Source organism: Glaciecola sp. XM2 (assembly GCF_018595715.1).
GTDB lineage: Bacteria > Pseudomonadota > Gammaproteobacteria > Enterobacterales > Alteromonadaceae > Glaciecola.
Map to the genome: position 1 here is coordinate 288,358 of NZ_JAHEOJ010000025.1, position 57,671 is coordinate 346,028.

The following is a 57,671-nucleotide window of genomic DNA, read 5'->3' on the forward strand; positions in this document are numbered from 1 at the left end:
ATGAAACGCAGATAAAAATAGCTCAACTAGGTCTAAGTGAAATTGAAACTCAACTTGCGCGCACTGATTTAGCAGATGAAGACCGCCAAGAGTTACTTAACGCAAAGGCCGTATTGACTGAACAGTTAAATGCGAAGTTAAACAACGAAAGCATGCCATCGGTCGCACCAAATGAAGATTTGGAAAATGGGTTCACTATTGAACTGGCTAGCGGGCAGGCAAAACAAGAAGACGAAGTCGCAGAGGCGGTTGAAGATAGCACTTACTTCTTTGACTCCATGATTGCCTCGTTTGTATATAACTTTGAGGCCTTTAAATACTCTCACTGTAACAACACACCTGAACAACGAGTGGTGTTTATCACCGAAGATGAAGTCCTTATAGTGCAAAAAGATAAAAATAGCCCCAATGGCTTTGCTTTTAGCACCCGTCCATGTGAGCCAGCGGCACCGTGAAAACATTTTTTGCAACGCAGTTATTTGATGGCCACGCCCTGAGCGACAACATGCATATCCAAGTGCTAGATGGATACATTACCGCCATCAAGCCAGCGAGCGAAAGTGACGCGCCGGCGGATGTTGAGCTCAACGGTCTGGTAAGCGCTGGTTTTGTTGATGTTCAGGTAAATGGTGGCGGTGGAGCGCTATTTAACGACCATCCTGATCACAACACGCTTAAAACCATGGTGAAAGGACATACCCGCTATGGCACAACCGCCATGCTACCTACCCTGATTACCGACAGCCATGCAAAGATGGAGCAAGCCGCCAACGCCGTAGCCCAAGCTATCTCGCAAGATACACCGGGGATTGCTGGAATTCACTTTGAAGGGCCGTATTTAAGCCAAGGCAAAAAAGGCATTCACCCAGCGAAGCATGTAAGGCCGATTAAAGATAGTGAACTGTCTATCATCACGCGCAAAGACATGGGCAGTGTGTTGCTCACCCTGGCACCCGAAAATGTCAGCCCAGATGTGATTGCTGACTTGGTCAAGCAAGGCATAGTAGTGTCACTGGGGCACTCAAATGCTGATATCGATACCGTACTTGCGGCCATTGAGGCGGGAGCGCATTGTTTTACCCATCTATTTAATGCCATGTCGGGCTTAAGCGCACGCTCACCAGGCATGATTTCAGCGGCCTTGAGTGAAAATAGTGTAAGCGCCGGCCTTATTGTCGATTTTCATCATGTGCATAAACAAAACTGCAAGCTCGCCTACCAATGCCTTGGCCCCGACCGTCTGATGCTAGTCACAGATTCAATGGCGCATACGGGTAGCGATTTGCAGATCTTGAAATGGCAAAAGTCTTTGATCACGCGACAAGGTGACAAACTCACGCTGGAAGACGGCAGTATTGCCGGCTCTTGTATTGATATGGCAACGTCTGTGAGAAACATGCATCAAGTCATTTCTTCTAGCCATGAGAGTTCTACACAAGCGATTTGCGATGCCTTGAAGATGGCTAGCGCAACGCCCGCTCGTGTGGCAAAACTAGCTGATCGCGGCACGCTTTCGGTGGGAGCGCGCGCCGACTTTGTTGTGCTCACAGATACTTTTGAGGTACAAACTTGCTGGATAGGCGGCGCCCAAGTTTACAGCGAGAATGACTCAAATAAGTAGCGCAAAGCAACATCGTTGCGCTACTTTTGTGCTAGTGTTTATACTTAACCGTAAAGGTCATATCTCTTCTATTTGTTTTGAATGATGCAGTTAAGCCCGAATCGATTGGGGCGCGATGCATTCAACTAGGTTAAAACTATGTCAGCGACAGCATTTGAAAACTTACTCCGTCCACTCGATTTAGGCTTTACGACCATTAAAAATCGAACTCTGATGGGGTCAATGCACCTCGGTTTAGAAGAAGAAAAAGGTGGGTTTGACAAGCTCGCTGCTTTTTATGCCGCCAGAGCACGCGGTGGTGTAGGTTTAATTGTGACCGGCGGCATTGCGCCAAACATCGCCGGGTGGGTTGCGCCATTTGCAGGGCGCATGAGCAATGCTCGCCATGCTAAAAAACATCGCGTGATCACCGAAGCGGTGCATGCAGAGGGCGGCAAAATTTGCATGCAAATTCTGCATTCCGGTCGCTACGGCTATCATCCTTTGGCGGTGTCTGCCTCAGATGCCAAATCACCCATTACGCCATTTAAGCCAAAAGCGCTGTCGGCGCGCGGCATTCGAAATACCATTAAAGACTACGCCGAGTGCGCTAACTATGCCAAAAGCGCTGGTTACGATGGCGTCGAAATTATGGGTTCTGAAGGATACTTAATTAACCAATTTTTTTGCGAGCGTACTAATTTTAGAGACGATGAGTTTGGTGGAAGCCTAGAGAATCGGGCACGTCTTGCAGTTGAAATCGTTGAACAAACCCGAAAGCGCGTTGGTCCAGAGTTCATTATTATCTATCGCTTGTCGATGCTCGACTTGGTGGAAGGCGGCGCGCCATGGGATGAAGTGGTATACCTAGCCAAAGAAATAGAAAAAGCGGGCGCAACCCTTATCAACACCGGAATAGGGTGGCATGAGGCGAGAGTCCCGACTATCGCAACGTCAGTGCCGCGCGCCGCGTTTACGTGGATTACGCAGCGCATGAAAAGTGAAGTATCTATTCCCCTTATTACCACCAACCGCATTAACACGCCAGAAGTCGCAGAGTCGGTGCTCGCTCAGGGTCATGCTGATATGGTATCGATGGCACGGCCATTTCTAGCCGATGCAGACTTTGTCGCCAAGGCCATGCGTAATGCCTCTGATGAAATTAATACCTGTATTGCATGCAATCAAGCTTGTTTAGATCACGCCTTTGAGCAAAAGCGTGCAAGTTGCCTTGTGAACCCGCAGGCATGTTACGAAACCGAGCTTATTTTTAAAAGTGTCGCTAATCCTAAAAAACTCGCGGTGGTGGGTGCAGGCCCTGCAGGGCTTGCATTTGCAACCTATGCTGCAGGACGCGGTCACAGTGTGCACTTATATGATCAGGCCAGTGAAATTGGTGGGCAGTTCAACTACGCTAAGCAAATTCCTGGCAAAGAAGAGTTTTACGAGACCTTGCGTTACTATCAAAAACAAATTGAGCTTACCGGAGTCAAGCTACACCTAAACACAAAAGTAGATACCTCCGTACTAAGCGACGAGGGATTTGACGAAGTGATTATTGCGACCGGCATCAAGCCTCGTACACCTGCGATAAAAGGTATCGAACACCCAAGCGTTATGAGCTACCTCGACGTACTTCGCGACCACAAGCCTGTTGGTAAGCGCGTTGCCGTCATCGGCGCCGGCGGCATTGGTTTTGATGTGTCGGAATATTTGGTAGAAGATAAACACTTGACCACCAACTTAGACGCTTGGCTTCATCATTGGGGTATTGATAAGGAGTATCAACAGCCTGGCGCGCTGCAAATGAAAGAAGATGTTACCCCAAGCCGAGAGGTATTTTTACTGCAACGCAAAGCCACAAAAGTCGGCAAAGGCCTAGGCAAAACCACCGGCTGGATCCACCGTGCATCACTGCAAAATCATAAAGTACAAATGCTCGCGGGCGTCAGCTATGAAAAAATTGATGACGATGGCTTGCACATCTTGATTGGTAACGAACCAAAAACCTTAAAAGTCGACAACATTGTGATTTGCGCAGGCCAAGAGCCTTTTAAAGAGCTTGCAGACGCTATACAAAGCGCTGGTTTTAAAACCCATATCATAGGCGGCGCTGATGTTGCTGCAGAGCTAGATGCGAAGCGCGCTATAAGGCAAGGGGCTGAGTTGGCAGCTGAGATTTAGTGAGTCAGAAAACAAAAAACCGGCACACGCCGGTTTTTTTAACTAAGCGACGCGTTGCATCAATACAATGAACACGAACAGCTTCATATCTATTTTCTTCGTGAGGCCATTCAGCCTGCAAGAGAGTCAAAACCATCAAGGGGAGCGCTATCCAACCTGCTCAAACTTCCACCCTGGAATAGCTTTGCCATCGATTGGCTTACTAAAGTAATAACCTTGAAAGCTATCACATCCCATCTTTGCGAGCAGTTGGACCTGCTCTTTGGTTTCGGTGCCCTCAGCAACAATGGTAAGAGACTGCTGCTGACCGATCGCAATGATGGTTTTTATGAGTTGGGCTGCGCTGTCTTCATTGATTTTATCTACGAACGATTTATCAATTTTTAGTACGTCTAGGGGAAGCTCACGTAAATAAGAAAGTGAAGAATACCCCGTACCAAAATCGTCTAGCGCAATGGTCACGCCGCCATTTCGCAGAGCTCTAAGGGTTTCTATTGCCCGCTCAACATCGTTTAGCAGCCCGTACTCTGTTATTTCAAGCTCGATGTCGTGTGGCTGTAGACCAAATGCTGTGAGTTGCTCGAAGACAAAATCGGCGAAGTCTCTGCGTAAAAATTGCGCCGCAGAAATGTTGATAGCCACCTTGCAAGCAAAACCCTCGTCTTTCCATTGACAAAGTTGTGCACAAACCGTTTTGATCACCCAGTCGCCCAAGTCTACGATGAGCTCGGTGCGCTCTGCGATTGGAATGAACTCGTCTGGCCTAACATTGCCAAGTTGTGGATGATGCCAACGCAACAATGCTTCTACTGCCAATAAATGCCCGTGTTGGTCGGTTTTTGGTTGATAAGCCATCGAAAGTTGGGCGTCGTCATAAAGTGCCGCGCGCAATTGAGAATCTATGTGCTGGCGCCTTTCAATAAGGTCAAGCAACTGCATCTCAAACATAACTGCAGTGCCGCGTCCTTTTTGTTTTGCCTGTAGCAATGCACTTTCAGCACACTGAATCACATCATACTTTCTGCCTGTTTGCTGCGGAAACATCACCGCGCCGACGCTAAAGTCTACTCGAATGCTTTGGGAATCTACATGAATTGGACGCCTTAAAATCGTACGAATCGATTCCCATTGCTGCTCTAAGAATGCATTTGATTCAGCTTCAGTACGGTAAAATACAGCCGCAAACTCATCTGCACCACTTCGAGCAAAAAATACATTATCGTGTTTATAATGGTTGAGACGCGTGCCAAGCTCTAGTAAAACATGCTCACCCGCATCGTACCCAAAATCTGAATTGATTTGCGTAAAACGGTCTATATCAATAAGCATAAGCAAGGCTTCATACTGGTCTTGTTCTCGTTGACTAAAAGTGTCATTTAACACCTCAAACAAACGTGCTTTGTTTGCCAAACCGGATGCATGATCAACATACGCCATATGACGCAGCTTCTGTTCAACCGCATCTCGCTGAATCTCCGAGCAAGCCCGTGAGGCAAAAATTTTCATCGCTTCTAAAATTTGGTTGTCGAGTTTAAGCGGCTTCACGTCTAACATGACAAGCAACCCAATCAACTCGCCATCAGCAGCAATTAGAGGTGTACCCACATAACCGTCGATATGCATATCTACAAGCATTTCGTCTTTTGGAAACTGACTTTGTACACCTGTACGATAAACACAGGTATCGAAATTAAATACATTCTCACAAGGCGTGTCTTTTAGTGCATATGAGAAGTTGTCTACCTCTACGCCATTGTGAATCACTGCCTTAACGTTCACAATTGCATCATTTGTCTGTGTATCTTTTAATCCAATAAAAATGTAGGCAGCGCCGGTAAGCTCGTACAAACCTTTGAGCATTTGGTAGTAATAATTGTCACGCTGCGAAATATTGGCACCCTTTGCAAGCTCAGAGATAGCGTGCTCTAGTGCTTCAGTTTTAGCATGTAGTTGGTCATAACGAGAGGCCTGATTACGAAATTCATAGGCAGCAAGAGCGCACACTCCTACATTTAATGCGATGAGTGGTAGCACCGCAAGGTAGATAAAATTTAAAATGCCTTCATCAATTAGATAGCTTGCAAAAGACGCCACAAACTGGAACACCAAAACCGCTGCCAATAATATTGCGAGACGTTTATTACCCGTGCGAAAAAAACGTCTTGCAGTAAAAACCATCAATACAAGCACGAAAGCGGACAATACGTGCGCTAGCACTCCTGCTGCAGAGGACGGTCCAGACAACAAACCGATAGACTCTCCATTCCACAGCTCGACCATACGCAACTCGTCAATAGCTGAAAAACGCATGGTATATTCGGAGAAAAAATTGACCAGCACAAGTATAAATGACGCTGCGCCGATAACTGCCGTCCATATATTTAGGTTCGGTAATCTAGCCCAGCGGGCAAAGGCATAAAAGTAAATAGGCCGCAAACATATCACGACATAAGTTTGAAGGTTTAGCCAGTATAGCGCGGTGTCGACGTCGGTGGATAAGTGATAGCGCATTGACATATATTGATAAAGCGCGACAAGCGAAGAGAGGATGGCTAAAACGTTATATTCAGTGCGCTGTTGCCTGATACCGCTAATTAGCACTAGCAGTGCTATTAAACAACTTATCGAAATTGTTGCCGCAAAATATGCGGGTACAAAATAATCTGACAATGTCATATAGGGCGTTTAAACGTTCCATCCACTGAAATTTATAGTGCACAAAACCAAAAATGGTTTATTTGTGCGCGTTTGTGCCTAAAAGGTGCGAAATCAGATGCCTTCAACATTAAACATAACACACTTTACGCCTTGTCGATAGAAACATATCGTACAAAATATAACCGCTTTTCGCTTTCTTTGTTGACACTTGTCATTCAATATTTGTTAACGGCGTATTTGCGCACAACTTGAAAGAAATCCTCACTAAAATGAGGGTATTGAACCCGCGTTTGCGCTTATTATAAAAGAGATCAAATAGCGCGATAAAAATCACACTTTAGTCAAACATTAAATTGCACAAAGTTTCACGAGTCGTTATGATTTTAAATTGTTCGATTTTTATACACCGATATACGCAATGCTTCTTATGGATTGCGACAAACCAAAATCACTCGCAAGGGAGAGCCTCAAATGACATCATTTTCGAGTGAAATCGCTTCATTACCCACAGCGCTTCAGTCAGTCATGCTTGAAGAGCTGCATCGCATTGCCGCTCGCTTCATGCATAGCGAACAACAGGGGCATACTTTGCAAGCCACCGCCTTAGTCAACGAGGCGTACTTAAAACTGGCCGACAAAACCATGCATATCGCTGATAAAAAGCACTTTATTGCGATTGCGGCCCAGCAAATGCGAAGGATTCTCGTAGATCATGCCAGACAAAAACACGCCGATAAACGCGGTGGAAAGCAACAAAAAGTTACTCTTCTCGAACAGCCTGCAGATATACAGCCGGGCATTGGCCACGAACATATTGAACTGATTTATATTGATGAGCTACTCCATCAACTTGCTGCATTTGATCCCCGAGCAGCGCATATTTTTGAACTTAAACTGTTTTCAATGTTAACCCACCCAGAAATTGCTGAAGTATTGGGACTATCGGTCGCGACCATAGAGAGGGATATTCAAGCTGCCAAGGCATGGTTAAAGATACAAATGAAAACAGATGACCTTTCCACAAATAAGAAAAAAGGAATGTGAGATGGACCAGCAAAAGTGGAGTGTGATAAAGGATTTATTTGATCAGGCGCGACAACTTCCCAAAGACCAACAAGAAGTATTTGTGCAGCAACATAGCAACGGCGATACCGACATTATTCATCAGGTCATGGAAATGCTAGATGCCCAACAAAATGAAAGTTATGACCCGTCTCTAACCGACCTAGTGAGTGCATCCGCCACAGATATGATTATGGACGAGGCGATATTGAAACCAGGAGATATGGTTGAACGCTTTGAAGTCATTAAATCTATTGGCGAAGGTGGCATGGGCTCGGTGTTTCTAGGCACGCGAAAACAAGACGACTTTGAGCAATTGGTGGCGATTAAAGTGATTCACCGCAAATATTTAACCGCTCAAAGCCTGCAACGCTTTCGCCGAGAGCGCCAGATCCTAGCATCACTGAATCACAAAAACATTGCCAGTTTCATTGGCGGGGGTGAAACCGAACAAGGGCAACCGTATATCATTCTTGAATATGTCGATGGCATACCTATTACGCAATACTGCCAACAGCATGATTTATCGGTAAGTCAGCGCATCACGCTATTTAAGCAGGTATTAGAAGCGGTCATGTATGCACACCAGAACTTAGTGGTACATCGCGACATTAAACCTAACAATGTGTTGGTCAATACCCAAGGTGAGGTCAAGCTACTGGATTTTGGCATTGCAAAACTCGTCCAAGAAAGTACGCAAAATCCCAATCCAGACTCAGAATTAACCCAAGAATTTGTGCGCGTATTGACCCCTGCCAATGCCTCACCTGAGCAAGTATTAGGCAGCAATATCACCACCCGCTCCGACGTCTATGGTCTAGGCGCTTTATTAATGTATATGCTGACCGACGAAGCCGTATTTGATACTACGGCAAGCTCTCAGCAAAGTATCGAATCGATGATCCTAGAGTTATTGCCCGTTAAACCTAGTGTTAGATGCATGCAGTCTGACAATCAAGCCGTACAAGGCCGAGCAAAACTGCTCAAGGGCGATGTTGACACTATTGTGATGAAAGCGCTGCAAAAAGAGCCTGAACGGCGCTACTCAAGTACAGAGCAACTCATGCAGGATATTGTTAGGCATCAGCAGAACTATCCTATCTCAGCAAAGCCCGATAGTTTTGCTTATCGTGCTAAAAAGTTTGTGCAGCGCAATACGCTGAGCACTGCCTTTGTATCGATTTTTGTCATTGGGCTACTTAGCGCTAGCGCCATCATCTTCCAACAATCATTAACCATCGAGCAAGAGCGAGACACCGCGCTACGACAGGCATTTGTGGCCCAAAAAACCTCTCGATTTATGAGTGATATTTTCAGGCAAGCGGACCCCAACGAAACCGATGGCGGCGTAGTCAGCGTGAAGAGTATTGTGGATAAAGCGGCCGACAACTTACAAGCGCTGGACAGCGACCCACTTATTAAGGCCCAGTTAAACACCACATTAGGGGCTGTTTACAATCAACTCGGTGAATATGAACTTGGAAGCGCTTTGTTAGATAATGCCAATGAATACTTTGCCAAAGCTAAACAAGAAATGTTCAACCCAGAGTATATTTCACTTAAGTATGTGTTAGGCCTCGAAAACGGCAACAGTCTGACTTTTGAGGGGAAATACGACGAAGCGGTTAGTTTACTTACTGAGCTTAATCAAAGCCTTGATAGTGAGAAAGGCGCCAGCCTAAATGATGAGCTAAAAGACTTTTACCACGTGGAGCTGCAATATGGTTTAGGGACTGCATTCTCATATAGTGGTAAGGATGATCAGGCTGCTCCTCATTATCGCAATTCCGTTGACGCAAGCGAACAAATCATTGCCCGTGCAGGGGAATTTGCTAATCAGCTTGAACTTGCGCTTGCTGACCGACTGTTTGGCCTTGGGCATTCGCTGCGCCAAATCGGCGAATTTGCTGAATCAAAAGCGGTGATTATGCGCGGAATTGATCTTGAAAGGTCTATGTATGAGACACCAAGGCTGTCGTTAGGGCATGGACTCAATCAACTCGCTAGTACACTTTTGCAATTAGGAGAGCTTGAGCAAGCCGAAGTTTATGCCAAAGAAGGCTTAGAAATTCGCCGTAGCATTCTAGATTATGGCCATGTGGAGATCATGGCAAGCATTGGCATCCTTACAAACATCTACAGTAAACAAGGCCAATTCGAGCGCAGTCTTGAGATGCGCAAAGAAATGCTTGATATGGTTGAAGTATCGGTTGGCGCAACGCACCCGTATTATTACTCAGTGCAGAGCGCGATTGGTCAACTCTATATGCTCACCGGCGATCTAGACCAAGCCAAAGTTTATCTTGACCAATCATTGCAAGGATTCATCAACCTATTTCCTAATGGGCACCGCTCTATCGCAACGCCGATGGTAAGCCTTGGTGATATTGCTTTGAAAACAGGAGACATTGATACTGCGGTTGCAAAGCTTTCTGAAGCCGTTGGCATTCTAAATGAACAATCTACAGAGCAGTCACAACTGAACGCAAAAGCAAACGCGCTTTATGCAGCGGCGCTATATCGCGATGGTCAAGCTGAGTTGGCGAGCACATATGAGGTTCTTGGCTTAGGCATTATCGAGAGTTTAATAGGAAAAGAAGCAAACGAGTACAACGTGCTATTTAAGCGTATTGAAGATGCCAAATCACAATAGCTATATCGGCGCAGGCATCACCCATCGCGGCACAACCAGGCCGATAAACCAAGATGCGATCTTTATTGATGACAAATCAGGCATTTGGATTGTCGCCGACGGTATGGGTGGGCACAGGGCGGGCGAAGTTGCTTCGAATTGGGTGTGCAAGCATTTACCTCATGAGGTCAAAATCCATCACTGTGCCGGTAAAGAAGCGATTCAAGCGGTCCATCAAAAATTACGCAGCTATGCCCAACAAGAGATTGAATATGAAGGGATGGGCACAACAATGATCATGGCGGTCAAGCAAGGCGACACTATCAACCTCTACTGGAGTGGGGACTGTCGGGCTTACTTGCTTACGTCGAACAATTGTAAGCTATTAAGTAAAGACCACTCTGTGGTGCAAAGGCTGCTCGACCTGAATGTCATTGACCAAGATGAAGCCGCACGCCACCCTCAGCGTAATATTGTTACCTCTTGTATTGGCGGAGATTTAGCCAAACCAGAGATTGACGAAAAAGAGCTGACTCTAGGGGCCCTTGAAACGCTTTTGTTGTGTTCAGATGGGCTATATAAAGCGCTGTCGTTAGACGAAATTCACACTGTCATTAAAGGCGCTAACAGCCTCGAGCAAGGTGCACAAAACTTAGTGAGTCAGGCGAACGCTCATGGCGCTAAAGACAATGTATCTGCGATATTAATTAGCCCTGAAACTCAGGTCACTCATTCACTTCAAACCCAATAAATAGCGAAGCAAAAATACCGCAGCCATCACATAAGTGGCAATGCTGACCTTACTAAACTCACCTTTACCAATACGAAGTCCTGCATAGGTAATGAACCCAAGCGCTATTCCCTCGCTGATACTAAAGGTTAAGGGCATAGCCAGCAGCGCGATGGTGGCAGTGGCGACCGCGGTAAGATCATCAAAGTCGAGATCTTTTATCGCGCTCATCATAAAAATACCCACCATTACCAACGCTGGCGTAGTAGCCATAATGGGGATCACCAGCATCAAGGGCGATAAAAACAAAGCCAACAAGAAACAAATCGCGACTACCACCGCGGTTAAGCCCGTGCGACCACCGGCTGACACTCCAGCCGCCGACTCCACATAGCTAGTAACCGGTGACGTGCCTAGCGCTGCGCCAATCACACCGGCGCTCGCATCGGCGGTCATTGCACGCCCCATTTTTGGAAGCTTGCCTTGTTTATCAAGCAAGTTAGCGCGTTTTGAGACGCCAATCAGCGTGCCGATTGTGTCAAACATATTGACGAACATCAGCGCAAAAATCAGGTCCCACGTCGTCGCAAAGTTAACAATAGGATAATATAAATCCATGGCAAAAAATGTATCCGATATTGGCGGTGGCAGGCCAACTATACCGTCCGGCTGCGCTGTCAAATAACCACTTTCTGTGGGAATAAAGATACCTATCAGGGTTAAAGTGATAATGGATATTAATATCGCTCCGGTAACCTTTTTAAGCACCAATACAATCGTAAACACGATGCCTAAAAATGCTAACAACACCGCTGGCTCAGACATATCGCCCAAAGACACCAATGTCGCTGGGTTAGCCACAATCAAACCGGCATTTTTTAAGCCAATAAACGCAATAAACAATCCAATCCCGCACTGCACACCAATTTTAAGCGAGGCTGGGATGGCGTCTGCGATTTTTTGGCGTAAGCCAGAAATGGTAAGCGCTAAAAACAGCACCCCATTGTAAAACACTATCCCCAATGCCACTTCCCACGGAATTTCTCTGCTTAAGCATATGGTAAAGGCAAAAAATGCGTTTAGCCCCATGCCTGGCGCAAGCGCTATTGGATAATTCGTTAACCAAGCCATCAGCAGCGTTCCTATGCATGCGGCTAAGGCAGTAACGGTAATTAAGCCTGCTACAGGCATGCCGCTTAAGCCTAGAATGCTCGGGTTGACGATTAAAATATATGACATTGCAGCAAAGGTCGTGAAACCAGCGATGATCTCATTTTTCACCGTGCTACCGTGGGCTTGAACCGAAAAGGTTTTGTCTAGAAAACGGCCGAGCATGAAGCTTCCTTTGAATGATGTGTTTGGCGATTAAGTCATCAGGTTATGATGAGGCGCCATGAATGTTTATCGTGTTTTTATTGTGTTTATTTCGCTATGGTAATGCAAAGGCGCATACAAATACATTAAGCTATTGCGCTCTATTGTCTTGTCACCTCATTGTTGACCTAAAAAGGATCTATAAAATGAAGATAGCCAACGTCATGCTGTGGTTAACACTAAGCGTTTTTGCAACGCTTGCCAACGGTCAGTCTGAATATGGTCCCAGAGTATTTCCTGAGGACCAAAAATGGACTGCAATTGTTGCCGCTTATGCCCCTGAAATAGAAGCTATCGACGCGGCATTTGAGCAGCTAGATCATGCGAGCATTAGCGAAGTGGTTACCATCAAAGGCGTTAAATATCAGCTGGGCACATACAAAGATGAGCCGGTGATTATTTTCACCACGGGAATAAGTGTCAGCAATGCAGCCATGACCATGCAAATGGCACTTGATTATTTCCCTATCAATAAAGTCGTGATGATGGGCGTTGCTGGGGCAATCAATCCTGAATTTTCACCAGGCGACATTGCGATTGCAGAACGTTGGTATTTTCACGACGAGTCGGTTTATGTTAACCCTAACCCTGACAAACCTGGGCAATACATCTTACCTGCCTACTACGAACAAACGCAAAAGGCCTTTACGCAAAGAAGCAAAGTAGATCCCCACGCACCTGCCTACAAAAACTTTGATTTTATGTTTCCCCGTGAGGTATCCATTGTAAAAGAAGGCTTAACGACACCCACTGCGATGCCCTATTTTTCGGTGTCGAAGAATTTGTTTGAGTTGGCAAAACAAGCAAGTATTAATGTGGCTCCCATAACAATGCCTTCAGGCAAACCCATTCAGATTAAACTGGGTGGCAACGGCGTCACCGGCTCGGTATTTGCCGATAGCGCCAAGTATCGTATCTGGTTGCAAGAGGTTTACAATGCACAAGTCACTGAAATGGAATCTGCCGCTGTTGGGCAAGTTTGCTATATCAATGATGTAGACTGGATTATCATTCGCTCTGTCAGTGATTTGGCCGGCGCACAAAAAGGCCAAAATGAAGAAAACGTGTTTGAAGCAATTGCATCGGGTACTGGCACAAAATTGCTGATTGCTTTGTTAGATGAGATTGTCAAGAGTAAAGCGCACTAAGTAAATAAGACGTGTAACCACTAGGCGCCCATTAAAGGCGCCTAGTGCACTGTTGCTGTTAGGCTGCTAAATGCGAATACACCACCCGCATCGTCATTTGCAAGCCATTTTTAGTCGCAGGCCACCTGATAGAAATGTTATCTACCATGCCATTTTCACAATCATCCACGATACTCTGAATAAGCTGCTTAAGGGCATCTGAGCCAATATTGTTTGCAAGCTTACTGAGCTTTTTAGCGCCGCCTTTGATGGCGCTTTCGTCGTTATCAGCAATCGCCTTTTCCATATCGCTTATATGACTTTCAAGCTGTTCGATGATGCCATTTAATGTATCAGGTAAAGAGCCATCTAAGGGATGAGCCTTTAAGTACTCTACTAAATCAAACCATAAACCAGGGCGAGCCGGCATAAATAGCTTTGCAATGTGCGGGCGCGCAAAGCTACTGACTGACTTCACTTGTTCCTCGAGCGCTTTATGGTGCTCGGCAAGCAAGGCCTTTTCTTGGGCTTCGAAGTTCTGCTTGCTGGCAGCAAGCTCCTCTTGCACCGTACTAAGTGCCTCAACCTTATTCGCCAGCTCTTGTTGAGACTGTGCTAAAGATGCCTCTAGGGCTTGCAGCTTTTCACTTAACAGTGACTGATTGTTGTTTTGTTGTTCGAGGTTTTGCTTACTGTCAGCATACTCTTGCTCGACCGCCGCAAGCTTCTCAGCCAACGCTTTTTGCTTCGAAATTGCCTGCTCTATGATAGTCGATTCTTTATCTTCAAGGCTTCGCTGTTGTGCAAGCATTTGTTCTATCTGAGCTTGCTCCTGCTGCTCTTTTACGGCGATGCTTTGCTCATACTCTTGAATTTTTTGCTGCGCTTCGCTCAAGGCTTGTTGCAGCTCGCTCTCTTTCGCTTGTGCGCTTTTAGCCTGTGTTGTTACCTCATCTAGGGCTTTTCTTTTTTCATCTAACTCTTCATCTAAGGCGCGATTTTGCTCTTCGTTAGCCTTAAGCGACGCCTCTAGCTGCGCCTTTTGTGCCTCTATTTGCTCACATTGCGCACGCCACTGCTCATCGCTGTTACTGAGCATTTTTTGTTGCTCATTGATATTCGCCTGAATACTCGACATTTGGTCGTTGAGTGCGTCTAACGACGCTAGGTGCTGCTCTTTTTCCTGCTGTTCTTTTTCTAAATCAGCCTTGGCTTGAGCAAGCTCACTTTGTGCATCAGCAAGCTCTTTGAGCCTTGCCTCTAGCACAAAGCTAAGCTGTGATTGATGTGCTTGAATATCGCTTTGCTCTTGGGTCGCCTTATCCTCTAGGGCTGCAAGTTCTTCTTGCAAACGCTGTTGTTGTGTTTTCGTTTCATCAAGTGCTTGCTGCGCTTGTTCACATTTTTGCTCAGCTTGCTGACGCTCTAGCTCGATGTTTTGACGCGCTTCACGCTCACTAGCAAGTTGCTCTTGCAATGCTTGTGCACCTTCGGTTGATGTTTGTAGCTCAAGATTTAAGGTATCGAGTCTCTCGTTAAGCTGCGCGAGCTCACTTTGCTTGTCTTCTAAGGCTTGCTTGGCTTGTGCTACCTCGTTTGCTAAGTCTTGTACTTGCGATTCTTGCGAAGATTTTTGCTGCGCTAAGTTATCAACATTTTCTTTGGTGGCATCTAAGGCTTGTTGCGCCTGTTGACAGTTCGCTTCGCTCTGTTCGAGAGCCGCCTTGAGTGTGGCTTGCTGTTGCGTTAACTCGGCGACCTGCTCACTGGCTTGCTCATATTGTGAACTTAGCTCGGCATTTAGATGCTCGGCATCATGCAACTTAACGCGGCTGTCTTCAAACGCTTGTTCAAGCGCGTGTAGCTTTTGGCTCGTGTCTTCATAGCTTTCTTGCAACTGCGAAAACTCTGCCTGTGTATGGCTTAAATCTTCTTGGGCTTGTAACAAGGCTTGTTCAGTGCTTTCTAGCGCTTCGCTTCGTTGTGCCAGTGCCTGCTCACTTTGTTTGAGCAAAGCCTGCTTTTCTTGCAAGACGCTTTCGGCCTCTTTACGCTGCTCAATAGCATGAGTTTGCGCTTTCTCGGCAGCGTCAATGGCACGTTCATCGCGCCACACGCATAATATAGAATCGAAGGCTTGGTCTTTAAATATAGGCACGTAAGTTACAGCGCAAGGTATCAAGCGGTCACCCACTTTGTGAGTCCACGGCATCGATAACACTTGGCGGCTGCTTTTTAATTGCTCAAGCGCCTTTTCTAAAGTATCTGCCTCTTTATGGCTAATATTAAATTGTGAGGCAAATGGGTAAATGCCAAATAAGTCTTCTTCGTCTTCAGCACCAAACAGCGTGCAAGCCGCCTGATTGACTTTACTAAAGCCCGACGTGTCCATAATCGCCATTGCCATATCACTGTGCTGAAGCACACTTTCAAACTTGTCGCGTTGGAACTGTTCATCAGAGCGATCAATAATCCAAACTAAGTACTCTTGGTTTTCTTCATCTATTAACTCTGCGGTGAGTTCACCTGGATAGATATGGTTGTCTTTACCCTTAATTTTCACATGAAAATCGTGTAAGCGGCCTTTTTTATTGAGTACTTTTGCGGTTGTGCCCGCTTCTGCTGGGTCGCTGAAAAGCTTGTAGATATTGCCCTTTTTAAGCTCTTTTTCGTTGTATTTAAAACGCTCGAGCATCACGCGATTTGCGCTGATAATTTTGTCATCACTGTTTATGGTTGCAATCGCAACGGGTGACAGGTCTAACAAATTTTGTAAACGCTCTTTGCTTTGTGTCAGCTCTTTGGTGGTGTAGGTCAAGCGCTCCGTTGTGTGATTTAGCTGCTCGGTAGTATCGGCGAGTTTGCGAGACGTGACATCTAGCTCATCTTCTCTTGCGCTGAGCGAGTGCAGCGCTTTGCTGGCGCGGTCTTTTTCATGCTTAAGCGCGCTTCTTGTTTGCTTCATTTGGCTTAGGTCTTGCAAAACCGCAACCATGCCGATTTTAGCGTGACCATTTAGCCTATCAACCACTTCATACGATGCAATGTCGAGCTTGAGATACAATATCTCTGCTTCATTTAGCTTTATCTCAAACTCTTTTTCATAGCTTGAAATAGATCTAAATGCATCTCGCTTATGCAGTTGCATGATGTTTTCTGGGAACGGCTTCATGTCCAACAGGTTTTTTGATGGGCTATTGGGTAGCACCCGACGCAACATAGATTTAAAACGCTCATTGGCCCATAAAATGTTGCCATTATCGTCTAGTGCGTAGGCAGCATTTGGATTAACGGTCAACATCGCAACACGTTGTTCTTTGGCTAATGCTAAGCGCCTTGCTTGCTCTTCTTGCTCATTGTGAGCGCGCACTAACAGTGTAAAACGCGTATGCTTTTGACTTGCAAGCACCTGCTCATCATCTTCTTGCGTGGCTTGGTCTGCGATGATATCCACATGCAATGAAGTATATATGACATTTTCATCATCACCAGCAATACGCATTCTAACCGACGCAGCCGCCGCTCCATTTGCTTTAGCAGACGAAAAAGCCTCTTTCCATGCGTCCATATCATGGTTGTGAATGTGTTTGAGAAAGTCTGCGATTTTAGATGACTCGCTATGGTCGCTATCTTCTTCGATGACGTTTAGTGCGAGTAAATCATCAAAGCGTTTATCGTGTTTATAGTTATCATTTTGCGTATCGAGGTACACGCGAGCGAAGTTACCGGCGTCAATGAGGTGTGCAAGATGATTTCGGTGATCGGCAGTTTTATTGAAGTCCCGCTGTAGCGTGTTTTGGTTGCTTAAAGTCACTATCGTAACGAGATTGTCGTTAATTGAAATAGTTTTGCCCACTTGCACCGCAAGGTATAAGTTGCTCGACTTAGCGCGCGCCTTAACAGAGCTGTTTCTTTCGCTAAGTCCAGCCTCCAGTGCATCACGCGCAGCGCCTTCAAAGTTTTCACTAAAGTCACTGTTAATAAGCTTGTCTTTATGGCGTCCAATTTGCTTTGCGGCAACTTCATTGAGGTAGACAATTTTGCCTGCAATATTGACGTGGAGTAACCCGCTAGGCAAGTTCTCCACTAAGTCTTGATGATGTTCGCGCGCATCACGCAATTTGTTTAACAGCAGCTTTGATACCAATACCACTGCAATTACTAGGGCCGCAATAAGCCCCATCAGGCTATAAAGGCCGATGCTCAAGTTCTCAATACTCTGCTGCTTGAGAAAGCTCTCAAGCGCAAATGAAGACTTGCTAAATAATAGCAAAACGCACCCCATTACAAAGTAAAAGGTGCGTTGGATAACTGCGAGGCGCATTATCATATGTAATTAGTCCGTTAACGACAGGGTTGACGTATCTTAGAATATCGACTTAAAACGAAGTTGCTATAGTTTTATTCGCAAATTAGTATATTTGAGCATACCTAAGCATGCGTTCAACACCCCTCAAATAAAACATTAAAACAAGCCTACACGTAACAAAGCTATGTTTAGAACGTTGGGCATAGACATACTTTTTTTACTCTAGATTATGAGAAGACTAAGCATGCTAGGAAAGCAACGCTTTGATAATGAACTGGCAATAAAAAAGGCATCAAACGATGCCTTTTTTTGAATAAACTTTACTCGATTACTTGCGCTTAGCAAACACTCTTAACGCAAATATCACCATGGCAAGCAGCGCGACACTAGAGGGCGCAGGCACTTTTGTAAGACTGACATTATCGATGTATCCGCCAATCGTGTTAGCACTACCTTGTGCACCGAAGCCAACTAACATGTCAACTGCCGTGGCTTGGAATACAAACGAATACTGCACCCACCCTTTGTTAGCCGCTATCATTTCACCCAACTTACCTGGGTTTGATGTTACGTCTGGCTCATCGCCAGCATATGCAAAGATGGCATTGGTGTTAGTGTCAGATGTTCTTGGAGAATACCAAACGCTCAATTCATAAAAGGCGTTAACGGTTAAACCTTCAACAAGTTGTGCCATTAGAGTATTTGTAGTGACGCCGCTAGCACCACCGTTACCGTTGTGAGAATCGAGCTCCACTTTATAATCAAGGTCTTGGGCATCAATAGTACCTGTACCATTGGCCTGTATTTCAATGCCTGCGCCTGAAATCGTTGTCCAATCGGTAGTGTTGCCGTCGCCATCATCCAGAGATTGGTAAACTTCCCAACCACTTTCGTTTAAGTCGTTGCCGAGTTCAAAACTACCATTGGTAATTAAGTTTGCTGATGCACTGAAAGATGCACTAGCGATCAAAGCTGTTGATAATAAAGCGCGATATAAATTTTTCATTGATACATTTCCGTTTTGGTGGTTTCGCATTATCGAATATTTGGGGTAAAGCAGGAAATGTGCCATATAAAAATATCAAGAAAAATCAGAACCTTAGTCGTATTGGGTTTTATTTTTCAAGAAGGTTGTAAAATTTTTCGACATAAACCTTTGTGAAGCTTACACCTCCATATTCATGAGCACATCTCATCTATTGAACCACTACCTAACATAGTTTAGTCTTTTGTCTCATATTTGCCGCAAATAACAACAATAAGGGCTAACCCCATGTCCATGTATTTTAAAGCGAGTCATCGCTTACCCACTTTTATACTCATGCTGACCATCATCAGTTTTCAAACTGTTGCGCAAGCGCCATCAAAGCGAGGCATGGTACCTATCGACTATTTTGACTTTGTATTTGTAGGTAGCCCCTCGATATCCCCTGATGGCAGCAAAATCATCTTTGCTAAAACCAGCGTCAATGATGACGCCAGTGGCCGCCACTCTCACCTTTATCTAATTGAGAGGAATCAGCCGCCTCGTCGATTCACTCAAGGCGACAAAGACCGTTCTGCAAAATGGTCGCCGGACGGAAAAAGCATTGCGTTCGTCAGAAGTGTCGACGATACCCCTCAGGTGTTTATCATCCCAGCAAATGGTGGTGAAGCAACTCAGATCACTGAGCTTGAAGACTTCATGACAGAGCTCCAATGGCTACCAGATAATCAAGGTCTACTGCTTAGTTTGGAAGGCGAGCAAGTGGAAGGTGAGCAGGCAACAGACAAAAGCGACACGACTGACGAGGAAGCTACCCGCGCTGAGCCAGATATTGTGGTTGTGCAGCACGCACGTTACATGGCTAATAGCTTAGGCTTCCTCAACGATAAACGTATACATTTGCACACATTAGACATACCGAGTAAAACCCTCACGCAAATAACCCGCTCAGAAGATTATAACGTTCGTTCACCACAAGTGTCACCGGATGGAAAATACGTATTCTATAGCGCGAACAAAACAGGCACAGAATTCAACGGCAGTGCTATTAGCGATATTTATAAAGTAGAGTTAGCCACAAAAACCACTACGCGAGTCACTGAGCATCCTCACGCTGAATATCAATCGGCTATATCCCATGACGGCAAGCGCATTGCTTATTTGCACAACGAAGCAGAATATACTCAAACTGATTTATGGCTGATGGACAGCGACGGCAAAGACGCCAAAAACCTTACTAAAGATTTTGATCGTAATGCCACTCGAGCAGCATGGAGCCCAAGTAACAAAGCACTTTACTTTATTGCCAGCGACCATGGCGCTGAGCGCATTTTTTCAGTAAATACTGAAGGTGGCACCGTAAACGCTCTGCTGGAAGTGGATAAAACCCAAAGTAGTCTTACGCTTTCACCCGCCGGGGACTATGCGGTGTTTGCCATGGAAAGCTCAACTGAGCTTCCCGAACTCTATCGATATGACTTTGAAACCCAAAACCTGACTCAACTCACCCAGTTTAACCAAGACGTGTTGGCGCGTTTACATTTGTCTGAAGCCAAAAGCGTATGGTTTAAAAACGACAAAGGCATGAATGTACAAGGGTTCTTACATTTACCTGTTGGCTATGAAAAAGGCGAATCCTACCCCTTGGTGCTGAATATCAAAGGCGGTCCTGGCGGAATGTGGGGGCACCGCTGGTTTCATGAAAATCAAATGTACGCAGCAAAAGGCTATGGCGTTGCCTATGTGAACTATCGCGGCAGCAGCGGTTATGGATTTGACCATGCAAACGCCGTTCGCCTCGATTATGGCGGCGCAGATTATCAAGACAACATGCAGTTTTTAGAGCATGTCATCGCACAGAACGACTGGATTGACGTCGACCAGCTATTTATTACCGGAGGAAGCCATGGCGGCTTTTTGAGCAACTGGATCACTACCCAAACATCACAATTTAAAGCAGCCGTTACTCAGCGCAGTGTTAGCTCATGGATATCTGCGGCCGGCACACAACAATACACCCCCTATCAAATGCGCAGCGAGTTTGGCGGCAGTTTATGGGAAAATTTTGACTACTATTGGGACCGCTCACCTTTACAGTTTGCCGATAAAGTTACTACCCCTACCTTAATCATCCACAGCGATGGTGACACCATCACCCCTATTGGTCAGGGGCAAGAATGGTTTTACGCACTAAAAGCTAACGACGTACCCACCGAAATGGTGATATTCAAAGGCGAAAACCATAACCTTTCACGCACAGGCACACCAACCAACCTCGTGGAGCGATTAGAGCGGATTTTAGAATGGTTTGAACGTTATTCAAAGTAGCAGTGTGGTGGGTAAATCCCCTATAATGCTTGCCTGTGTTACAAGAGGGTAAGCATATTAAAGCAACATCGCTAGCGAAATTGATGGCATCTGTATTTTGTTTGGCAGCGGCCTCACCTGCTATATGGGCTATGGCGGACGAAAAAGACAAAAATGTTCAGCACAGCGATAAAGCCGAACATAAAGATGAACACGACCATCACGATGAAGAGCACGGGCATGGCGCCGAACGGATTTTAGTACAAGCCACGCGCTTAGGGCGTATTGTTAACGATGCACCGATTCGGGTGGAGCTAATCAACCGCGAAGAGATCCAAGAGAAGGCGGTGATGCGCCCGGGTAACATCTCAATGTTAGTTGCAGAAACCGGCGGCGTACGCGTACAAACCACCTCTCCGGCCCTTGGCAGCGCCAATATACGCTTGCAAGGATTATACGGTCGCTACACTCAACTTTTAAGCGATGGATTACCGCTCTATGGCAGCCAAGCCCCCTCCATTGGGCTACTGCAAATTCCGCCTACCGACCTTGCCCATGTTGAAATTATAAAGGGCTCTGCATCGTCTTTGTATGGCGGAGCTGCGCTTGGTGGCGTGATCAATTTGATTTCTCGCCAACCCGGTGACCAATTAGAAGGTGAAGCATTGCTCAATCTTACCTCTCGAGACGGACAAGATTTCACAACTTATATCGCTGCGCCATTAGATGATAGATTTAGCGGATCAATTACTGCAGGGGCGCATCATCAAAGTGAACAAGATTTTGATAATGACGGTTGGATTGATATGGCCGGATATGAGCGTTTAACTGCGCGCCCAAGACTCTTTTTTAATGGTGAAAATGGCGAAACGCTTTATGCCACTGTGGGCGTTATGAGCGAGCAGCGCACCGGCGGCACTCGCAGCGCACTGACGTTGCCAAGCGGAGCGCCGTTTGCACAAAACCAAGATACACAGCGCGTTGACGCAGGGCTCGTATTTAACCGTCCAGTTAAAGATACCTTAAATTTGAACGTACGCGCGTCTGCTATGGTGCAAGACCATGACCACCTATTTGGTACCCTTGAAGAAAACGATACCCATGAAAGCTATCTGCTCGAAAGCAGTATTGCCGGCTATTCACAGCAGACTGATTGGGTTGTAGGCCTTGCTTTTCAGTCAGACACCTACGATTCAGATACCTTCCCCGCATTTAACTATCAATATGATGTGCCGGGCATATTTTCGCAGGTAGACTACACCATCAACGATACTCTACTGACATCAGTAAGTGCTCGTTTAGATGATCACAGCGAATATGGTACACAATTTAACCCGCGAGTCTCGTTACTGTACCGGCCAGGAGAATGGACCGTGAGAGGCTCGTATGGCCGCGGCTATTTTGCTTCAAGTCCTTTTGTTGAAGAAATTGAAGAGGCCGGGCTCTCGCGTCTTGCGCCCTTACAAAACTTACAAGAAGAACGCGCACAAACCGCCTCCATCGACATTGGGTACTCATCTGACAGCATTCAAACCAGTTTGACTTTGTTTGGCTCAAACGTAGATGGCGTAACCGAGCTTACGCCCTTTTCATCTTTGAACAACGGCGTATTAGATCGCGTGCGCTTAGTCAACGCCCTAGAAGAAACCCGCATTCGCGGCTCTGAATTGCTCATGCGGTATTATTGGAATGACTTTAAGTTCACCGGCAGCTATTTGTACATCGATTCGAGTCAACAAAGCGTGAATGATATTGTGCGCAGTGAGATTGCGCTCACACCTCGTCATTCTGCAGGTTTTGTTGCTATGTGGGAGCAGCACGGCAATGGCAGAGTGGGCTTTGAAGCTTATTACACCGGCACTCAGCAGCTTGAAAACAATCCCTACCGCGATAGGAGCGACGCCTATTGGCATCTTGGGCTAATGGCTGAAATCACGCTTGGCAAAATCAGTTATTTCATTAACTTTGAGAACCTACTGGATATTCGCCAAACCAAAGAGGATTCATTGCTACTGCCCGCGCGCGGTCCAAGCGGGCGCTGGACTACCGACATTTGGTCTCGTAACGATGGCTTTATTGTGAATGCTGGCATACGAGTGCAATTCGACGGCCATTAAGCGCCACCCGTCAAAAACTGAATAGGCTTACTCTTGTTTATAGGGTAAGCCTGCAAAGTTGCTCAGCTTATCCTTCAAGCGTTGAGAGAAACTTACAAAGCTGATCATAGCGCCAACGTCTTCTCGGCTTTTATCTGCTAGCATCAGCAACAGCGCTTTACTGAAGCGATTGATCTCTTGCTGCAAGGCCTTCTCTTTGTTTTTAAGGGTTACCGAAACGCCATCTTGCTGTTGCGCGCTATCGGCCAAAATCTGCTCAAAAACCTCTAAAGTGTGAATCGCTAACCCTCTGATTAAAATAACTAAATCACTATTTAACTCAATATATCTTTCATTGATAACGCGCTTCGCTTGGAACAAATCTTTAATTGAATCGTGGATTTGAAATAGATAGTCAAAGCGATTAATCAGTGCGACTAGCTCCTTTGAGTCCGCTTCTTTATTAATAATATTCACTTCGCTAGCAAAGTAATGTAAATATTGACCCTTAAGAAACTCCACATAGGCGATACGCTTTTCTGCTGCCTCAAAAATCCCCTTATAGTTTGTCTCTACACTAAGCGTCACGGCATTGTAGTTTTCTTTGATAAATCCAAATAGCGCAACACTGTTGGCATCTAGCTGCGGCTTTACTGTCGTAATATCATCATCGTCATTAGATACAGGTAAATCAATACGCTCAAAATCCATTTTCCCTTCACCAAACAACTTATCGACAAAGCGCACAAAGGGGTTGATTAGGGCGGTAAAGAGCAAACTCGCGCCAACATTGAAGATAAGGTGAATGTTGGCTAATGCGATAGCCGGATAGTCGTCAAATTCACTTAGTCTATGTCCAAAAATGAACAGCAATGGCAAAAATATTAGCACCCCTAGGGTGTTAAATAGAAAATGGCTAAAAGCGGCTTTTTTTGCCGCAACATCCATGTTTATCACCGCCAAAAACGCCGTGCTCGTGGTGCCAATGTTAGCCCCTAAAATTAACGGCACTGCATTTTCAAGACCCAATATGCCCTGCTGAGTAAATATGATGGCCAAGCCCGTGGTGACAGAGCTCGATTGGACTAAGGCGGTGAATATACACCCTAATAAAATCGCATATAACGGATTTTGTGGTTCGGTTAGAATATCTACCAATACCTGATTACTTTGCAATGGCTCTAGGGTGGTTGAAATAAGGTTTAAGCTAAAAAATACAAAGCCAAAATAAAACACAGCCTTGCCAAAAATGGACGCTTTGTTGCGCATTAAGGTCATTACAAAACCGATAATAATAAATATAGGTGCGTAATGAGTTAGCTTAAAGGCAACCAGTTGCGCGGTAATGGTAGTCCCGATATTACTTCCAAAAATAATACCCACACTGTTTTTAAACGACAAAACACCGGCATTAACCAAACTAATTGCGATGACTGAGGTTGCCGAACTCGACTGAATGAACATGGTAACAACCGCACCAATGAGCACGCCAAATATTGGCCAGTTAGTCGCCGAGCTCAGAAAATGCCGAAAACGCTCACCGGAGAGTCTTTCGATTTCTTTTGAAAAGTTATCTAGGCCAAATACAAACAGAATAATAGCCGTGACACCGGTCATAATCAGTTGTAATAGTTCCAAGGGAGCTCCTCATATTCAAAGCGCGTTTATAGTGTCGTTATACCCGCAAAATACTCGTATCAATGTCTTGCAGCCACCACAAAACACTGTTTTTATTATATAAATATAGCAGATATGATGTTTTTAACCTTAGGTTCTTAGTCGCATATCCACCGCCTAGGGGAGAAGCGTCACCGGGAGAGCAAAGAAAAATCTGCTGTTAAGACATAAAGGCTTGCGGCAATATACTGGGCACTTGGCGATGTTTACGCTATTGAGGTCTGTGCACCACATAAAATAGCAAAGGATTGAAAGGCGATGACCCATATTCTCTCAAGCATATCGCGTATAAAAAAATACCTAGCGATAGTTGTCATGCTCGCATTACTCAGTTCATGCAAAATGACACCTTCACATGAAACGAGTATTCCCTACGATCTTATCAACACGCGGCTAATTTTTTGGAGCGAGCAACGTCAGTCCGACCTTGCCTCTCTCACCCATACCATTCGACTGTCTCGAGATGAATCATTTAGTCTATACCTGCAAAAAAATGATGGGGAGCGTATTAATATAGTGGTCTCTGATGGTCCCTCTGCCCTAGGCATTATACTTCCTAAAATGGACGTAGAAGAGGCAAAAGCGTGGCAGCTCAAAGTGACACAACCACAATGGATGGTGCGGGTGTACCCTAATCTGTCAATTGAGCTACCTAGCACACAAGTGCGCTATCAAAGACTATTTGGGGTACTTAAAGATATAAACGAAATCACGCAACGCACAAGCCCTTTTCCTGATTGGTACACACAAGACATCAACCAACTGTGGATATCTTTTTCACACAAGGCATTTGTCTCCTACGCATATCAGCAGCGCCAACACGTTCATCACACCGACGACGGTAAGCTCATCAGGCTGACTTATGACCCAGCACTATTTGAAGAAAACGGGCTGCTTACCTTTTCTTCCATGCCCGACAGCATTATTGGGATGCGCGGTTATTAAGATTATCTATTGCCCAAAGCTTACATCTACCCATACTAACTTATGATCTGAAGAACTCTGTCGGTCTTGAATCAGCCGATATAACGGGTCGTCTGGTTTTGGCCAAAATACACCGCTGTCGGTAACCTTCAAGCTACTCGAGGGCAATACATAATCGGCGCGCATTCGCCATGATGCCGTATGTTCAGCTGCGAAAGGGTTGCTGGGTGTATGCAACACGGCCGCTTCGCTGGTAGGTGGCAGGTCGTCTTGAACGCGCGGGTGGGCAATCAAATCGGCAATGCCTTTTCTGATAGCGCTGCCCTCATCGGGCGAAGCATTTAGGTCGCCAGCAATAATAAAATAGTCACCCTGTAAACCGCCCTTTTGACCTTTATCATCATAAATGTAGGCAGATTGCTGTACCCCTGAAATGTAGTCGGTCCAAAAGCGGATTTCATCGTGATTACGCTTACCGTTTCTATCTTCAAAACCGTCAAACACCGGCGGTGTTGGGTGACTGACCAAAATATTTAGCTGACGCCCATTCACCATTACCGGCACATCCCAATGAGACTTGCTCGACAACCTAAAAGCAGCTTGAGCTTGTTCACTATAAAAATGCGTGCCGTCTTCGTTTTTAACATCACCGAGCATGCTGTTGGGCATATCTTTCCACAAAAAGGTTTGGAAGGTACGAATTTGCTCTTCTTCAATAGGAAATTGACTCAATATCGCCATGCCATAGTGCCCGGGAAACAAACCGTAACCAAAAGCGTCGGCTTTATACCCTGATGCTACGCCGTCACCATCTAAATCAAAGCCCGAATCGACCCCAGTATTTACCGGCGCAGAAAACACATAAGGATAGTTAATAGGCGCATTACCTTGCTGAGATAACTCAAGGTAGTGTTTTAAAAAAGCAGCGATATCTTTGCTTGCTTGCGCAGAATAATCAAATTCGTTGAGAATAATCACGTGCGGACGCACAAGCTGAATGATTTCGGCAATATTTTGTATTTGCGGATGCGTGCCGTCGCGCAGGTTATACGAAAGCTCTCCCCCCGTAATACTAGCCTCATCAGCATTGTAGTTATTCGCCTCCATACTCGCATTAAAGATGGCAACTCGAATCGGCATATCTTGTGTCTCTGCAAAAGTAGTGAGTGGAGTAAGAAGTAACGCCAAGGCGCCAAACATAAAAATGAAAACACTGAACAACGGAAATGACGATTTGGTGATCATAGCTAGCCTTTTAATCAGGAACAAAACAATGCGCTTTTTTAGCCGCGTTAATCGACACAAAATTATATCTAATTGCTTTGATAGATGCTCTTTAATTTGCTAAATATCGTTAAAAGACATGCTCTATTCATAGCGCTAACTGTCGTGCATACTAGGTTAAATCATGACGACGCGCATTTTTTACGTAGGTGAAACAATGGACCAATCAGCATATATAACATACTGCCACAGTGAGCTTAAAAAGGTTTTCACGGCTATACAAAATGGCAAACCTGATATTAGTTTGAAGCATCGTACCGAAGGTTTGATAAGAGCGGGGGAAGTCTTAGCTTTATTTAACCGCAAGGAAGCTAAGGAATTAGTCGAGCGTGCTCATTATGAAGTTTTTGGTGAATCTATTGCCGGCAGAGGGGCGCGCAAAAAGTCTCTTAGTGAGCTCAAAGCACTATCACCAGATGAGTATTTTGAAATTCCGGCGATTGAGCGACGGAACTAAATGTGAAGCAAGCTAATGCTCCTAAATATCTCTCCAAATCAAAAGATTGGTCTTGTCATTAAAATCGGTTAACCTGGTAATATAGTCACTTAAGGATGAGAATTCAGTAATGACTCGGGTAATTGATGTCGCCGCTGGAATAATTGTAAAAGACCGCAGGATATTAGCCGCTAGAAGAAAGGCGGGACTTCATCTCGAGGGATATTGGGAATTTCCTGGCGGTAAACTTGAGCCTAATGAAAGTGCCGAAGACTGCTTGCTGAGAGAGCTTAAAGAAGAATTCAATGTTGATGCAGCCATCACATCTTACGTAGGTGAAAACATTCATCGCTATGGTGAAAAAACTATTCGTCTTATTGCTTATCAAGTAGAGCATATCGCAGGCGAGTTTTTACTCACCGATCACGACAAAATCGAATGGGTTACTGTCGACCAACTCACAGACTTCAACTGGGCGCCTGCAGACATACCTCTGATTAACGCATTTAAAAACGCGCTTAGCATATCGAATTTTTATCACAGCAATGCGAACGATTACTTTAACGAAACAGTCACTGCAAATATGCAAGTTAATCGAGAGAGATTTACTCGTTTGCTAACAAAAAATGCATCAGTTTTAGATTTAGGCTGTGGGTCTGGAAGAGATTCGAAAAGCTTTATTGAGAGCGGCTATACCGTTACTGCAATCGATGGATGCAAACAACTATCAAAACTAGCCGAAGAGTATATTGGCCAACCCGTAATTACCCGTCGATTTGAAGAGTTAGACTACGAAAATGAGTTTGACGGAGTCTGGGCATGCGCTAGTTTACTGCACTGCCCAAAGTCAGATATCCAAAACATTCTTTTTAAGGTCTTTAAAGCATTAAAAGCAGATGGTGTTTTGTATGCATCATTCAAAAACGGACAAAAAGAAACCATTGATGACAAAGCACGCTTTTTTAATAACTATACCAAAAGTGAACTTGTGTCACTGTTTCAGCAAATGCCTCAAGCAAGTGTTTTGGAGTGTTGGGAGGAAGTGAGCGAACTAAGAGGTTCACAACAACCTTGGGTCAACATTCTTTGTAAAAAGTTAATACAAAAATATGAATGAGTTCCCCAAGCAACACCTAACTGTCGGCGAGGCCGACCCATTCCTACCGCACTTATTGCAAGCAATCAACTATGCGACATCAATCAGTATTGCAGCAGCGTTTATTAGACAAACAGGCTTAGACCTAATTTATGAAGCGCTGGATGACGCTCTAACCCGAGGCGCTCAGATTAAAATTATTACCGGTGACTCTATGGGGATTACCGAACCAAGAGCGCTAAGACAACTCATGCTTTTGCAAAATAAAGGTGCCTCTATAAAGGTTTTTGAATCAAAATTCATCAAAAGCTTCCATATGAAAGCCTACATTTTTATAAAAAATGAAAATGCCACTGACTTCGAAGGGATAGCCTATGTTGGCTCGAGCAACATTTCACACTCCGCCTTACGTGATGGATTAGAGTGGAACTTAGCTGTCGACAGTGAAAGCGCCCCAGAAAAATTCAACGACGTGAAAAGCAGATTTGAAATGCTATATATCGATACACGTTGCGCTAAACTGACTCATAAATGGATTGATGCATATGTTGAGCGCATAGCCACGCTTCCGGCAGTTCAGCTTGTTGTAGACAATCAAAACGCTGAATTTACCGCACCACCTACACCCAACGGCATTCAAATACAAGCTCTAACTGCCCTTAAAAATACCAGAAACAAAAACTACAAACGGGGCTTAGTAGTTATGGCTACTGGCACAGGAAAAACGTGGTTAGCCGCATTTGATTCAACACAAATGAATGCGGAAAAAATACTTTTTGTAGCACACAGGGAGGAGATACTCGATCAGGCCGAAAAAACTTTTAGCATTATTAAACAAAACGCTAGGATTGGAAGATATGACGGCACCAGCAAAGAAGCTAACATGGATATTATCTTTGCTTCAATTCAGACAATAGGTCGAAAGTTTCATCTTAACCAATTCCAGAAAAACCACTTCGACCTAATTATTGTTGATGAATTTCATCACGCCTCAGCTCAAAGCTATCAAAAGTTACTTTCATACTTCACACCTAAATTTATGTTAGGACTTACCGCAACGCCTGAAAGAACCGATCAATCTGACATTCTTTCGTTATGTGACAATAATTTAGTATATGAAATCGGACTATTTGACGCTATTGAATCAGATGTGCTTTGTCCATTCGACTATAAGGGCATCGCCGATAACGTAGATTATTCTGAGATTAAATGGCGAAATGGAAAATTTGATCCCGAGCAACTAGAGAACAAGCTTGCCACACAATCGCGTGCTAAGCACAATTTGAAATACTGGCGAGAACACAAACTAACTCGAACACTCGCATTCTGTATTTCCACTAAACATTCAGATTTTATGGCTGATTATTTTTGCCTCCATGGAATAAAAGCAGTTTCTGTTCATAGCAAATCAAACACGCCTAGAAATGTTGCGCTGAAAAAGCTAAAAAGTGGAGAGATTGAGGTTATATTTTCTGTAGACTTGTTTAACGAAGGGGTCGATTTGCCCTCAATCGATACAGTAATGATGCTTCGGCCCACAGACTCAAAAATCATATTTTTGCAGCAACTAGGACGAGGATTACGCAAGAGCTCGACCACACAAAAAGACAAACTTGTTATTCTTGATTTCATAGGAAACCATATTGGTTTCTTTCGCAAAGTGGATGCTCTATTTAGGGTGGGCGTTACGAACGCTGCAAGAAGAAAGTTTTTGAAAAATACAGAAGAAAAGAGGCTCGTTTTACCGAAGGGCTGTTTTGTTAATTTGGATTTGGAATCTATCGATTTTTTGAAAAACTTATTGGTCACTAATATTAGTGCGCAAGAGGATATATACACCGGGCTGCTAGAATCTCTAGGCCGAAGGCCGACACTATCAGAATACTACTTTTCCGGCGGATCGGTGGAAACGGTCAAACAAGAGCATGGCAGTTGGTTTGAGTTTGTAAATGCAATGAAGGGGCTTGTTGGTCGCCAACAGAGCGCCGCAGCTGAATATTCTGACTTTCTCAAAGAAATTGAGGTTACGAAGCTAACCAAGTCATACAAGCTGGTGCTGCTCGAAGCCTTTTTAGAGCTTAATGGTTTATCTGAACCAGTAGATCTTCAGGATATTGCTTTACGCTCAATTGAAGTATTGAAGCGCAGGCCCCGGTTGTTAGAAGATTTACCTACCGATTTCGAGCAATCATTTAAGAACAATGAAATAGATATCAAAAAATGGCAATCATATTGGAGACGAAACCCAGTAAATGCATGGGTGGGCAACAACAGCGACACGAGCAAGCCATATTTTGAGTTGGAGGAGAATTTAATAAGAGCAACTTACGCTACAAATAGTTCCTATAAGGACGAGTTAAGCCAATTCGTACAAGAGCTTGTTGATTATCGGTTCACTCGTTATGAAACTAGACTTGCAGATCGCACATTAGTGCCACTCCCAATTAAAAAGCCTCATGGAAAAGACAAAAAGAAAGGTAAACCTTTCATTCATGAACAATTTATGAGGGCAGAAATCCCTCCATTATTTGGGCTAGCGTTCCATAAGTCTATATGGGAGGCCGGACACATTACGCCTAAAAATAACGACTCACAATTTTTACTAGTAACATTAAACAAACAAGGGAAACAAGCAAGCCAGCAATATCATGATTATTTCATTGATAACTCAACATTTCATTGGCAAAGCCAAGCATCTACAACGCCTTCATCAGCCAAGGGTAAAGCGATTTTATCTGATCAAAAAGCGCATTTGTTTGTCAGAAAGAACAAACTGTTTGGGAAAAAGGCTGCGCCATTTTTTTATCTTGGTGAGGTTGTATATTCGACGCATCAAAACGAAAAACCAATGGATGTTACTTGGAAACTCAAGGAACCCATTAGTAATGAAATGTTGGATTATTTTAAAATATGATTAAGACTTTGGAGAAACAAAAATGGCGCTCCCGGCGCGATTCGAACGCGCGACCTTTGGCTTCGGAGGCCAACACTCTATCCAGCTGAGCTACGGGAGCTTTTTGAGATTGTGGATGGTATCATAAGCGCTAATAACTTGACTACGAGCTTTCTCGGTAAATTCCACGTATCCATTCTCAAATCTTTATGTTTGCATTAACGCCTAACTGCTAAAAATATGAAATTAAAAGCTGCCTTTACCATTTTTGTTCTGCTGTTTGCCTTAGCTTGGCATTTTAAGGCCCATATTGCGCAATATGTGTATCACACCTTCCCGCATCTCACTTATCATTACTTTAGCAGTAACACAGCTTTACATGAGCAGTTAGCGCAAACACCACCTACTCCCATTGGTTGGGGCGACCTCATCCCTGACGATGAGAAAGCCATTTTAGAAAAGTTTCAACAGCCAACCGTGGCCAACCTTACCGAACAAATTTTGTTATCCATTGAAGCTAGCACCAACGAGGCTTATCGCAATGCGATGTTCTCTACCAACATCATAGAGTCACTCATCGGCAGCGCGGTAAATATCTCTGGCTTTATTGTACCTTTAGAAGTGGGGGCAGATCAGACTTTGCAGAGCTTCTTTTTCGTTCCGTATTTTGGAGCATGCACGCATTACCCGCCGCCACCGCCTAACCAAATGCTATATGTGCGACTCGACGACACAATGCCCATTCCCGATTTAAATCAAGCCTACACCCTCACCGGCGTCTTATCGGATGGCTTGTATGAAGATGTGCTCGGCACGTCGGCTTATCAATTAGCTACGGCAAAAATGCGGGTGTTTGCGCAAAACCCTGATGATTTTCGCACTCACACTATCCAATAAGTGCTTAATTTTTATGTTATTTACCGTTGTCTATGGCTATATTAGCAAGCCGTTGATGCTTGCGTATAAAAAGATATAACTAATATATTGAATTATATTTTAGTATTACCCCCTCAGGCCGTTAACAAGTCTTATACACAAAGATGAACTTGCTGGTTCAGCAATCATAAAACCGTTGCATGCTAGGTAAAACAAGCATTACAGCGGTTTTTGTGTAGGCAGTTTAGGGCTTATTTTCGTGATTTTGCGCTTACTGTCATGAACCCGCAACAGTAAAATATAAAAACATCATCAACAAGTTGTTGTGATGCATACCGATGTCGTTATAATCATGCGGTAAATTTATACAGCCTGTTTGCGGGAGAAGTTTGTGAAAGTAAAAGCATTATTAGTAATTGCGTTATCTGGTTTATTTTTATCAGGTGCGATCGCTCAGACAATGAGCGAAGAAGATATTAAACAGCGCATCAAACCAGTTGGCCAAGTGAAGGTTGCTGGTGCAGTTGACGCAACCGTTGCTGCGGGTCCGCGCTCTGGCGCAGATATTTATGCTGCAGCATGCACAGCGTGTCATGCGGTTGGCGTGCTAGGTGCACCTAAAACGAAGATTGCCGCTGATTGGCAGCCACGACTTGATGAAAAAGGCTTTGATCAAGTGTGGCAAAACGCAATTAACGGAATTGGTGCAATGCCGGCAATGGGCGCCTGTGGCGACTGTACCGACGATGATATCAAAGCCGCAATTGATTACATGATTGAAGGAATATAGCATATATACTTGCTAGGTTCTTCAATCTCGACCTAAAGAGTATGTGTGTAGAATGCAAAGACTTGGGATAGTTGGAGAGCTGAGCGAAAACGAGCTTCGTGCCATGGTGCCGGAGCTCCAAAACTTAACTGAGCGATACAAGCGTGCTGAAAATATTCAAAAAGCATTGTATCGCATCAGTGAGTTATCTAGTTCTGCCGGTAATCTAGACAGCCTCTACCCCAATATCCACGAAATCGTCCAAGACTTCATGACAGCCGACAACTTCTTTGTTGCCTTTTATGAAAAGCAAGACGAGCGCATTCAATTTGCCTATTTTGTAGACGAGCTCGACGAAGATACGATGCTCTCTATCTCTTACGACAAAATTAAAAACGGCGTCACCGCGCACATCCTCCGCAAAGGCGAGCCATTAGTCCTTACGCAAGAAAATTTCCAGGAGCAATCACAGAAACACCAGTTCGAGATACTCGGTACACCACCCGTAGACCTTATTGGCGTGCCCCTTATGCGCGATGGCGCGACTATCGGTGCTATGGTAGTACAAAGTTACAACGAAAACGTGCGTTACTCCGATGACGATTTGGAAATTTTAACGTTTATTTCGCAGCACATTGTGACCACTGTAGACCGAGTCAAGAGTCGTGAGGTCACTGAGCTATTGATTCGTGAACGAACCGCACAGCTTAGAGATGCCAATGCCATATTGGAAGACGAGATTAAAGAGCGTAAACGAGTTGAGTCTTTGCAAAAAGCGCTTTTTGAAATATCTGAGCTATCTGCGGCAACCGACGAAGATATCCTTAAGTTCTACAGTCAAATTCATGACATCTTAAAGCGCCTCATCAATGCACCAAACTGCTATATCGCAATCCTTGATGACTCTCGTGAAGAGCTAAGCTTCCCCTACTTTGTGGGCAGCAGTAACGATTCATCCGAATCTCGAAAACTGGGCAGTGGACTGACTGAATATGTCATTTCAAAAGGTGAGGCATGTCTTCTCAACGTAGAAAAAATTCAAGCTTTAGAAGAGGGAGTTCTCAGCAGTAGAGTTGTTAGTAACATGCTTGCCCTGAATAACTCATGGCTCGGCGCTCCGCTTATTTTAAATAACCAAGTGGAAGGCGTCATCAGCGTTCAAACGTACGGCAACACCGATGATTACACCGAAGATGACCTCAACATATTACGCTTTGTTTCTCAGCACATTGCGGTTGCGATAGAGCGCCGACGCACCGCTGAAGAGTTAAAGGATTACAACAAGCAACTTGCCGAAAAAGTCGAAGAGCGCACTGCTGAGCTTAATCTCACCAACGAGTCACTGCAGCGACAAATTGACCAACGTAAAGAGATTGAGTTAAAACTCATACACGACGCGCATCACGACGCCCTTACAGGCTTGCCTAACCGGGTGATGTTTAATAATCGCCTAGACTTAGCTATTGCCAGTAAGCGGCGCCATGGCGAGCATAACTATGCACTGTTGTTTATTGATCTTGACCGCTTCAAAGCTATTAACGACACCCTCGGACATCATGCTGGCGATCAGTTCTTAATTGAAGTAGCCAAGCGCATCAACAAGTGTAAACGCAGCCATGACCTGCTCGCCCGCCTAGGTGGTGACGAGTTTGTAGTACTTATCGATAACTACTCAAGCATGAGAGACGTTGAGTTAGTTGCCCAGCGCATTGTCGATAGTATTGGCAGTGTATTCGTACTCGACAACAAAGAAGTCTTTTCTGGGGCCAGTATTGGTATTGCTGAGCTTATACAGGAATATACCAGCGCCGACGACGCCCTGCGCGATGCCGATGCAGCTATGTATCAAGCCAAAAATTTTGGGCGTAACCGCTTTGTCGTGTTCGATGTAAGTATGCGTAACCAGCTTATTGATGAAATAGAGCTTGAAAGCGACTTTAGGCAGGCATTTAAGCTCAAGCAGTTTAGCTGTTATTTACAGCCCATTATGGATGTTGAATCTGACGAAGTGCTGTATTACGAAACGACCATTCAGTGGCACAGTGAGCGCAGCGGCTTGGTAAAAAATGAAGCGTTTTGGAAAATCGCTAATCAATGCGGTTTGACCTACAGCGTGAATCAATATTTGTTGGAGCTGACCTTCGAGCAGCTACAAAGATGGCGCCTGGATCCTAAGCTTAAAGAAATGAAAATTGGCATGAGCTTGTCGGTAGAGCATCTACTGCATAAAAAGTCGATGCAAAACTTGGTAGCCTTGGTAAACAGTGCCAATATCAATAGCGACTTGTTGGTCATCGAGCTTTCTGAACAATCACTCAGTAAGTTTAATAAGTACTTACCCACCATTTTAGATCAGCTCCAGCGCTTAGGTGTTACCTTAGTGCTAGATGATTTCGGTAGCGATACCGCCTCGTTATCCTATTTCTTTACGTACGATTTTGATTTTATAAAGCTTAGCGAAAACTTAGTAAACACCCTATCGATGTCTAACAAGTATCACACGCTCGTAAAGTCGGTAGTGAAAATAGCACATAACATTGGTATGTCGGTGATTGGTGAGGGCGTAGCCGATGAGCATACCAAAAATGAGTTACAAATGGTTGGGTGTCGCTATGCGCAAGGTGAGTTTATTAGTCCTGCCGAACGTATGTCGTAGTCTTGACAACGCACTAATCAAACAAATTCTTTAAGTTCGCAATACCCTTTTCAGCCTTTTGTTTACGCACCTCTTCGGTGTCTTTTTGTTTGTGCCATTCCCATTCCACATCGTCGTGAGGCAATTCATATAAAAATCGGCTAGGCTCAGGCTCTATCAGCTCTCCAAGCTGTCTACGCTCTCTGGCAATACTGAAGAACAAGCGTTCTTGTGCGCGGGTAATGCCCACATAAGCAAGGCGACGCTCTTCTTCTATATTCTCTTCATCAATGCTACTTTGATGCGGCAGCAGGCCCTCTTCCATGCCCACCATAAACACATAAGGAAATTCCAATCCCTTGGACGCATGCAGCGTCATTAGCTGCACTTGGTCGGCATCATCAGCGTCTTCGCCGCGCTCCATCATATCTCGCAATGTCAGGCGCTGAACGATTTCGGGCAAGGTCATTGGCGCGGCAATCGCATCGCCTTTTAGCATGTCTTGTACCCAGCCGAATAAGGTGGAGACGTTTGCCATGGCCATCTCCGCCGCTTTTGGCGTAGTGCTTTGCGCAAATAGCCACTCTTCAAAACCCAGCGTCTTGATAAAATCGCGCAACACGCCAACTGCGTCGCCTCGCTGCATATTATCTTGTGTTTCTACCAGCAGACGCACAAAGCCTTGGGTTTGTTGATAAGCTTTTTCAGGTAACGCGCTGGCAAGGCCTTTATGGCAAAGTGCATCAAACAACCCGAATTGATGATAATTGGCGAACTCACCGAGCTTTGCGAGCGTGGCACGGCCAATACCACGATGCGGTGTATTGATAATTCTTAGCAGCGCATTGTCGTCACTATGATTCGTTAACAAACGCAAATACGCCATGATGTCTTTGATTTCTGCTCGCCCAAAAAATGATGTTCCACCGCTTATTTTATAAGGAATGCGGTTTTTCATAAGCACTTTTTCAAACACGCGAGACTGATGGTTGCCTCGATACAAAATTGCATATTGCTTGTATGAGGTGTCTTGCATAAAGCGGTGAGCCAGCATTTCGGCAATGACTTTTTCAGCCTCGTGCTCTTCGTTTTTTGCCACCAACACTTTTAGCGTATCGCCGTAGCTAAGCTGCGAATAGAGTCGCTTCTCAAATACGTGAGGATTATTTTGAATCAGGATATTAGCGGTATGCAGTATGCGCCCCGATGAGCGATAGTTCTCTTCCAGCTTCACCAGTTTTAAACTCGGAAAGTCTTGCTGCAAAAGCAATAGATTTTTGGGTTGCGCACCCCGCCAAGAATAAATGGACTGGTCATCGTCACCTACCACGGTGAAGCGTGCGCGCTCACCTACCATGAGTTTAACCAGTTGATACTGGCTGGTATTGGTATCTTGATATTCATCTACTAGCAAATAGCGAATTTTGTTACGCCACGTTTCTAATATTTGCGGATGGCTTAAAAACAAGATAGTGGGCAAGAGGATCAAATCATCAAAATCCAGAGCATTGTAGGCTTTTAGATGCCTCGAATATTCTTGATAATACCCCGCTAGCATGCGCTCGTGCTCATCCCTTGCTTGCTTTACCGCCTGCTCTGGCATCACCAACTCATTTTTCCATGAAGAGATGCGATTTTGCAGACTCATCAGCGCGTCTTTTTCGCCATCGTAATCTTCTAGGGTGAGGTCGGTTAACAGTGACATGCTGTCTTTATCGTCAAACAACGAAAAACCCGCTTTGTAGCCTAATACCGTTATGTGTTTTTTAATGATATTCAGGCCCAAAGTATGAAACGTGGAGACTTTTAAACCCCGCGATGCTTTTTTACCCAGAGTTTGCGCCACGCGCTCTTTCATCTCTCGCGCCGCTTTATTGGTGAAAGTAACCGCGGCAATATGCGATGGTTTGTAGCCGCAGGTGTTAACCAAGTATGCGATTTTGTTGGTGATCACGCGGGTTTTACCGCTACCTGCACCCGCTAACACCAAGCACGGTCCAGACACATATTCTACGGCAGATTGCTGAGCTGGGTTTAAGCGCATGTAGGCAAACAACTTGATGTAAGATAAAAAGGACACAAATTATAACAAAAGAAGTACTGAATGAGACTGCATTCTTTCGCACAAATGACTACAATATTCATTCTATTACGATTTAAGGAACGGACATGATTGATCCGAAGAAACTCGAAGAGCTAGCAAAGAACATTTCAGCGGCCATTCCGCCTGGAATGAAAAACATGGCAGACGAAGCAGAAGGACGTGTTAAACAAGTATTACAGGCACAGCTGACCAAGTTGGACTTTGTGAGCCGCGAAGAATTTGATATTCAAAGCCAAGTGCTTATTCGCACGCGAGAAAAGCTTGAAGCGCTTGAAGCACGTCTAGCCGAGCTTGAAGGAAAAGGCGACACGCCAGAATAAGCGCTAAGTCAGTAACAGCGAGGCGATTATCCCTGCGGTAACCGCCAACCCTACCCAATGATTGTTTAAAAACGCCTGAAAACAAGCGGCCTCCTGTCGCTTGCGAGTGTTAACGTATTGCAAAGCAAACAGCACTGCTGCTGCGTTTAGCCCTAAAAAGGCAAATAAATTCAGCTCAAGCAAGTCGAACACATAAGCGAGTAAGACAATGCTCAGCGCCTGAAGCACAACCACTGCGCTTAAATCGTATTTGCCAAACAATATTGCCGTAGATTTTATGCCTACTTTTATATCGTCTTTGCGATCCACCATTGCATATTGGGTATCGTAGGCCACCGTCCAGCTCAAATTCGCCAAGTACAACAGCCAAATCCACGTAGGAATAGTTTCAAGCACTGCCATTGCCGCCATGGGCATCGACCAGCTAAAAGCTGCGCCTAATACCACTTGTGGCAAATGCGTATAACGCTTCATAAACGGGTAAGCGCTCGCGAGTGCTAAAGCGCCAAAGGAGAGTAAAATCGTTTGCCAGTTCAGCGCTAATACCAACAAAAAGGCAATACCAATTAACAATGCAAATAACTGCTTGGCTTCTGTTTCAGTCACAACCCCTGTGGCTAATGGCCGGTGCTGAGTGCGTTCTACCGAGCCGTCGAGATGCCTATCGGCGTAGTCGTTGATAACGCAGCCTGCGCTTCGCATCAATACCACTCCCGCGATAAAAATCAGTAAGGTTGAAAGCTGCGGAATCCCGCCCGACACTAGCAACAGCGCCCACATGGTCGGCCAGAGCAACAAATATATACCAATGGGTTTATCTGCACGCATAAGCTGCCAATAGGCCTGACGGTTTTGCCAGCGAAGCGCTAACATTGGCTTACCTGATAACATGGGCAGTCTGGCAGAAAAGCTTCAGCTACTAACAGTTCATGCTCTTCGATAGAAAAGATGGAGCGCCTCGCCCAGCGTTTGCACTTTGCATCGCCTGTGGCAAATGATTCGCCAGTGACTGGATGGGCAGTAAGCACACCAATCTCAAAACCGCTTCGCACAAAGCGCGAGTCGTTAAAAATACGCTGTCCTAAGGGCTGATTGCCAAGGTTAGCCCATGTAGATTCACATAAGCGTTGTGGTAATACGGAGCGGGCAAATACCCATGGCTTGCCATCGCCATGCAGTATGACCTCGCGCACTTGCCATTGGCTTTGTGCATGGTTTGGCAAGGCGCGCTTTTCAGCGTCTTCAAGCTCAACTTGACGCTGACCGAGTACTTCTACCGTGAAATTCTCACAATTAGCCTGCAAACGCTCGGTTAACGAGCCGGTGTCGAGCAACCAGTGATGCATGTTAGATGGCAAGGGCGAAAAAACCGAAGGCTCATCCCACTGCACTAAAAGGCCAAAAGGAAACGCAGAGTTGACTAACAAAAGTGAAGATTTCTTATTATTTACCGATAACCTAAGTCTAACATAGTGAAATTCACAACCGTATCTTCTTGCTTAAGAAAATACTCAATAGAGCTAAATACAGGCAGTGATGAGAATGATAAAAACTTGGCAAAATGCGCAACGTTGGTGCCTTATCTATATGGCAATCCTCGCGATCTCTTTGTTGAATAGTCAAATCGCAAACGCACAAGACCAGGCCGCTGCAGCATCGAGCATTGCCTATATCGCTATTGAGCCGGATATAGTGACCAATTATTCAGGGGATAACAGTGAACGTTTGGGCTTTTTACGTATCACTATAGAAATGATGATAGACGATACCAGCTTGATTAATGACCTAGAGCATCACATGCCCTTGTTACGCGCGACGGCAATAGAAGTGATTGGCGCTCAGTCTGAGCAAAAGGTGCGCTCGTTAACAGGACGAGAAGAGATTCGACGCATGATTTTAAAGCGCTTTCGCGATATTATGGCCAATGAAGTTGGCAACGAAACGGTAAAAGATATCATTTTTACGAAATATCTACGTCAAGGTTAGTGGCAAAAGCAGAGCCTTTATTGGCTGTGTGTATCGCTACTCTTAGGCATTAAAAGATGCAAGGTAATCGCCAGTAAACAGCCCGAAATAAGTCCAAATGTATGCGCCTGATTGGCCATATCTACGGTCAAAACGCCGCTATACCCTACTACCAACCAAATCAATAAAAACACAACAAAGCCGTTGGGAATGCTAATGCCCCAGCTTGGACGCAGCCAACCTATCCACCAAACAAATCCAAACAATGCATACACCACGCCCGACATGCCGCCGAAATTTGGTCCTGATACCAACAGCTGCGAGATGTTGGCAAATAAGCTGGCCACAACAAATAACGTCACTAGTGAGAACGTACCAAAAACACGCTCCAACTGACCACCAAAAATCCACCACCAAATAAGATTAAACACTATGTGAGTGGCAGAGAAGTGCAGAAAATTAGGCCCAAACAACCGCCACCATTGATGGTTAGCGCTTAACTGATCAAAATATTGGATGGTGAGATTGTTGTACCAAAAGTCGAATGAGCCGGTGATGCTAGCCAAGTATATGAAGATATTTAGTAGCAATATGCCAATGGTAAAAGGAGATTTTGCCAAGTCGGTGATTGTGGGCAGCGAGCTTGCGCCAAGCATGCTCCCCGAGCTAGAAGAAACCTCACCGGTTTCCCATGCGGCTTTTTGAAACTTTGGATCTCGCGGGTTAGATAAAAACTCTTGTGCGATGGAAGTCGCTTGCGCCTTTTGCGACTCATCAAAGAGCAACAGCATAAAGCCCTTTTCTTGATCAGATTCTGCCGCTGTTACGGTGCACTGAATACCTTGCTCACGCAAATACGCGGCTAACAACTGAGCAGGCTGCTCTTGGCCAAATCGAATAAAGGGCGTTGGGTTTTGCAAAGGTTTTATGCGCCTGCGCCAGAACTAAACCCATAGCTCGCGCGCCAAGCTTCAAAGCCTCCGTCCATGCTATACACCTCTTCAAAACCTTGACGTAGCATGTATTGGGCCGCTTGTTGTGAGCTGATACCGTGATAGCAGACAACCACTACTGGCACGTCAAATGCGTTTTCTTGAACAAACTGCTGAATACTAGCATTAGTCAAATGATAAGCGCCTGGGATATGACCCACAGCAAAGGATTGGTCGTCTCTAATATCGACGATTTTTATTTCGCCCTTGTCCAAACGTTCTTTAGTTTGTTGTGGTGAAATATGCGCAAATTGTTCCATGAATTACCTTTTGTTATGCAGTCCAGTCTAATAATACTTTGCCTGAGCGCCCAGAGCCCATGATTTCAAACCCTTGTTGGAAATCGTCCACCGGCATTTGATGGGTGATGATAGGGCTTAAGTCTAGCCCACTTTGCAGTAAACTCACCATTTTGTACCAGGTTTCGAACATTTCGCGACCATAAATGCCTTTTATGGTGAGTCCTTTGAAAATCACCTTGTTCCAATCGACCGCAACATCTTGTGGAGGAATGCCCAACATCGCGATTTTTCCACCATGGTTCATTTTATCTAACATATCGCGAAACGCGCTTGGTACGCCTGACATTTCAAGCCCAATATCAAAACCTTCGGTCATACCCAATTCGTTCATCACATCTTTAAGAGATTCAGACGCTACGTTGACCACTCTCGTTGCGCCCATCTTTTTGGCTAACGACAACCGATAGTCATTTACGTCGGTAATCACCACGTGACGCGCCCCCACATGCTTAGCGACTGCGGCGGCCATAATACCAATGGGACCGGCGCCTGTGATCAACACGTCTTCGCCCACTAAATCAAACGAGAGTGCAGTATGCACAGCATTCCCAAACGGGTCGAATATAGCGGCCATTTCATCGCTGATATTGCTGGGGATTTTGAACGCATTAAACGCCGGAATGACAAGATATTCGGCAAACGCACCCGCTCGATTAACGCCAACGCCAGTGGTATTGCGGCATAAATGACGACGCCCGGCACGGCAGTTTCTACAATGCCCGCAGGTAATATGCCCTTCACCACTGACTCTATCGCCGACTGAAAAGCCAGCCACTTCGCTGCCCATATCAACCACTTCACCCACATATTCGTGCCCAACGATCATCGGCACAGGAATGGTTTGTTGCGACCATTCATCCCAATTGTAGATGTGCATGTCGGTGCCACAGATGGCGGTTTTACGTATTTTGATGAGCAAGTCGTTATGACCAACCTCCGGCATAGGGTTGTCTACCATCCATATGCCCGGTTCACGCATTTGCTTGGCAAGAGACTTCATGAAATCACTCCCATTTCACGGCCCACTTCGATAAATGCATCCACGGCGCGATCAATTTGTTCAATGGAATGCGCTGCAGACATCTGCGTACGGATTCTCGCTTTGCCTTGTGGCACTACAGGAAAAGAGAAGCCTACAACATAAATGCCACGCTCTAGCATTTTATCTGCCATTTCACCGGCAAGCTTGGCATCCCCTAGCATCACGGGAATAATCGCATGATCTTTACCCGATAAGGTAAAGCCAGCCTCTTCCATACGCGCTCTAAAATGTGCGGCGTTTTGTTTTAACTTGTCGCGTAAATCTTGGCCGTTGGACATCATGTCAAATACTTTGAGAGAGGCGGCCACAATAGGAGGCGCAACTGAGTTTGAAAACAAATAAGGACGCGAACGCTGGCGTAGCCAGTCAATCACGGCTTTTTTGCCTGATGTAAATCCGCCTGACGCACCGCCAAGAGCTTTACCTAGCGTTCCGGTAATAATGTCGACTCTTCCCATGACATCGCAGTATTCATGTGAGCCCTTACCTTGTTCACCCACAAATCCTGTAGCATGACAATCATCCACCATGACCATCGCGTCGTATTTATCGGCTAAATCACATACACCTTTTAGGTTAGCAATCACACCATCCATTGAGAACACGCCGTCTGTTGCAATCAGTTTAAAGCGCGCACCTTCTTCGCAGGCTTTGATAAGTTGCTCTTCTAACGCGGCCATATCGTTACTTTGATAGCGATAACGTCGCGCTTTTGATAGACGCACCCCATCGATGATGCTGGCATGGTTTAACGAATCGGAAATCACAGCATCTTCAGCCGTTAATATGGTTTCAAACAATCCACCGTTTGCGTCAAAACAAGAAGGATACAGAATGGTTTCTTCCATACCTAAAAAGTTGCTTATCTTGCTTTCTAACTGCTTGTGAATGTCTTGCGTACCACAAATGAAACGAACAGATGCCACGCCAAAACCATGACTATCCAAACCGGCTTTGGCCGCTTCAATAAGATCAGGGTGGTTCGCTAAACCTAAGTAATTATTGGCACAAAAATTCAGTACGTGAGCACCAGATTGCACCTGAATGTCAGAATATTGTTGAGAAGTTATCACCCTCTCGGTTTTGTATAAGCCTTGGCTTTTTGTCTCGTCAATTTGCGCGTTTAGATGGTCTACAAATGCTTGCGACATAGGAAATCCTGAGTGCTTGAAAAGTTGCGGTGAATTTTAGCGAACAATTAGGCATATGCCTATCTTTGTAAAAAAATAGTTACTGGCCAAGTGATGGCTCGTTAGTTGTATTTTTGTATTGTTTTATTTACTTATGAACAATCCGTTCTTTTTTATGTCACAAGATTTACTTTATACTAGTGCGGTTTTACCTTTACTACCCGTGTCGCGAGCTGCAAACGCGCATTGGATAAAGAGCACAGCGACGTTTTAACTCTCAAACATTGATACGATTGTTTGATGGAAGTTAGCAGTATTCCAGAGCGATGTATTATTAGGACTTTATTTCATGAGCATTGATGTTCAGACGGCCCCCAATCAGGTCAGCCTGTTACGCACAGAATTGGGACAAGCGTTAAATATTGGTCTAAAACACTTCGATGTCGATTACCTAGAAGGGAAAGAGTGTATTACGCGCACCGCTCAAGGGCGCGCTGAGGTGTATTTTTTTAACCACCATCAAACCGAACTCGTGCTTCGACATTATTACCGAGGCGGCTTACTAGGCAAGGTTAACAAAGATTGGTTTTTATATACCGGCATTGAAAATACGCGCGGCTTTTTAGAGCTTGATGTGCTCGATTTTTTGCGCAGCAAAAACGTAGACGTTTCTAATGCGGTTGCCGCCCGAATTGTGCGCCAAGGTATGTTTTACCGTGCCGATATCATGACCGTCGCAGTACCGCATGCCCAAGAGCTTCATGAGATGCTCAAGCTGCATCCAGTGGACGACGAAATTTGGTCGGCAATTGGTACGGCTTTAGGCAAATTACACAATCTTGACGTTAGGCACGACGATATTAATGTCAAAAATATTTTGATCCGCGACAACAACGAAGTAGTGTTAATCGATTTTGATAAGTGCCAGCAACAGCCTTATGGTAACTGGAAATCGGCAAATATCGCGCGCTTTTACCGCTCTTTAATAAAGCAGCATGGCCTACATAAGCCTTATCATTTTGTACAGTCCAATTGGGAAACCCTTGAGCTGGCTTACAACGAAGCGACTCGCAAAAATCCATAATGAGGGGCGATGACCCAAGACTTTGGGAGCAAATCAGAGCATATAGCCGCTCAAACGCATAATTGATTTGCAAAGTGACTTCAACTTTCGTTATGGTGTGCGCTCGTTTTCATAGGAAGTTGTAATATGTCGAGCACCAAAAAAGTGGGTAATACTGCGATTTATCCAGGCACTTTCGATCCTATTACCAATGGTCATGCCGACTTAATTGAGCGCGCTGCAAATATGTTTTCACATGTTATTGTGGCCATTGCATCAAACCCCAGCAAACAGCCCTTATTCACTCTCGAAGAGCGTGTAGATATGATCACCAAGGTAACCGCAAAGCTGCCAAATGTGAGCGTAATGGGGTTTACCGGCTTACTGGCCGACCTTGCCCGAAAAGAACAATCCAATATCTTAATTCGTGGGTTACGAGCAGTCTCTGATTTTGAATATGAATTTCAGCTTGCCAATATGAATAGACGACTAAACCCAGATTTAGAAAGCGTATTTTTAACCCCGTCTGAAGAAAACTCTTTTATTTCGTCAACGCTTGTAAAAGAGGTGGCGCTGCATAAAGGTGATGTTTCTGGGTTTTGCCATCCTATTGTAAACAAAGCACTTATTGAACGCCTTGCAGACAAAACGCCCTAGGTATTAGATTTACTGAATATGTAGACGCAAATTTTTGTCTGGCACGGGCGTAAAAATTTCCCAGTTTTGCTGCCGAACTTAATTTATAGCTTCGGCGACCTTAGCGCATTATTGAGTTTAAAAGATATCTGCTGACGGATGCGTCTTAAGCGGTGAGATTTTACTCCTGAACGGCTTTGGACAGCATTTATATCACTGGCAACATCAGGCGCAGGCGCAAAGGGAAATGGTTTGATACCGTGTACGCTAATCTCCATTTCCCACCAATATTGTAAGTCGATATCTACTGGCCGCCCAAATTTTTCAGTATTTTTGAGTAAGTTTGCGGCACCTGTGGCACTTACAATTTGTGCACATGCACGCACGGGCACTTTATCAAACGTAACTAACTCTGACTTGCCATACATCTTCACCGCACTTGATTTACGAGGCCGATTAGGGTGGTCCGATAGTTTTACGTAATCAAAAACAAAACCCGACTCAATAAAGGTTTGTACGTCTGTTAAATCACTTTGGCAAACAATATCATCTTCGAGAATAATAGCGGCATCTAATCCCTTGTCTATGATGCTTTGCCATGCTTTACGATGACTTAAATAACAACCAATTTCTCCAGGGGTAAGTGCCTTGTGGTACTGCACTTCATTCTTTTTGGGGGAATAATGGGCGAGACGCTCTTCTTCACTCATGATGCGGCCGTCAACCGCAGGGATACGCTCAAAGGTTGCACCAATGCTTTGCAGTTGTTGCTCAACATTGCGTAAGCGTTCGTCGGAGCCGTCTAAGTTAATAACGAATATGGGTAGCATATTCCGCGTTCTCTCCTATTTATTCACATTGCGCTGGGTATAAGTGTAGCGTTTATGAACGTAAGTATGCCATAAGTCTAGTAAACATGATCAATACCGCAGCTTACGCGATGATTATTTTTGGCACTTAATACAAAAAAACGTATTTCGCTGCCCAATCACTTTATTGCGAATAGGTGTTTGGCAAACATCACATGGCTCATGGGTGCGGCCATACACATGCAATTGTTGCGCGAAATAACCCGGACTACCGTCTGCTTGGGCGAAATCACGCAGTGTTGTTCCGCCTTGTTCAATGGCACTAGCGAGCACCAACTTGATATTTTGTGTGAGGCGCTCATAGCGTTTTTTGCTTACTTTGCCCGCCGCTCGTCTAGGGTCAATGCCCGATTTAAAAAGCGACTCATTGGCGTAAATATTCCCCACCCCGACGACCACTGCGTTATCCATAATGAAGGCCTTAATGGGCATTTGTCGATTACGAGAAAGCGTAAAGAGGCGTTGTGAGTCAAACTCATCGGTTAAAGGTTCTGGGCCTAGCTTTTGCAGCAGTGTAAGGGGCTCGCCACCTGCTTGTTGCCATAAGCAACTGCCAAAGCGACGGGCGTCGTTAAGCACCAGCTTTTTCCCAGATGCCAGCTCAATCTCTACGTGATCATGCTTTTTTCGCTCGAGTGCTTTATCGACCACGCGCATTTTGCCCGACATACCTAAATGCAACATCAAGGCGCCAACGGCAGTATTGATAAATAAATACTTAGCACGACGAGTCACGCTTAGTACGGTTTGACCTTCAGCTAAATGTACTTGCTCAGGGATAGGCCAGCGCATCTGCCTTTGATGCACGAGAATGCGCGTAATGATTTGTCCTTCAACAAACGGGGCAATGCCCATACGGGTGACTTCTACTTCTGGTAACTCAGGCATTTTTAACTTCGCGCTCGGATTGATTTATGCTGTAGGCGGCAACAATTGCGCCATGGTCGGAAAATCTAGCAGGTATAACTCACCTTCATAAATAACATATGCAACCCCTTCGACCTCTAATAGGCCCATGATTTGCGCGGATGGCTGACCGGCCACCGAAATACTAACTAAGTACGAGGGTGAAGCGGTGATCTCAGGCGCCAGTATCACTGGACTTGGGGCTAGGATGGCGCGCTGCCATTGAGCAACAAGCCTGTCAATATCATCACTTTGCATATCGGGCAGTAAATCAGCACTTGGGGCTGTAACACGCCAGCCGGTGCCAATGCGCTCAAAGGTCATTTGGTTGATTTGCAGGCTAACAATGAAGTCGCCTTCAGATACAACGGGTTTGGAGCTAGATTCATCACTCTCAAATAGACGGTCATAATTTAATACAACAATCAAAATGAGCATGGAAAAAATCAGTACGTTGTTCCAAGCTTTTTGTGACAGTCTCAAGATCTGATGCCCTGCAAGAATGAGTGATGACTTAGCTTACCGCATTTTCTAAAGGGTAAAAACTAAAAACCCAGCCTAAGCTGGGTTTTTATGGAGACAATATCAACTCAATCGCTTGAGCAAAGGCACTAAGCCTTACTTGATTTTTGCTTCCTTGAACATGACGTGCTTACGCACTTTTGGGTCAAACTTTTTGATTTCCATTTTGCCCGGCATGTTACGCTTGTTTTTGTCTGTGGTGTAGTAAAAACCAGTTCCAGCAGATGATACTAATTTGATTTTATCACGCATGATAGGATTCCTTAGACTTTCTCACCACGAGCACGGATGTCAGACAATACTGAATCAATACCCTTCTTATCAATAATACGCATACCTTTAGCGGTAAGACGCAATTTAACGAAACGATTTTCGCTTTCAACCCAAAAACGGTGTGTTTGTAGGTTAGGTAAGAAACGGCGACGTGTCGCGTTTCTAGCGTGTGAGCGGTTGTTACCCACTGCAGGACGCTTACCTGTAACTGCACATACTTTAGACATTTTTGTCTCCAAAAAACTGTGTTTGCCGATTAACACCAGCAAACCGTATTGCTGTGTAACGCGATTAATTAAGAGGGCGCATTTTATACAGGAATGCGCATAAAAATACAACTAAAAATGATGAAAACGGCGATCTTTTCACGAATATGGGTTAAAAACGCCCCGTACCGCAATTTATTGTGTGGCGATGATATAGTTTACATGCCGCCAAACCCCATCACCGCGACGCTAATAATGAAGCAACATTATACAATGCAACACGGCTAAAGCACGATGATTATTTAGTCTATTCAAGTGTTTTATATTACAAAAGGCCTCGCTGCGCAAAAGACGCCGCACGCCCATCGCCAATCACAAAATGATCTAGCACGCTAACGTCAATAAGCGCCATGGCCTGCTTTATTTTTTGCGTAATGGAAATATCAGACTGACTTGGCTCCGCTAAACCACTGGGGTGATTGTGCGCCAAAATAACCGCTGCGGCATTATCTTCCATGGCTTGTTTCACAAGCTCTCTTGGATACACCGCCGCGCTGTTAATAGTGCCTTGGAACATTTCACGATAGGCAATCAGTTGATGTTGTGAATCGAGCATGAGCATCGCGAATACTTCACGAGGTTTATCGCGCAGCTGACTAATAAGGTAGCTAGAAGCGTCATCGGCATGACAAAAGCTGCGCTCCCTGATCATTTGCTCACTGAGGTGGCGCTTTTGTAATTCGATACTGGCCTGCAACATGGCATATTTTGCACTACCAAAACCTGGCGTAGTAAGCACCTTGCGTTTTGGTGCTTGTAACAGGGCGCGTAACGAACCATGACTTTGCAAAGCGGTTTTTGCTAATTGCACGGCATTTTGCCCTTTTACGCCGGTTTGAAGAAAAATAGCTAATAACTCTGCATCACTTAAAGTATGCGCGCCATAGTGCATTAGCTTTTCACGAGGACGTTCTTGTTGTGGCCAGTCGAGTATTTTCATGTTCCCATCCTTGGATAACAATGTTTTAATAATAAGAGTGAAGACTCTCGCATATGTACAAGCTGTATGTTGTACGCGATTTGGAAGAATATGCAACTTGAACAAAAGAATGTATTAGTAGGCGTCAGCGGTGGTATTGCCGCGTATAAAACGCCTGACTTGGTCAGAAAACTCAAAGCGCAAGGTGCCAATGTACGAGTCGTATTAACCGAATCTGCAACGCATTTTGTGTCAAGCTTATCGCTACAAGCAGTCTCAGGCGAAAAGGTCTCTACGCATTTATTAGATGAAGACGCAGAAGCGGGCATGGGTCATATTGAGCTTGCACGCTGGGCAGATATCTTTTTAATTGCCCCAGCTACCGCAAATATCATGGCCAAACTCGCTCATGGCTTAGCCGATGATTTGCTCACCACACTTTACTTAGCCACGCCCGCGCCGGTGCTGATTGCGCCGGCGATGAATCAACAGATGTGGGCAGCGCCCGCAACCACTGCAAATTTTGAATTATTATTGTCTCGTGGCGTCACGACTATTGGGCCTGCAGCGGGCGAACAAGCATGCGGCGATATGGGATATGGCCGCATGGCAGAGCCAGCCGAAATCGTTGAGGCGCTATGCGCACACTGCGAAATGTACCTAAACGAAGCCCCCCGTGAGACCATTCTTAAAGGCAAACGCATATTAATTACCGCAGGACCTACGCGCGAAGCAATAGATCCTGTGCGTTATATTAGCAACCACAGCTCAGGCAAAATGGGGTTTGCACTTGCCGAGCAGGCAAAGAATTTGGGTGCAGAGGTGATTTTAGTTGCCGGTCCAGTATCACTCGAAACTCCCGTAGGCGTGACTCGATACGATGTCATTAGCGCCCAGCAGATGCTAGATACTGTCGAACAACACGTTGATCAAGCTGATATTTTTATTGCTTGTGCAGCGGTAGCAGATTATAAAGTTGCACGTGAGAACGCACAAAAGCTGAAAAAGAGTGGCGATGAGCTCACTATTGCGTTTACGCAAAATCCAGATATTTTAAAAACAGTGGCGAGTCGCTCAAACCCTCCATTTACACTTGGGTTTGCAGCTGAAACGGAAAACGTTGAGGAATACGCTCGGATAAAACTCAATAAGAAACGTTTGAACATGATCGCAGCGAATGACGTATCAATTCCCGGATTAGGATTTAATTCCGATCGAAATGCGCTTATGATAATTACAAAAAACACGACGCATCGGCTTGCTCCCGAGACAAAAGATGCACTCGCTCTTAGCTTGCTAAAAATAATGCACGAAGAGTATACACACTTACAAGAAGTCAGATAGGTTACACATGCCTGCAGCTAAAAAACCAAATAGAAAAGCACAAATCCTGCAATCCTTAGCCGGCATGCTGGAAACCCATCACGGTCAACGTATCACTACTGCAAAACTTGCAGAAGAGGTAGGTGTATCTGAAGCCGCCTTATATCGTCACTTCCCTTCAAAAGCGAGAATGTTTGAAGGTTTGATTGAGTTTATTGAAGAAACGTTGTTTTCACGCATTAATAAAATTATAAATGATGAAAAAGACGCATCGGCTCGTTGCCAATTGATTCTGCATCTATTGTTAGGCTTTGCCGAAAAGAACCCGGGCATCACCCGCATATTAAATGGCGATGCGCTAATGGGCGAGCAAGAGCGCTTACGTGAGCGAATAGCGCAGCTATTTGACCGCTTAGAGGTCCAGCTCAAGCAAATATTACGCGAGCGTAAACTACGTGAAGGCAAAACGGTAAATGTGGATGAGGCACTGCTAGCGAATCTGCTGATTTGTTTTGTCGACGGAAAAATCAATCAATATGTGCGCAGTCAGTTCCAGCGCCGCCCCACCGCTCAATTCAATGAACATTGGGCGCATATCAAAAGCGCTTATTTGTAATAAAAAAGGCGCTGATGATATCCATCGGCGCCTTTCATTTTCTTTACCTTCGGCGCTTACTTACGCCCGAATGTATTTCCAAAAAAGCTATCTTCATTCCACACTGGGCGCTGCGGTGCATCAGCAAGTGTTTGACCGATCTCAAAATTGACTTGCGTGAACGTACGCGCGGCATTCCAATTGAAATCTTGATTCATGTCATCTGATGGACGATGATAATGTGTTGCCAAAAAAGTATTGAGTACTTGGCTACCATCAATCTCAGGATCTTTTGACTTTATGCCCGTAACTAAAAATACGGCAGGGATCCCTTCTCTTACAAAAGCATAGTGATCAGAGCGAGTAAACAAGTTAAGTTCTGGCCACGGATCGTCGGTCAGCGTAATGCCTGCATTCGCTACAGCACTTTCAACATAACCGCCCATCGAGCTATGACTCGCACCAAAGGCAATGACATCTGACGACTCATAGGTCAGTAATGGCATATCAAGATTCACATTAGCCACTAGCGACTCTTTGGGTACTGTTGGATTTTTTACAAAGTAGTCAGCCCCTAACAGCCCTCTTTCTTCGCCGGTTACCGCTAAAAACATAATTGAACGCGCAGGCGCTTTGGGCAGACTCGCAAACATTCTAGCGGTTTCAATCAACACCGAGGTGCCTGAAGCATTGTCAAGCGCCCCGTTATTAATGCGATCTAATTCAACTGATTTAGAAATGCCTAAATGGTCAGAGTGTGCAGTGAAGACTATGTATTCATCTTTTAAATCCGGGTCGCTACCTGGTAACACACCCGCTACGTTTGGACTAGTGAACTCATCGTGCGTAGAGGCGCTCTTTAAACGCGCCGTTGCTGGCAAAGCAAAACCAGTAGGCACTTCATCGGCTTCAATTTGAGCATAGATATCCGCAGCAGAAACGGGTGCGTTTTCAAATAAAACCGCAGCGGTATCCATATTTACAAAAGCACGAACTTCTAGTTGTGGAAAGGTATTGCCCACGTTACCTTGAGGGTCTACCCAACGCAGTCTTGGCGCATGAATTGAGGTTAGCGAACGCTCATACGGACGTCTTTTTTCGCCGGCAGGCGTTTGCAATGTAATGTAGCCTACCGCACCGTTGTCCACAGCATATTTTGATTTTTGTGCACTAGACGCCAGATGGGTGCCCTCTTCACTGTTAAGACCGCTTGGTCTGCCGCTTAGTGCAACAACGATTTTGCCTTCTACATCTAGGCCAGCATAATCATTATGACCAAACTCTTCGGCAATGATGCCATAGCCAACAAAGACCATGGGGGCAGAAAGTTCTGCGCTAGTGCGCACCGGGTCCGCGCCCATAATGAAATCTTTTGGGTAGTTAAAGCTGTGCTCACCTGCGTCAGTGTTAATCACAAACTCCGGAGACTCTTGCACAAGTAGCGCACGCCTAAAGCCAACGCGCTGCATAAACGTATCGTTGTCGCCAGCAGGCGTTAGACCGAATTTTTTGAATTCTCCAGCAATATATAAAGATGCAATCTCATGACCACGAGTACCGGTATCTCGGCCTTCGAGCAGATCATCGGCTAAAAAGCTCATATGAGATTGAATGTTGGCAATGCTCGGCTGAGGGCTTGATGCAGCTTGCTGCGTTATTGATGAAGTTTGTGCGCAACCGAATGTTGCTAAGCTGACCACAGCGACAACAAGCATTGAGCGAATAGATGGTGATGAAGACACAAAACATCCTTAGAGGAAAATGATGGCGTCTTTATATCACAATCAAAATACATTTTTGTACGCAATATATATCTATTAACATTTTCTTACATATTGGTGATGAAGCGCTTATGTGTAGGCTTCTTGATGGCAGACAAGTAACATGGTTACTTGCTATGCTCGTAAAAATGACTTATAAGAACATATGTTCTCATTTTGCAATGCAGGATTTACCATGCCCAAGCAGCCTAAATATCAATTAGAAAAAGTTTTAGAAGGTGCACTTCCACTCGTATTGGAACTCGGTTATCGGGGCTGCTCTATGGCCACACTTATTAGTAGTACAGGTTTTAACCGACGTGCTTTTTACATACAATTTCACAATAAAGAAGACTTCTTTGAGGCACTATTAAACCATTATCTACATGCTCATTTAATGCCTTTAAATCAATATCTTAGAGAATCTTTTAATGTTCAAGAATGCATTCATGCATATTTTAAAGCCTATCAACAACACATTCATCGCAAAGGTTGCTTGTTGACTAAGTTAGTGCTTGAAATGGGCAATGAAAATAATGCCATACAGCATCAAGCTCGATGGTTCTATGACCAACTACAATTAGATTTTATTGCGCTGCTCGAACGTGCACAACAACATGATATGTTGGCGAAAAATGTAAATGTGGAACAACAAGCGCTCAAATTGACGTGCTTAGCGCAAGGATTTGCCATCTCGAATCAAATTGTTCAAGGAGAAGAAGATGCAACACTGTTAATAGAATCAATATTCTCTTTACCGGTGTAAAACATGCCTGCTCTATCCTTGAAATAAGGTCTGTTTGCCCTCAAATAAGCTTCTCGAATTCACATGTAATGGTAAGCAGTATGGCAACTTCTCAAGCAATTTATAAAGTACAGTTTATTAGTAGTGGTCAGCGCTATGAGGTGTATGTGCGTGAATTACAAACTAGCCAAATATTTGGTTTTATTGAAATTGCTGACTTTGTTTGGGATAACCACACCGAAATAGTGCTTGACCCAAGCCATGAAAAACTCAAAGATGAGTTTGCAAAGGTGAAGCGTACCTACATTCCCATGCATAACGTATTGAGAATCGATCAGGTAGAAAAACAGGGTAGCGCGAAAATCAGCCAGCTATCTGATAAGGTAACCGCACTTCATTCACCTATTTATACACCGAAAAAATAGGCTAGTTACTGCGAATATCGCATAGCCGTTTCAATGCGGGACACAATATGAAAGCACTGATCATCAGCATCACCTTTACCTTGCTAAGCCTTACGGCGCAAGCTATACAATCTGAGAATGATAATTCTCAAAAACTACATACCTTGCTTGAACAAGTATGGGAGTATGAATTAAGTCAGTTCCCAAGTATGGCCCGTTCGGAAGGAAGAGAGCCGCAGCAAAGCCTTACCGATATTAGTATGAGCGCAATGCAGGCACGCTTTGAGCAATTCACAGCCTTTCAGCAACAGTTAAATGAGATTGAACTTGCATCCCTTAACAATGATGATCAAATCAGTCATTTAATGCAAAACTATCGTTTGAGCAACTACATAGATAACTTTCGTTTCAAAGAATATCGGGTACCAATCACCTCTGAGTTTGGCTTTCATAGCAGTTTAGGACGCATTCCGGATAGCACTCGTATAGGCTCACAGCAAGACTTTGATCGCTACATGAGATTACTCGATGCCGTTCCTCATAATATGCAATTGAATGTGCAATATATGAAAGAAGGCTTGGCACTAGGACACTCGCAGCCTCAAGTGGTACTCATTGGATATGAAGACAGCATTACTCCATTTATTGGCAAAACCATTCAAGAACATCCGTTCTACGCCCCAATTATAGGAGCAAACAATTTTAAACTGACCGAACAACAAAAAGCCGAAGCGGCACAAAAAGTGGCAAATGTGCAGCAAGCCTATCAAGATTTTTATGATTTTTTTGTAAACGACTACCAAGTGAATACGAAAACGGATATTGCCGCAACAACGTGGCCTCAAGGTGACGCCTTTTATAAAAATCGTATGAAGCACTACACCACCGCCGATTTGAGCGCCCAAGAAATCCACGATATTGGTTTGGCCGAAGTGGCCCGCATACGCGCTGAAATGCAGCAAATCATCGACGACTTAGAATTTGATGGCGATATAAACGCATTTATTGAGTTTTTGCGTACCGACGAGCAGTTTTATGCCAAAACCGCGGAAGAACTGATCATGGTAGCGTCTTACATTTCAAAGCAAATGGACGCGCGCCTACCTCAGTTGTTTTATAAAATGCCTCGCACTCCCTATGGCGTAGCGCCGGTGCCTGACAGCATTGCCCCTAAGTACACAACCGGTAGATATATTTCACCCAGCAGTGATGATGAGCCGGGGTATTACTGGGTCAATACTTATGCTTTAGACAAGCGACCGCTGTATGCCTTGCCTGCATTAACCTTACACGAAGCGGTACCAGGACATCATTTTCAAATTTCACTGGCGGCAGAAATGGAAGACTTACCTAACGTAAGGCGTAAAACCTACATTTCTGCATTTGGCGAGGGATGGGGTTTATATTCTGAATACTTGGGCCTTGAAGTGGGCATTTATGAAGACCCATATGACAACTTTGGCAGGCTCAGCTATGAGATGTGGCGCGCATGTCGTTTAGTCGTCGATACAGGTATGCATGTGTTTGGTTGGAGTCGAGATAAAGCTTTGGCCTACATGCTCGAAAATACTGCACTTAGCGAGCACAATGTACGCACGGAAATTGACCGCTATATTTCATGGCCCGCGCAGGCACTTTCTTACAAAATTGGCGAAATAAAAATCAAGGAATTACGCGCAAAAGCGCAACAAACCTTGGGTAATGAGTTTGACCTACGCGCTTTTCATGACGAGCTATTAGCCCATGGCTCTGTTCCCTTATTTATTTTAGAGCGTAACGTTAATAACTGGATCACGGCTCAACAAACAAACTAGTATTCCCTCCTGCGGGTACCACTGAGCGTACCCGCTGTGTTCGCACCTCGTCATAGATTGCGTTACACTTCTATCGTCATATTATTCCCCACATTTACTAGGATATCAGAATGAAAAAGTGGTTATTCACAATTGCCGCATTGCTTATTGCGCTTGGCTTAATTGGCCCTAAATTTACCGGCAATGTATTTAATCAGCAGCTTGAGCAGTATATCGATACCGTTAATAAGCTAGGCGTATATGAGGTCAATATCAAATCTCGTGAGCAAGGTTGGTTTTCAACCGATGCGACCATTGAAGTAGGCCTTAATATGGCATCCTTCGACCCTAATGCCCCACTACCTGAGATCAACATTGAATTACAAGCAGATGCTCAACATGGCCCAATATTGACCAATGAGGGCTTAAGTATTGGATTACTTCAATGGTCTTTAGGGGTGAGCGATGAAACAGCTGCATCAGATATTGTCTTAACAGGTGAGGGCCCTTTATATCGCGCCGTTGGAAAAATGAACTTGCTAGGTACAACCATCTATAGAGACGCACTCAGCGCCTTCACATACACCGATGTAGCAACAAATATGCGTTTTAGCACTCAAGGTTGGCAAGGCGAAGGCTACCTTGGCGCACAGCAAACACGCTACGCAGGTAGTATGACAACTCTGGAAATGGCGATGCCAGGATTGTACGAGTTAGTAATTACTGATTTAGGCGTATCTGTGCAAGCGCAAGGCTCTATATACGAGATGATTTTAGGACAACTTATTGAAAGCACAGCCTCTGTAGGATTTGCACAAATGCAGGTGGCAGATTTACTGGCCAATACGCAGATGCAAATGGACGGATTCGCCGTTAATTACGCACTTGAAATGGACGATGCGCAAGGGCTAGCCAACTTTAACAGCCAACTCACCCTCGCCCAGCTTGATGCGTCGGATATCTCTATCAGAGATATGGTAATGCACAGCGAGGTCAATAATATCGAGCAGGCATTTTTACGCGCGTATCAAGATATGAATAAGGCCGTTGCCCAAAACCCTCAGCAAACTAGTGAAATCATGCAGCAGGTCATGCTAGATAATCTATTACCACAATTGATGGCAGAGCCTGAACTGAACATTACAAAATTCAACGCGCAACTTAACAATGGCAATATAGAGTTAAGCTCTAACAGTAAAATTGTGGGCGTAACCAGTTTGCCCGACACGATGGAAAGCAACGATTTTTGGCTTGAGCATTTGCAATCACAAACCTATGTCGATATCGATGATGAAGCAGCACAAGTCATCGCTACCATGGTACTTGCTTCACAACTTGCGCAAAACCCTGACTTTGCACAAATGGAATTGTCGCAGCGCACGCAAATATTACAGCAACAAAGCCTAGCCACATTAGAGGGATTAGTTGCCCAAGGCTTACTTATCAAAACCAGTGATGGCTACAGCATGGCGTTTGTGATGCAAGATGGTCAAGCTAGCCTAAATGACACCGTCATTCCATTAGCGGATTAGCACCTCTTTTAGTTTTGCATATCATTTTTAGTACCCAGCACACTGAAGATGATATGCACACCGCCTTTCCATCATAGTCATACAGACTAAAAACACATTATAAATAAAACACTTAGCTTGTATTTACATACTTGTCTAGGGGAAGTGCTTGATCCCTTAAAGAAACTATTTATACTGTATATATGTACAGTATAAATGAATGCCTTATGAATCCTATTTTGCACGAACTCAAAGCTAAACAATGGATATGGAACGCATCTAATAGCCAAGGAAAAGGTCATTCAAAGCGTTTAACTACCGGTTATGAGGCCCTCGATAGTGTATTGTCAGGGGGCTTTCCTAGCGCCGGCATGATTCATATAAATAGCTATTTAGGCTGTGGTGAACTACGCCTGATTTTAAGTATTTTGCGTCAAATGCCTCAACATGAAGTTGCTCAGGCAAATAACAAACTACGTGTTTTTATTGCACCGCCATTTCAGCTCAATGCTGAGTTTTTACTCGATGAAAAGATAGCATTGGAGCACTTGCTGGTAATTAAGCCTGCCACACAAGA

At 44.8% G+C, this 57,671-nt stretch carries 47 protein-coding genes and 1 tRNA gene (2 of these 48 only partly in view); 27 read left to right on the forward strand and 21 right to left on the reverse strand.

All coding sequences use genetic code 11. The features are described 5' to 3' along the window. The 3 genes from KJ365_RS13335 to KJ365_RS13345 all read left to right on the forward strand — a co-directional run. Positions 1-455, forward strand: the end of a protein-coding gene (locus KJ365_RS13335; protein ID WP_214452159.1) for a hypothetical protein. The gene continues 724 nt to the left of window position 1, outside the view; the window shows 455 of its 1,179 coding nt (coding positions 725-1,179); its start codon lies beyond the left edge, outside the window; the stop codon is at positions 453-455. Continuing rightward, entirely contained in the window at positions 452-1,621 is a 1,170-nt protein-coding gene (nagA, locus tag KJ365_RS13340) for an N-acetylglucosamine-6-phosphate deacetylase (RefSeq protein ID WP_214452160.1), read from the forward strand. The genes KJ365_RS13335 and nagA overlap by 4 nt, the downstream gene beginning before the upstream one ends. Positions 1,622-1,759: 138 nt before the next feature. After that, complete coding sequence (locus tag KJ365_RS13345) at positions 1,760-3,784, forward strand: NADPH-dependent 2,4-dienoyl-CoA reductase (RefSeq protein ID WP_214452161.1); 2,025 nt, start codon at positions 1,760-1,762, stop codon at positions 3,782-3,784. A 147-nt stretch (positions 3,785-3,931) separates the two neighbouring features. Here KJ365_RS13345 and KJ365_RS13350 read toward each other — a convergent pair whose 3' ends face one another. Next, positions 3,932-6,460, reverse strand: coding sequence for an EAL domain-containing protein (locus tag KJ365_RS13350; RefSeq protein ID WP_214452162.1), 2,529 nt, complete (start codon positions 6,458-6,460; stop codon positions 3,932-3,934). Between the two features lie 453 nt (positions 6,461-6,913). On the opposite strand from KJ365_RS13350, the gene KJ365_RS13355 reads away from it, so the two are divergent. Genes KJ365_RS13355 through KJ365_RS13365 form a run of 3 tightly spaced genes read left to right on the forward strand, consistent with a single transcriptional unit; the run spans position 6,914 to position 10,887 of the window. Next, positions 6,914-7,486 carry an ECF-type sigma factor gene (locus tag KJ365_RS13355; protein WP_214452163.1) on the forward strand — a complete coding sequence of 191 codons (573 nt, stop codon included), beginning with the start codon at positions 6,914-6,916 and terminating at the stop codon, positions 7,484-7,486. Between the two features lies 1 nt (position 7,487). Further along, positions 7,488-10,157 carry a serine/threonine-protein kinase gene (locus KJ365_RS13360; RefSeq protein WP_214452164.1) on the forward strand — a complete coding sequence of 890 codons (2,670 nt, stop codon included), beginning with the start codon at positions 7,488-7,490 and terminating at the stop codon, positions 10,155-10,157. Next, positions 10,141-10,887, forward strand: a complete 747-nt coding sequence (locus tag KJ365_RS13365) for a PP2C family protein-serine/threonine phosphatase (RefSeq protein WP_214452165.1) — start codon at positions 10,141-10,143, stop codon at positions 10,885-10,887. Before KJ365_RS13360 ends, KJ365_RS13365 begins: the two co-directional genes overlap by 17 nt. On the opposite strand, the gene KJ365_RS13370 is transcribed toward KJ365_RS13365, so the two are convergent. Further along, positions 10,870-12,201 carry an NCS2 family permease gene (locus KJ365_RS13370; protein WP_214452166.1) on the reverse strand — a complete coding sequence of 444 codons (1,332 nt, stop codon included), beginning with the start codon at positions 12,199-12,201 and terminating at the stop codon, positions 10,870-10,872. The genes KJ365_RS13365 and KJ365_RS13370 overlap by 18 nt on opposite strands. A 185-nt stretch (positions 12,202-12,386) precedes the next feature. Here KJ365_RS13370 and KJ365_RS13375 point away from each other — a divergent pair, with 185 nt between their 5' ends. After that, a complete protein-coding gene (locus KJ365_RS13375; protein WP_214452167.1) occupies positions 12,387-13,388 on the forward strand; it encodes a 5'-methylthioadenosine/S-adenosylhomocysteine nucleosidase in 1,002 nt (333 codons plus the stop codon). Positions 13,389-13,446: 58 nt separating this feature from the next. On the opposite strand, the gene KJ365_RS13380 is transcribed toward KJ365_RS13375, so the two are convergent. Together KJ365_RS13380 and KJ365_RS13385 are read right to left on the reverse strand one after the other, a co-directional pair. After that, positions 13,447-17,640 carry a PAS domain-containing protein gene (locus tag KJ365_RS13380; RefSeq protein WP_214452168.1) on the reverse strand — a complete coding sequence of 1,398 codons (4,194 nt, stop codon included), beginning with the start codon at positions 17,638-17,640 and terminating at the stop codon, positions 13,447-13,449. Positions 17,641-18,004: 364 nt separating this feature from the next. Next, positions 18,005-18,682, reverse strand: a complete 678-nt coding sequence (locus tag KJ365_RS13385) for a carbohydrate binding domain-containing protein (protein WP_214452169.1) — start codon at positions 18,680-18,682, stop codon at positions 18,005-18,007. A 267-nt stretch (positions 18,683-18,949) separates the two neighbouring features. Between KJ365_RS13385 and KJ365_RS13390 the strand changes: the two genes are divergently transcribed. Further along, positions 18,950-20,989, forward strand: coding sequence for a S9 family peptidase (locus tag KJ365_RS13390; protein ID WP_214452170.1), 2,040 nt, complete (start codon positions 18,950-18,952; stop codon positions 20,987-20,989). Positions 20,990-21,072: 83 nt separating this feature from the next. Further along, complete coding sequence (locus KJ365_RS13395) at positions 21,073-23,085, forward strand: TonB-dependent receptor domain-containing protein (RefSeq protein WP_214452171.1); 2,013 nt, start codon at positions 21,073-21,075, stop codon at positions 23,083-23,085. A gap of 27 nt (positions 23,086-23,112) precedes the next feature. Here KJ365_RS13395 and KJ365_RS13400 read toward each other — a convergent pair whose 3' ends face one another. After that, positions 23,113-24,702 (reverse strand): Na/Pi cotransporter family protein, encoded by a 1,590-nt coding sequence (locus KJ365_RS13400; RefSeq protein ID WP_214452172.1) that lies wholly within the window; start codon positions 24,700-24,702, stop codon positions 23,113-23,115. A gap of 297 nt (positions 24,703-24,999) precedes the next feature. Between KJ365_RS13400 and KJ365_RS13405 the strand changes: the two genes are divergently transcribed. Continuing rightward, entirely contained in the window at positions 25,000-25,686 is a 687-nt protein-coding gene (locus KJ365_RS13405; RefSeq protein ID WP_214452173.1) for a hypothetical protein, read from the forward strand. Between the two features lie 6 nt (positions 25,687-25,692). On the opposite strand, the gene KJ365_RS13410 is transcribed toward KJ365_RS13405, so the two are convergent. After that, complete coding sequence (locus KJ365_RS13410; RefSeq protein ID WP_352109406.1) at positions 25,693-26,910, reverse strand: endonuclease/exonuclease/phosphatase family protein; 1,218 nt, start codon at positions 26,908-26,910, stop codon at positions 25,693-25,695. Positions 26,911-27,106: 196 nt separating this feature from the next. Between KJ365_RS13410 and KJ365_RS13415 the strand changes: the two genes are divergently transcribed. The 3 genes from KJ365_RS13415 (at position 27,107) to KJ365_RS13425 (ending at position 31,395) form a co-directional block, all read left to right on the forward strand. Then, the gene (locus KJ365_RS13415; RefSeq protein ID WP_214452174.1) at positions 27,107-27,406 is read left to right on the forward strand and encodes a hypothetical protein; all 300 of its coding nucleotides are present in this window, start codon (positions 27,107-27,109) and stop codon (positions 27,404-27,406) included. 109 nt (positions 27,407-27,515) lie between these two features. Beyond that, positions 27,516-28,502 carry an NUDIX domain-containing protein gene (locus KJ365_RS13420; protein WP_214452175.1) on the forward strand — a complete coding sequence of 329 codons (987 nt, stop codon included), beginning with the start codon at positions 27,516-27,518 and terminating at the stop codon, positions 28,500-28,502. Further along, entirely contained in the window at positions 28,495-31,395 is a 2,901-nt protein-coding gene (locus KJ365_RS13425) for a DUF3427 domain-containing protein (protein WP_214452176.1), read from the forward strand. Before KJ365_RS13420 ends, KJ365_RS13425 begins: the two co-directional genes overlap by 8 nt. A 23-nt stretch (positions 31,396-31,418) precedes the next feature. On the opposite strand, the gene KJ365_RS13430 is transcribed toward KJ365_RS13425, so the two are convergent. Further along, positions 31,419-31,495 (reverse strand) — tRNA-Arg (locus tag KJ365_RS13430). Positions 31,496-31,614: 119 nt separating this feature from the next. Between KJ365_RS13430 and KJ365_RS13435 the strand changes: the two genes are divergently transcribed. From KJ365_RS13435 to KJ365_RS13445, 3 genes are all read left to right on the forward strand, one after another. Further along, on the forward strand, positions 31,615-32,271 hold the full coding sequence (locus KJ365_RS13435) for a DUF3299 domain-containing protein (RefSeq protein WP_214452177.1): 657 nt from the start codon (positions 31,615-31,617) through the stop codon (positions 32,269-32,271). Positions 32,272-32,641: 370 nt separating this feature from the next. Beyond that, entirely contained in the window at positions 32,642-33,040 is a 399-nt protein-coding gene (locus KJ365_RS13440) for a c-type cytochrome (protein ID WP_214452178.1), read from the forward strand. Positions 33,041-33,092: 52 nt separating this feature from the next. Next, the gene (locus KJ365_RS13445) at positions 33,093-35,675 is read left to right on the forward strand and encodes a sensor domain-containing phosphodiesterase (RefSeq protein ID WP_214452179.1); all 2,583 of its coding nucleotides are present in this window, start codon (positions 33,093-33,095) and stop codon (positions 35,673-35,675) included. 13 nt (positions 35,676-35,688) lie between these two features. Here the strand turns inward: KJ365_RS13445 and rep are convergent, their stop codons facing one another. Continuing rightward, the gene (gene rep / locus KJ365_RS13450; RefSeq protein WP_214452180.1) at positions 35,689-37,698 is read right to left on the reverse strand and encodes a DNA helicase Rep; all 2,010 of its coding nucleotides are present in this window, start codon (positions 37,696-37,698) and stop codon (positions 35,689-35,691) included. 125 nt (positions 37,699-37,823) lie between these two features. Between rep and ubiK the strand changes: the two genes are divergently transcribed. Continuing rightward, positions 37,824-38,078, forward strand: a complete 255-nt coding sequence (ubiK, locus tag KJ365_RS13455) for a ubiquinone biosynthesis accessory factor UbiK (protein WP_214452181.1) — start codon at positions 37,824-37,826, stop codon at positions 38,076-38,078. Positions 38,079-38,081: 3 nt separating this feature from the next. On the opposite strand, the gene ubiA is transcribed toward ubiK, so the two are convergent. Both ubiA and KJ365_RS13465 read right to left on the reverse strand, forming a co-directional pair. Next, positions 38,082-38,969, reverse strand: coding sequence for a 4-hydroxybenzoate octaprenyltransferase (gene ubiA / locus KJ365_RS13460; protein WP_250884221.1), 888 nt, complete (start codon positions 38,967-38,969; stop codon positions 38,082-38,084). After that, positions 38,945-39,505 carry a chorismate--pyruvate lyase family protein gene (locus KJ365_RS13465; protein ID WP_250884222.1) on the reverse strand — a complete coding sequence of 187 codons (561 nt, stop codon included), beginning with the start codon at positions 39,503-39,505 and terminating at the stop codon, positions 38,945-38,947. Before KJ365_RS13465 ends, ubiA begins: the two co-directional genes overlap by 25 nt. Before the next feature lie 160 nt (positions 39,506-39,665). Here KJ365_RS13465 and KJ365_RS13470 point away from each other — a divergent pair, with 160 nt between their 5' ends. Then, positions 39,666-40,064 carry a flagellar basal body-associated FliL family protein gene (locus tag KJ365_RS13470; RefSeq protein ID WP_214452182.1) on the forward strand — a complete coding sequence of 133 codons (399 nt, stop codon included), beginning with the start codon at positions 39,666-39,668 and terminating at the stop codon, positions 40,062-40,064. Between the two features lie 17 nt (positions 40,065-40,081). Here KJ365_RS13470 and glpG read toward each other — a convergent pair whose 3' ends face one another. From glpG to KJ365_RS13490, 4 genes are read right to left on the reverse strand one after another with little or no spacing between them, the layout of a single operon-like run. Beyond that, positions 40,082-40,963, reverse strand: coding sequence for a rhomboid family intramembrane serine protease GlpG (glpG, locus tag KJ365_RS13475; RefSeq protein WP_214452183.1), 882 nt, complete (start codon positions 40,961-40,963; stop codon positions 40,082-40,084). A 5-nt stretch (positions 40,964-40,968) separates the two neighbouring features. Continuing rightward, the gene (glpE, locus tag KJ365_RS13480) at positions 40,969-41,295 is read right to left on the reverse strand and encodes a thiosulfate sulfurtransferase GlpE (protein ID WP_214452184.1); all 327 of its coding nucleotides are present in this window, start codon (positions 41,293-41,295) and stop codon (positions 40,969-40,971) included. A 13-nt stretch (positions 41,296-41,308) separates the two neighbouring features. Continuing rightward, positions 41,309-42,337: an L-threonine 3-dehydrogenase gene (gene tdh / locus KJ365_RS13485; RefSeq protein ID WP_214452185.1), complete on the reverse strand. Its 1,029-nt coding sequence runs from the start codon at positions 42,335-42,337 to the stop codon at positions 41,309-41,311. After that, positions 42,334-43,530, reverse strand: coding sequence for a glycine C-acetyltransferase (locus KJ365_RS13490; protein ID WP_214452186.1), 1,197 nt, complete (start codon positions 43,528-43,530; stop codon positions 42,334-42,336). Before KJ365_RS13490 ends, tdh begins: the two co-directional genes overlap by 4 nt. A gap of 328 nt (positions 43,531-43,858) precedes the next feature. Here KJ365_RS13490 and KJ365_RS13495 point away from each other — a divergent pair, with 328 nt between their 5' ends. Together KJ365_RS13495 and coaD are read left to right on the forward strand one after the other, a co-directional pair. Next, positions 43,859-44,593: a 3-deoxy-D-manno-octulosonic acid kinase gene (locus tag KJ365_RS13495; protein WP_214452187.1), complete on the forward strand. Its 735-nt coding sequence runs from the start codon at positions 43,859-43,861 to the stop codon at positions 44,591-44,593. Positions 44,594-44,719: 126 nt separating this feature from the next. Beyond that, positions 44,720-45,229, forward strand: coding sequence for a pantetheine-phosphate adenylyltransferase (gene coaD, locus KJ365_RS13500; RefSeq protein WP_250884223.1), 510 nt, complete (start codon positions 44,720-44,722; stop codon positions 45,227-45,229). 83 nt (positions 45,230-45,312) lie between these two features. Here the strand turns inward: coaD and KJ365_RS13505 are convergent, their stop codons facing one another. The 6 genes from KJ365_RS13505 to radC all read right to left on the reverse strand — a co-directional run bounded on the left by KJ365_RS13505 (position 45,313) and on the right by radC (position 48,984). Continuing rightward, complete coding sequence (locus KJ365_RS13505; protein WP_214452188.1) at positions 45,313-46,038, reverse strand: glycosyltransferase family 25 protein; 726 nt, start codon at positions 46,036-46,038, stop codon at positions 45,313-45,315. 114 nt (positions 46,039-46,152) lie between these two features. Then, complete coding sequence (gene mutM / locus KJ365_RS13510; protein ID WP_214452189.1) at positions 46,153-46,965, reverse strand: bifunctional DNA-formamidopyrimidine glycosylase/DNA-(apurinic or apyrimidinic site) lyase; 813 nt, start codon at positions 46,963-46,965, stop codon at positions 46,153-46,155. 24 nt (positions 46,966-46,989) lie between these two features. Continuing rightward, positions 46,990-47,466, reverse strand: coding sequence for a hypothetical protein (locus KJ365_RS13515; protein WP_214452190.1), 477 nt, complete (start codon positions 47,464-47,466; stop codon positions 46,990-46,992). Between the two features lie 135 nt (positions 47,467-47,601). Next, positions 47,602-47,757 (reverse strand): 50S ribosomal protein L33, encoded by a 156-nt coding sequence (rpmG, locus tag KJ365_RS13520; protein WP_214452191.1) that lies wholly within the window; start codon positions 47,755-47,757, stop codon positions 47,602-47,604. 11 nt (positions 47,758-47,768) lie between these two features. Continuing rightward, the gene (gene rpmB, locus KJ365_RS13525; RefSeq protein ID WP_214452192.1) at positions 47,769-48,005 is read right to left on the reverse strand and encodes a 50S ribosomal protein L28; all 237 of its coding nucleotides are present in this window, start codon (positions 48,003-48,005) and stop codon (positions 47,769-47,771) included. Between the two features lie 304 nt (positions 48,006-48,309). Further along, positions 48,310-48,984 carry a RadC family protein gene (gene radC / locus KJ365_RS13530; RefSeq protein WP_214452193.1) on the reverse strand — a complete coding sequence of 225 codons (675 nt, stop codon included), beginning with the start codon at positions 48,982-48,984 and terminating at the stop codon, positions 48,310-48,312. Between the two features lie 90 nt (positions 48,985-49,074). Between radC and coaBC the strand changes: the two genes are divergently transcribed. Further along, positions 49,075-50,307 (forward strand): bifunctional phosphopantothenoylcysteine decarboxylase/phosphopantothenate--cysteine ligase CoaBC, encoded by a 1,233-nt coding sequence (gene coaBC / locus KJ365_RS13535; protein WP_214452194.1) that lies wholly within the window; start codon positions 49,075-49,077, stop codon positions 50,305-50,307. Positions 50,308-50,314: 7 nt separating this feature from the next. After that, the gene (gene slmA, locus KJ365_RS13540; protein WP_214452195.1) at positions 50,315-50,902 is read left to right on the forward strand and encodes a nucleoid occlusion factor SlmA; all 588 of its coding nucleotides are present in this window, start codon (positions 50,315-50,317) and stop codon (positions 50,900-50,902) included. 56 nt (positions 50,903-50,958) lie between these two features. Here slmA and KJ365_RS13545 read toward each other — a convergent pair whose 3' ends face one another. Further along, positions 50,959-52,596: a M28 family metallopeptidase gene (locus tag KJ365_RS13545; protein ID WP_214452224.1), complete on the reverse strand. Its 1,638-nt coding sequence runs from the start codon at positions 52,594-52,596 to the stop codon at positions 50,959-50,961. Positions 52,597-52,837: 241 nt separating this feature from the next. Between KJ365_RS13545 and KJ365_RS13550 the strand changes: the two genes are divergently transcribed. From KJ365_RS13550 to imuA, 5 genes are all read left to right on the forward strand, one after another. Then, entirely contained in the window at positions 52,838-53,407 is a 570-nt protein-coding gene (locus tag KJ365_RS13550; protein WP_214452196.1) for a TetR/AcrR family transcriptional regulator, read from the forward strand. A gap of 80 nt (positions 53,408-53,487) precedes the next feature. Next, positions 53,488-53,811, forward strand: coding sequence for a DUF1820 family protein (locus KJ365_RS13555; protein WP_214452197.1), 324 nt, complete (start codon positions 53,488-53,490; stop codon positions 53,809-53,811). 47 nt (positions 53,812-53,858) lie between these two features. Then, positions 53,859-55,604, forward strand: a complete 1,746-nt coding sequence (locus KJ365_RS13560; RefSeq protein ID WP_214452198.1) for a DUF885 domain-containing protein — start codon at positions 53,859-53,861, stop codon at positions 55,602-55,604. 110 nt (positions 55,605-55,714) lie between these two features. Then, positions 55,715-57,115: a DUF945 family protein gene (locus KJ365_RS13565; protein WP_214452199.1), complete on the forward strand. Its 1,401-nt coding sequence runs from the start codon at positions 55,715-55,717 to the stop codon at positions 57,113-57,115. A gap of 206 nt (positions 57,116-57,321) precedes the next feature. Then, on the forward strand, positions 57,322-57,671 hold the 5' portion of the coding sequence (gene imuA / locus KJ365_RS13570; RefSeq protein WP_214452200.1) for a translesion DNA synthesis-associated protein ImuA. The gene runs 361 nt beyond the window's last position; the window shows 350 of its 711 coding nt (coding positions 1-350); the start codon lies at positions 57,322-57,324; its stop codon lies off the right edge, out of view.

Coding starts and splice junctions, on each gene's coding strand:
- rep (WP_214452180.1), bottom strand. CDS start 37,698: ATGCGCTTAAACCCAGCTCAGCAATCTGCCGTAGAATATGTGTCTGGA.
- mutM (WP_214452189.1), bottom strand. CDS start 46,965: ATGCCTGAGTTACCAGAAGTAGAAGTCACCCGTATGGGCATTGCCCCG.
- KJ365_RS13560 (WP_214452198.1), top strand. CDS start 53,859: ATGAAAGCACTGATCATCAGCATCACCTTTACCTTGCTAAGCCTTACG.
- radC (WP_214452193.1), bottom strand. CDS start 48,984: ATGAAAATACTCGACTGGCCACAACAAGAACGTCCTCGTGAAAAGCTA.
- KJ365_RS13550 (WP_214452196.1), top strand. CDS start 52,838: ATGCCCAAGCAGCCTAAATATCAATTAGAAAAAGTTTTAGAAGGTGCA.
- KJ365_RS13360 (WP_214452164.1), top strand. CDS start 7,488: ATGGACCAGCAAAAGTGGAGTGTGATAAAGGATTTATTTGATCAGGCG.
- ubiA (WP_250884221.1), bottom strand. CDS start 38,969: ATGTTATCAGGTAAGCCAATGTTAGCGCTTCGCTGGCAAAACCGTCAG.
- KJ365_RS13495 (WP_214452187.1), top strand. CDS start 43,859: ATGAGCATTGATGTTCAGACGGCCCCCAATCAGGTCAGCCTGTTACGC.
- KJ365_RS13420 (WP_214452175.1), top strand. CDS start 27,516: ATGACTCGGGTAATTGATGTCGCCGCTGGAATAATTGTAAAAGACCGC.
- slmA (WP_214452195.1), top strand. CDS start 50,315: ATGCCTGCAGCTAAAAAACCAAATAGAAAAGCACAAATCCTGCAATCC.
- KJ365_RS13435 (WP_214452177.1), top strand. CDS start 31,615: ATGAAATTAAAAGCTGCCTTTACCATTTTTGTTCTGCTGTTTGCCTTA.
- KJ365_RS13410 (WP_352109406.1), bottom strand. CDS start 26,910: ATGATCACCAAATCGTCATTTCCGTTGTTCAGTGTTTTCATTTTTATG.
- KJ365_RS13370 (WP_214452166.1), bottom strand. CDS start 12,201: ATGCTCGGCCGTTTTCTAGACAAAACCTTTTCGGTTCAAGCCCACGGT.
- rpmB (WP_214452192.1), bottom strand. CDS start 48,005: ATGTCTAAAGTATGTGCAGTTACAGGTAAGCGTCCTGCAGTGGGTAAC.
- KJ365_RS13470 (WP_214452182.1), top strand. CDS start 39,666: ATGGCAATCCTCGCGATCTCTTTGTTGAATAGTCAAATCGCAAACGCA.
- KJ365_RS13345 (WP_214452161.1), top strand. CDS start 1,760: ATGTCAGCGACAGCATTTGAAAACTTACTCCGTCCACTCGATTTAGGC.
- coaD (WP_250884223.1), top strand. CDS start 44,720: ATGTCGAGCACCAAAAAAGTGGGTAATACTGCGATTTATCCAGGCACT.
- tdh (WP_214452185.1), bottom strand. CDS start 42,337: ATGAAGTCTCTTGCCAAGCAAATGCGTGAACCGGGCATATGGATGGTA.
- KJ365_RS13545 (WP_214452224.1), bottom strand. CDS start 52,596: ATGCTTGTTGTCGCTGTGGTCAGCTTAGCAACATTCGGTTGCGCACAA.
- KJ365_RS13385 (WP_214452169.1), bottom strand. CDS start 18,682: ATGAAAAATTTATATCGCGCTTTATTATCAACAGCTTTGATCGCTAGT.
- KJ365_RS13425 (WP_214452176.1), top strand. CDS start 28,495: ATGAATGAGTTCCCCAAGCAACACCTAACTGTCGGCGAGGCCGACCCA.
- coaBC (WP_214452194.1), top strand. CDS start 49,075: ATGCAACTTGAACAAAAGAATGTATTAGTAGGCGTCAGCGGTGGTATT.
- KJ365_RS13445 (WP_214452179.1), top strand. CDS start 33,093: ATGCAAAGACTTGGGATAGTTGGAGAGCTGAGCGAAAACGAGCTTCGT.
- KJ365_RS13375 (WP_214452167.1), top strand. CDS start 12,387: ATGAAGATAGCCAACGTCATGCTGTGGTTAACACTAAGCGTTTTTGCA.
- KJ365_RS13365 (WP_214452165.1), top strand. CDS start 10,141: ATGCCAAATCACAATAGCTATATCGGCGCAGGCATCACCCATCGCGGC.
- KJ365_RS13490 (WP_214452186.1), bottom strand. CDS start 43,530: ATGTCGCAAGCATTTGTAGACCATCTAAACGCGCAAATTGACGAGACA.
- KJ365_RS13505 (WP_214452188.1), bottom strand. CDS start 46,038: ATGCTACCCATATTCGTTATTAACTTAGACGGCTCCGACGAACGCTTA.
- KJ365_RS13555 (WP_214452197.1), top strand. CDS start 53,488: ATGGCAACTTCTCAAGCAATTTATAAAGTACAGTTTATTAGTAGTGGT.
- ubiK (WP_214452181.1), top strand. CDS start 37,824: ATGATTGATCCGAAGAAACTCGAAGAGCTAGCAAAGAACATTTCAGCG.
- KJ365_RS13415 (WP_214452174.1), top strand. CDS start 27,107: ATGGACCAATCAGCATATATAACATACTGCCACAGTGAGCTTAAAAAG.
- KJ365_RS13565 (WP_214452199.1), top strand. CDS start 55,715: ATGAAAAAGTGGTTATTCACAATTGCCGCATTGCTTATTGCGCTTGGC.
- KJ365_RS13405 (WP_214452173.1), top strand. CDS start 25,000: ATGACCCATATTCTCTCAAGCATATCGCGTATAAAAAAATACCTAGCG.
- KJ365_RS13395 (WP_214452171.1), top strand. CDS start 21,073: ATGGCATCTGTATTTTGTTTGGCAGCGGCCTCACCTGCTATATGGGCT.
- rpmG (WP_214452191.1), bottom strand. CDS start 47,757: ATGCGTGATAAAATCAAATTAGTATCATCTGCTGGAACTGGTTTTTAC.
- KJ365_RS13355 (WP_214452163.1), top strand. CDS start 6,914: ATGACATCATTTTCGAGTGAAATCGCTTCATTACCCACAGCGCTTCAG.
- KJ365_RS13390 (WP_214452170.1), top strand. CDS start 18,950: ATGTCCATGTATTTTAAAGCGAGTCATCGCTTACCCACTTTTATACTC.
- glpE (WP_214452184.1), bottom strand. CDS start 41,295: ATGGAACAATTTGCGCATATTTCACCACAACAAACTAAAGAACGTTTG.
- KJ365_RS13350 (WP_214452162.1), bottom strand. CDS start 6,460: ATGACATTGTCAGATTATTTTGTACCCGCATATTTTGCGGCAACAATT.